Origin of the sequence: Actinomadura darangshiensis, from assembly GCF_004349235.1 — a bacterium.
GTDB classification, from domain to species: Bacteria; Actinomycetota; Actinomycetes; order Streptosporangiales; family Streptosporangiaceae; genus Spirillospora; species Spirillospora darangshiensis.
In genome coordinates this window covers 1-46004 of the sequence record NZ_SMKY01000037.1, presented here as the reverse complement: position 1 = coordinate 46004, position 46004 = coordinate 1, and the positions used below count along the sequence as shown (strand labels likewise).

The 46004-nt window shown below is 69.8% G+C and carries 43 protein-coding genes and 1 tRNA gene; 37 read left to right on the top strand and 7 right to left on the bottom strand.

The genetic code is table 11. The features are described from left to right. The 3 genes from E1293_RS11415 to E1293_RS11405 form a co-directional block, all read left to right on the top strand. Positions 1-696: GntR family transcriptional regulator (locus tag E1293_RS11415; RefSeq protein ID WP_207938787.1), on the top strand; the 696-nt coding region annotated here is incomplete at its 5' end. A gap of 17 nt (positions 697-713) precedes the next feature. Further along, positions 714-1289 carry a TetR/AcrR family transcriptional regulator gene (locus E1293_RS11410; protein WP_132196753.1) on the top strand — a complete coding sequence of 192 codons (576 nt, stop codon included), beginning with the start codon at positions 714-716 and terminating at the stop codon, positions 1287-1289. Between the two features lie 59 nt (positions 1290-1348). Beyond that, positions 1349-2779, top strand: a complete 1431-nt coding sequence (locus E1293_RS11405; RefSeq protein ID WP_132196751.1) for a DHA2 family efflux MFS transporter permease subunit — start codon at positions 1349-1351, stop codon at positions 2777-2779. On the opposite strand, the gene E1293_RS11400 is transcribed toward E1293_RS11405, so the two are convergent. After that, entirely contained in the window at positions 2776-3870 is a 1095-nt protein-coding gene (locus tag E1293_RS11400; RefSeq protein ID WP_132196749.1) for an adenosine deaminase, read from the bottom strand. The two genes, E1293_RS11405 and E1293_RS11400, sit on opposite strands and share 4 nt — an antisense overlap. 222 nt (positions 3871-4092) lie before the next feature. Between E1293_RS11400 and E1293_RS11395 the strand changes: the two genes are divergently transcribed. The 3 genes from E1293_RS11395 to E1293_RS11385 all read left to right on the top strand — a co-directional run bounded on the left by E1293_RS11395 (position 4093) and on the right by E1293_RS11385 (position 6417). Beyond that, positions 4093-5040, top strand: coding sequence for a hypothetical protein (locus E1293_RS11395; protein WP_132196747.1), 948 nt, complete (start codon positions 4093-4095; stop codon positions 5038-5040). Positions 5041-5157: 117 nt separating this feature from the next. Beyond that, a complete protein-coding gene (locus E1293_RS11390) occupies positions 5158-5667 on the top strand; it encodes a SigE family RNA polymerase sigma factor (RefSeq protein WP_132196745.1) in 510 nt (169 codons plus the stop codon). 3 nt (positions 5668-5670) lie between these two features. Then, entirely contained in the window at positions 5671-6417 is a 747-nt protein-coding gene (locus E1293_RS11385; protein ID WP_132196743.1) for a hypothetical protein, read from the top strand. A 159-nt stretch (positions 6418-6576) separates the two neighbouring features. Here the strand turns inward: E1293_RS11385 and E1293_RS11380 are convergent, their stop codons facing one another. Then, positions 6577-7788 (bottom strand): pyridoxal phosphate-dependent aminotransferase, encoded by a 1212-nt coding sequence (locus E1293_RS11380; RefSeq protein WP_132196741.1) that lies wholly within the window; start codon positions 7786-7788, stop codon positions 6577-6579. A 256-nt stretch (positions 7789-8044) separates the two neighbouring features. Here E1293_RS11380 and E1293_RS11375 point away from each other — a divergent pair. The 27 genes from E1293_RS11375 to E1293_RS11245 all read left to right on the top strand — a co-directional run bounded on the left by E1293_RS11375 (position 8045) and on the right by E1293_RS11245 (position 39519). Beyond that, positions 8045-8117 (top strand) — tRNA-Trp (locus E1293_RS11375). 122 nt (positions 8118-8239) lie between these two features. After that, a complete protein-coding gene (gene secE / locus E1293_RS11370) occupies positions 8240-8494 on the top strand; it encodes a preprotein translocase subunit SecE (protein ID WP_132196739.1) in 255 nt (84 codons plus the stop codon). 81 nt (positions 8495-8575) lie between these two features. Then, positions 8576-9463: a transcription termination/antitermination protein NusG gene (nusG, locus tag E1293_RS11365; protein ID WP_207938786.1), complete on the top strand. Its 888-nt coding sequence runs from the start codon at positions 8576-8578 to the stop codon at positions 9461-9463. 103 nt (positions 9464-9566) lie between these two features. Further along, a complete protein-coding gene (rplK, locus tag E1293_RS11360; RefSeq protein WP_132196737.1) occupies positions 9567-9995 on the top strand; it encodes a 50S ribosomal protein L11 in 429 nt (142 codons plus the stop codon). 81 nt (positions 9996-10076) lie between these two features. Then, positions 10077-10793 carry a 50S ribosomal protein L1 gene (gene rplA / locus E1293_RS11355; protein ID WP_132196735.1) on the top strand — a complete coding sequence of 239 codons (717 nt, stop codon included), beginning with the start codon at positions 10077-10079 and terminating at the stop codon, positions 10791-10793. A gap of 131 nt (positions 10794-10924) precedes the next feature. Beyond that, complete coding sequence (locus tag E1293_RS11350) at positions 10925-12505, top strand: class I adenylate-forming enzyme family protein (RefSeq protein WP_132196733.1); 1581 nt, start codon at positions 10925-10927, stop codon at positions 12503-12505. After that, positions 12502-13374 (top strand): hypothetical protein, encoded by an 873-nt coding sequence (locus E1293_RS11345; RefSeq protein ID WP_132196731.1) that lies wholly within the window; start codon positions 12502-12504, stop codon positions 13372-13374. Before E1293_RS11350 ends, E1293_RS11345 begins: the two co-directional genes overlap by 4 nt. A 153-nt stretch (positions 13375-13527) precedes the next feature. Next, the gene (locus E1293_RS11340; RefSeq protein ID WP_243716162.1) at positions 13528-14379 is read left to right on the top strand and encodes an SCO4651 family lipoprotein; all 852 of its coding nucleotides are present in this window, start codon (positions 13528-13530) and stop codon (positions 14377-14379) included. Between the two features lie 89 nt (positions 14380-14468). Further along, positions 14469-15362, top strand: coding sequence for an SCO4651 family lipoprotein (locus E1293_RS11335; protein ID WP_132196729.1), 894 nt, complete (start codon positions 14469-14471; stop codon positions 15360-15362). A gap of 321 nt (positions 15363-15683) precedes the next feature. Further along, positions 15684-16247, top strand: coding sequence for a 50S ribosomal protein L10 (gene rplJ, locus E1293_RS11330; protein ID WP_132196727.1), 564 nt, complete (start codon positions 15684-15686; stop codon positions 16245-16247). Between the two features lie 57 nt (positions 16248-16304). Further along, positions 16305-16694, top strand: a complete 390-nt coding sequence (rplL, locus tag E1293_RS11325; RefSeq protein ID WP_132196725.1) for a 50S ribosomal protein L7/L12 — start codon at positions 16305-16307, stop codon at positions 16692-16694. Between the two features lie 569 nt (positions 16695-17263). Beyond that, the gene (locus E1293_RS11320; RefSeq protein WP_132196723.1) at positions 17264-18376 is read left to right on the top strand and encodes an ABC transporter ATP-binding protein; all 1113 of its coding nucleotides are present in this window, start codon (positions 17264-17266) and stop codon (positions 18374-18376) included. Continuing rightward, complete coding sequence (locus E1293_RS11315) at positions 18376-19233, top strand: MlaE family ABC transporter permease (protein ID WP_132196721.1); 858 nt, start codon at positions 18376-18378, stop codon at positions 19231-19233. The genes E1293_RS11320 and E1293_RS11315 overlap by 1 nt, the downstream gene beginning before the upstream one ends. Further along, positions 19233-20081 (top strand): MlaE family ABC transporter permease, encoded by an 849-nt coding sequence (locus E1293_RS11310; protein ID WP_132196719.1) that lies wholly within the window; start codon positions 19233-19235, stop codon positions 20079-20081. The genes E1293_RS11315 and E1293_RS11310 overlap by 1 nt, the downstream gene beginning before the upstream one ends. Positions 20082-20142: 61 nt before the next feature. Next, positions 20143-21444, top strand: a complete 1302-nt coding sequence (locus E1293_RS11305; RefSeq protein WP_132196717.1) for an MCE family protein — start codon at positions 20143-20145, stop codon at positions 21442-21444. Continuing rightward, positions 21441-22472, top strand: a complete 1032-nt coding sequence (locus E1293_RS11300; RefSeq protein ID WP_132196715.1) for an MCE family protein — start codon at positions 21441-21443, stop codon at positions 22470-22472. The genes E1293_RS11305 and E1293_RS11300 overlap by 4 nt, the downstream gene beginning before the upstream one ends. Continuing rightward, the gene (locus E1293_RS11295) at positions 22473-23531 is read left to right on the top strand and encodes an MCE family protein (protein ID WP_132196713.1); all 1059 of its coding nucleotides are present in this window, start codon (positions 22473-22475) and stop codon (positions 23529-23531) included. 14 nt (positions 23532-23545) lie between these two features. After that, complete coding sequence (locus E1293_RS11290) at positions 23546-24817, top strand: MCE family protein (RefSeq protein WP_243716161.1); 1272 nt, start codon at positions 23546-23548, stop codon at positions 24815-24817. After that, positions 24814-26151 (top strand): MCE family protein, encoded by a 1338-nt coding sequence (locus tag E1293_RS11285; protein WP_243716160.1) that lies wholly within the window; start codon positions 24814-24816, stop codon positions 26149-26151. The genes E1293_RS11290 and E1293_RS11285 overlap by 4 nt, the downstream gene beginning before the upstream one ends. After that, positions 26148-27608 (top strand): MCE family protein, encoded by a 1461-nt coding sequence (locus E1293_RS11280; protein WP_132196709.1) that lies wholly within the window; start codon positions 26148-26150, stop codon positions 27606-27608. The genes E1293_RS11285 and E1293_RS11280 overlap by 4 nt, the downstream gene beginning before the upstream one ends. Positions 27609-27618: 10 nt before the next feature. Further along, on the top strand, positions 27619-28107 hold the full coding sequence (locus E1293_RS11275) for a nuclear transport factor 2 family protein (RefSeq protein ID WP_132196707.1): 489 nt from the start codon (positions 27619-27621) through the stop codon (positions 28105-28107). Next, the gene (locus E1293_RS11270; protein WP_132196705.1) at positions 28104-29021 is read left to right on the top strand and encodes a hypothetical protein; all 918 of its coding nucleotides are present in this window, start codon (positions 28104-28106) and stop codon (positions 29019-29021) included. Before E1293_RS11275 ends, E1293_RS11270 begins: the two co-directional genes overlap by 4 nt. A 580-nt stretch (positions 29022-29601) precedes the next feature. Continuing rightward, complete coding sequence (gene rpoB / locus E1293_RS11265; RefSeq protein ID WP_132196703.1) at positions 29602-33078, top strand: DNA-directed RNA polymerase subunit beta; 3477 nt, start codon at positions 29602-29604, stop codon at positions 33076-33078. A gap of 19 nt (positions 33079-33097) precedes the next feature. Beyond that, positions 33098-36973, top strand: coding sequence for a DNA-directed RNA polymerase subunit beta' (locus E1293_RS11260; protein WP_132196701.1), 3876 nt, complete (start codon positions 33098-33100; stop codon positions 36971-36973). A 148-nt stretch (positions 36974-37121) separates the two neighbouring features. Next, complete coding sequence (locus tag E1293_RS11255; RefSeq protein WP_132196699.1) at positions 37122-37922, top strand: ABC transporter ATP-binding protein; 801 nt, start codon at positions 37122-37124, stop codon at positions 37920-37922. Between the two features lie 10 nt (positions 37923-37932). Next, complete coding sequence (locus E1293_RS11250) at positions 37933-38694, top strand: ABC transporter permease (protein ID WP_132196697.1); 762 nt, start codon at positions 37933-37935, stop codon at positions 38692-38694. A gap of 39 nt (positions 38695-38733) precedes the next feature. Continuing rightward, positions 38734-39519 carry a MerR family transcriptional regulator gene (locus E1293_RS11245; RefSeq protein ID WP_132196695.1) on the top strand — a complete coding sequence of 262 codons (786 nt, stop codon included), beginning with the start codon at positions 38734-38736 and terminating at the stop codon, positions 39517-39519. A 52-nt stretch (positions 39520-39571) separates the two neighbouring features. Here the strand turns inward: E1293_RS11245 and E1293_RS11240 are convergent, their stop codons facing one another. From E1293_RS11240 to E1293_RS11220, 5 genes are all read right to left on the bottom strand, one after another. Further along, complete coding sequence (locus E1293_RS11240; protein ID WP_132196693.1) at positions 39572-39823, bottom strand: hypothetical protein; 252 nt, start codon at positions 39821-39823, stop codon at positions 39572-39574. Continuing rightward, positions 39763-42891: a DUF4132 domain-containing protein gene (locus E1293_RS11235; RefSeq protein ID WP_132196691.1), complete on the bottom strand. Its 3129-nt coding sequence runs from the start codon at positions 42889-42891 to the stop codon at positions 39763-39765. Before E1293_RS11235 ends, E1293_RS11240 begins: the two co-directional genes overlap by 61 nt. Before the next feature lie 80 nt (positions 42892-42971). Continuing rightward, positions 42972-43607, bottom strand: coding sequence for a hypothetical protein (locus E1293_RS11230; protein ID WP_132196689.1), 636 nt, complete (start codon positions 43605-43607; stop codon positions 42972-42974). Positions 43608-43697: 90 nt separating this feature from the next. Next, positions 43698-44054, bottom strand: a complete 357-nt coding sequence (locus E1293_RS11225) for a hypothetical protein (RefSeq protein ID WP_132196687.1) — start codon at positions 44052-44054, stop codon at positions 43698-43700. Beyond that, positions 44039-44440, bottom strand: a complete 402-nt coding sequence (locus E1293_RS11220; RefSeq protein ID WP_132196685.1) for an ATP-binding protein — start codon at positions 44438-44440, stop codon at positions 44039-44041. Before E1293_RS11220 ends, E1293_RS11225 begins: the two co-directional genes overlap by 16 nt. 160 nt (positions 44441-44600) lie before the next feature. Here E1293_RS11220 and E1293_RS11215 point away from each other — a divergent pair, with 160 nt between their 5' ends. From E1293_RS11215 to E1293_RS11200, 4 genes are read left to right on the top strand one after another with little or no spacing between them, the layout of a single operon-like run. Further along, positions 44601-45416 (top strand): helix-turn-helix domain-containing protein, encoded by an 816-nt coding sequence (locus E1293_RS11215; RefSeq protein ID WP_132196683.1) that lies wholly within the window; start codon positions 44601-44603, stop codon positions 45414-45416. Next, complete coding sequence (locus E1293_RS11210) at positions 45407-45589, top strand: DUF397 domain-containing protein (RefSeq protein ID WP_132196681.1); 183 nt, start codon at positions 45407-45409, stop codon at positions 45587-45589. The genes E1293_RS11215 and E1293_RS11210 overlap by 10 nt, the downstream gene beginning before the upstream one ends. Positions 45590-45596: 7 nt before the next feature. Further along, positions 45597-45779 (top strand): DUF397 domain-containing protein, encoded by a 183-nt coding sequence (locus E1293_RS11205; protein WP_132196679.1) that lies wholly within the window; start codon positions 45597-45599, stop codon positions 45777-45779. A 9-nt stretch (positions 45780-45788) separates the two neighbouring features. Further along, the gene (locus tag E1293_RS11200) at positions 45789-45971 is read left to right on the top strand and encodes a DUF397 domain-containing protein (protein WP_132196677.1); all 183 of its coding nucleotides are present in this window, start codon (positions 45789-45791) and stop codon (positions 45969-45971) included. Positions 45972-46004 lie beyond the last annotated feature (33 nt).

Below are 46004 nucleotides of genomic sequence, written 5' to 3'. Positions count from 1 at the left end.
CCCCTCCCCCCGCCGAGGCGGGTGCTCGGCACCCGGCTCCAGCTGAGCGACGAGGCCGCCGCCCGCATCCGCGAGCTGATCATGGACGGCCGGGTCCGGCCCGGCGACTACCTGCGGCTGGAACGGCTGGCCCTGGAGTTCGGCATCAGCGTCACACCCGTCCGGGAGGCGCTGAAGTCATTGCGCAGCGAAGGCTTCGTCGTCCTGGAGCCGAGGCGCGGGTTCGTCGTCGCGCCGCTGTCGAAACGGGACGTCCAGGATCTGTTCTGGGTGCAGGCGGGCATCGCCGCCGAGCTGGCGGCCCGCGCGGTGCCCCGGTTCGGCCTCGCCGCCCTGCGGGAGCTGGACGCCCTCCACCAGACGATGGAACGTGCCATGCGGGCGCGCCGCCCCGATCTCGTCGAGGACGGCAACCACCTCTTCCACCGGGAGATCAACCTGGCCGCCGGCTCCCCGAAGCTCGCCTGGTCGCTCGGGACGGCCGCGCGCTACGTCCCGCGCGGCCTCTACGGGCGGCTCGCCGACTGGCCGGGCCTCGCCGTCGGCGACCACGCGCGGATCCTGGCGGCGCTCCGGGACGGCGACGCGCAGGGGGCCGCGGCCGAGATGCGCGCCCACATCGTCCATGCCGGGGAGCTGCTCGTCGCGCACCTGGAACGCCGCGGCATGTGGCGCCTTGACGAAGTTAGTGATTGAGCACTAACTTTTGTCCCATGGGCACGAGGATGAGCGCCGCCGAGCGCCGCGAGATGACGATCACGGCCGCGATGGCCGAGTTCGCCCGCGGCGGCTACGAGGGCACCTCCACCGCGTCCATCGCCGAGCGGGTCGGCGTCTCGCAGCCGTACCTGTTCCGGCTCTTCCCGACCAAGCGCGCCCTCTTCCTCGCCGCCGCCGAACGCTGCTTCGAGGAGATCGAGGACGCGATGCGGGAGGCCGCCGGCGGGCTCTACGGCCGCGACGCGATGGCCGCGATGGCGGAGATCTACCGCCGCATCCTGCGTGAGGACCCCACGCTCCTGCAGTTCCAACTCCAGATCTATGCGGCCGCCGTCCAGGACGAGGAGATCGCCCGGCTCGGCCATCGCCGGTGGGCCGGCCTGTGGTGCGCCGTGCGCGACCTGTCCGGCGAGGATGCCGCGGAGGTCACCCGGTTCATGTCGATCGGCCTGCTCGTGAACGTGCTCACCGCGTTCGGCGTGCCCCACACCAGTGGCCCGGACCTTCCCTGTTCCCTGGAGAAGTGGGCGTACGGCGTGGACGGCGGAGACCCGGGGGAGGGAACGTGATCCGCCGTCTCCCGGGCGGGCGATTTTTTTTACCCCTCTAAGTTAGTGAGTGATAACTAATGAAGTCTCATCCCGTCCGGACGTTCATCGTCACCGGCATCGCGCTGTTCATGGTGGCGCTGGACAACCTGATCGTCACCAACGCCCTCCCCGACATCCGCACCGACCTCGGCACCGGCCTCGAAGGGCTGGAGTGGACGGTCAACGCCTACACGCTCACGTTCGCCGTCCTGCTGCTGCCGGCCGCGGCCGTCGCCGACCGGTACGGGCGCCGCCGCCTGTTCGTCGGCGGGCTCGCCGTGTTCACCGCCGCGTCGGCCGCCGCCGCCCTCGCCCCGAACATCGGCACGCTCATCGCCGCGCGCGCGATCCAGGGCGCGGGCGGCGCGGTGATCACACCGCTCACGCTGACCCTGCTCGCCGCCGCCGTCCCGGCGGCCAGGCGCGGCATCGCCCTCGCCGCCTGGAGCGTGATGAGCGGCCTCGGCGTCGCCCTCGGCCCCGTGCTCGGCGGCGCCGTCACCGAGTACGCCGCCTGGCAGTGGATCTTCTGGATCAACGTGCCGGTCGGCGTCGTGCTGCTCGTCCTCGCCCCCACCTTCCTGACCGAGAGCCGCGGCGCCCCCAAGCGCCTCGACATCACCGGCGCCGCGCTGATCAGCACCGGGCTGCTCGGCATCGTCCTCGGCCTGGTGCGCGGCAACGAGCACGGTTGGACCAGCGCCCAGGTGCTCGGCGCGCTGGGTGCCGGCGGCGTGCTGGTGCTCGCCTTCGTCGTCCACGAGCTGCGGTCCAGCCGCCCGATGCTGCCCATGACGATGTTCCGCAGCCGCGGGTTCAGCCTGGTCAATGCCATCACGGTGGCGATGACGTTCGGGATGTTCGGGACCACCTTCCTGCTCATCCAGTTCCTCCAGGGCGTCATGGAGATGGGCCCGCTGGCGGCGGGCGTCCGCAGCCTCCCCTGGACCGCGATGCCGCTCATCGCCGCCCCGCTGACCGCGCCGCTGATCAGCCGGCTCGGCGTCCGGTACGTCCTGGCGATCGCGATGGCACTGCAGGCCGCCGGGCTCGCCTGGATGACCCTGCTCGTCTCGCCCGGTGTCGGCTACGCGGAACTGGTGCCCGGATTCGTCCTCGCCGGGGTCGGGATGGGACTGTTCTTCGCGCCCATCGCCCGCGCCGTGCTCGGCTTCGCGCCGCCGGAGCTCGCCGGTGTCGCCTCCGGAGTGAACAACGCGGTGCGGCAGCTCGGCACCGTCCTCGGGGTCGCGGTCCTCGGGGCCGTCTTCGCCGCCCAGGGGAACATGACCGCCCCGCAGCCCTTCACCGACGGCCTGCTGCCCGCCATGTGGCTCGGCGTCGCCGTGGTCGCGGCCGGTGCCGTCGCGGCCCTGCTCATCCCCGGCGACGTCGCCGTGGCGGCCGGGGCCCGGCCCGCGCAGGCCGCCCGGCCCGAGCCCGCACCGGAATCCGCGGGGACGGCCTAGCCGTCCAGCCAGGCGTCGACGCCCGCCAGCAGCCGCCCCCGCAGATCGCCGGGGGCGGCCGAGGCGCGGATCGACTGCCGCGCCAGCTCCGCCAGCTCGGCGTCGGAGAACCCGTGGTCGGTGCGGGCCAGGTCGTACTGGCGGGCCAGCCGGGACCCGAACAGCAGCGGGTCGTCGGCGCCCAGCGCGATCGACGCGCCCGCCTCGAACAGCCGCCGCACCGGGACGTCCGACGCCGTCGCCGCCACCCCGAGGCCCACGTTCGACGCCGGGCACACCTCCAGCGTCACGCCCCGGTCGACGATCCGCTCCAGCAGCCGCGGATCCTCCACGGCGCGGACGCCGTGCCCGATCCGGTCGGCGTCCAGCGTCTCCAGGCACTCCCGGACGCTCCCCGGGCCGAGCAGCTCGCCGCCATGCGGATCCGACAGCAGCCCGCCGCGCTTGGCGATCCGGAACGCGCCCTCGAAGTCGTAGGCGCGGCCCCGCCGCTCGTCGTTGGACAGCCCGAACCCGACCACGCCCTTCCCCGCGTACCGGACGGCGAGCCGCGCGAGGGTCTTGGCGTCCAGCGGATGCCGCGTCCGGTTCGCCGCGACCACCAGGCCGATGCCGACGCCGGTCGCCTCGGACGCCTCCCGCGCCGCGTCCAGCACCAGCTCCACGGTCGGGGTCAGCCCGCCGAACTTCGCGGCGTAGCCGCTCGGATCGACCTGGATCTCCAGCCAGCCGGACCCCTCCGCGGCCTCGTCCTCCGCCGTCTCGCGCAGCAGCCGGCGCAGATCGTCCGGCGTCTGCAGGACCGAGCGCGCGATGTCGTACAGGCGCTGGAACCGGAACCAGCCGCGCTCGTCGGTCGCGTGCAGCCTGGGCGGCCAGTCCTCGACGAGGGCGTCCGGCAGGTGGACGCCGCGCAGCGCGGCCAGCTCCACCAGCGTGGAATGCCGCATCGACCCGGTGAAATGCAGGTGCAGATGCGCCTTCGGCAGCAGGGCCACGTCCGGGCGGGCGGAGCCGCGCGCGGGGGCGGGCTCCCGGTGGTCCGGCGCGGCGGCCCCGGCCGGACGGGCTGAAACGGTACGGGCCTCCATGAGCCAATGTTGCCGGATACTCGTCCTTCTCGAACCCCCGGCCCGCCAGGATCACCACACCGGACTACCTCGCATGACACGCCGCGGCCATCCCGTCCCATGGGCATCCCCGAAAAAACTTTGGAATCCCGTGCAACCCCTCCCCGGCACCGTGCGTATACGAGGGGCGCCAGAGAGAAACCGGCACCCCCGCAAGGAAGCACGGGCAGAGAGGGATACACGATGATCACGCTGAAGGCCGCTTTGATCGCGGCGTCCGCAGTCGGAACCGTGGCCGCGGGCGGCGGCGCGACGTGGGCGATGACCGGCTCCCACCACGACGCCGGCCTCCAGTCGGGCGCCGCCAAGGCCCCCGCCGCCTCCCGCCAGGTCCCGGACGCCGCGCCCAAGAACGTCCCGACGTGCCTGCCGGCGAAGTCCGACCTGCCCAAGGCCCCGGACGCCGACGGTGTGAAGAAGCAGGTCGAGCAGCGCCTCAAGCAGAACCCCGTCACCAAGGACCTCCCGAAGGGCCAGCTGCCCAAGGGTCAGCTCCCGAAGACCGACCTCCCGGCCAAGGAACTGCCGAAGACCGGCGTGCCGAACACCCAGGTCCCCGGCGTCAAGGCCCCGGACGGCAAGAACCTGCCCGCCAAGCCCGGCGTCCCGGCGAACCTGCCCACCTGCGCGCCGTCCACCGGCGACCTGCCGGGTGCCAACGCGCCCAAGCCGGACGCGCGCGTCCCCGCCAAGCCGGCGCTGCCCGCCCTCCCCAAGCTCGACTGCGCCAAGCTGGAGCCCGCGGTGAAGGTCGGCGGCCCGGTCGAGAAGGCCGTCATGACCGCCAAGGGCCTGCGCTACGTCTCGGTCGTCCCGAGCTCGGCGGACCTGGCCAAGCAGCGGGTGTGCGCCGTCACGCAGAAGTGGACCGGCAAGACCGGCCAGTGGCTCACCGTCGAAACGCTGAAGACCCCGGCCAAGATGTCGCAGAATCAGCTGCGGCAGGCGCTCCAGCTCCCCGCGGGCGGCACCCCGATCACCGTGGCCGGGGTGGCCGGCTGGCAGAGCCCGAACGGGGGCGGCGTGCTGCTGTTCGACCCGAGCGGCTACTCGCTGTTCGTCAACGGCAGCCCCGTGCTGGCCGGCGGCGGCCTGCGGGACGTCGCCGCCACGCTGCACAAGGCCGGCTGACCGCACCCGCAAGGCCCGTGTAGCAAGGCACAAAGACGCGGGCGGACGGCCCCGGCGCGGGGGCCGTCCGCTCTCGGTACAGCAAACAGCCAACTGCTCTAGCCGGGACGGAGCACTGTGGGGCGTCGAGACGACGAGTCGTTCGTGGAGTTCGTGGCGGCACGCGGCGATGCCCTGCTGCGCACCGCGGCACTGATGTGCGGGGCCCGGCAGGACGCCGAGGACATCCTGCAGACCGCGCTGGAGAAGGCCTACCGGCACTGGGGGCGGCTGGAGACCGGCATGGATCCGGAGCCGTACGTCCGGAAGATCCTGGTCAACCTGGTGATCAGCCGGTCCCGGCGGTGGAAGGTGCTCCGCGAGATCCACATGGCGCGGCTGCCGGAGACGCCGGCGGCGTCGCCGAACCACGCCGTCGAGCTGAGAGGAACCCTCATGGAGGAGCTGCGCAAGCTCGGTCCCCGGCAACGGGCCGTGCTGGTCCTGCGGTTCTGGGAGGACCTCTCCGAGGCGGAGACGGCGCAGGCTCTCGGCTGTTCGGTCGGAACGGTCAAGAGCCAGGCGTCCCGGGGGCTCGCCAGGCTCCGGGAACGCCTCGACAGGAACCTGGCCCCATTGGGGAGATGAGCGATGGATCTGGAGAGTGAACTGCGGAAGGCCATGGCCGAGCAGGTGGCCGAGGCGTCCGCTTCGCCGTCGCTCGTCGATGACGTCAAACACCGCCACCGGCGCCGAAAGGCCCGCGTCCACGCCGCCGCGGGGGTCGCGGCCGCATCGGTCGCGGCGCTCGCCCTCGTGCCCACCTATCAGTCGTTCCGGGCCACACCTGCCGGAAACTCCGAGACGTCTCGTCCGACCAGCAGCGTCTCGGCGTTCCGCCTGCCGGAGCGACCTTCCGCCCCGGGCTCCCCCGAGTCCCCGTCTTCGCAGGGGAAGCCCGGGGCGGAAGCCCCGTCCAAGCCCGGCGCGCACCCGTCCGGCGGCGGCCGGGAGCCGCGGAACCCGGGGCTCGGCGGCGCCGTCGGCAAGCTGCCGGGCTGGATCACCTACCTGCCGGAGGGCCTCGCCTCCACCGGCCCATGCGCGACCACCGGGGACGCCCAGCGCAAGACCGTCACCTGCGGGTGGCGCGGCAAGAGCGGCTGGGTGGAGATCGCCCTCGTGAAGGGCGGCGGGCTCAGCCCGAAGGACCTGCTGAAGACGCCGGGCATCCCCGGGCGCACGTCCGTCCGCGGGACGCCGGCGCTGATCGGCGACCGGCCCGACTCGGGGCGCCAGATCTCCTGGCTCGCCCGGCCCGGCGTCGGCGTCACCGTGACCGCCGCCGGCGACGCGAAGAACAGGCTCATGCGCATCGCCGAGGGCGTGCGCCCCTGAGACCCCGCCCCGGCGGGGCGTCCTGCGGCGGAGAGGGGCCGCCAGGGGCGTCCCGCCGGGCTTCCGGGACGGGCCTGGCGGACCGTCCCGCACGGAACCGGCCCCGGGGCGTGTGCACCCGGGGCCGGTTCGTCGTCTGCGTACGGTCGGTTCGTGTGGTCAGCTCGCCTCGGCGAGCAGCTTCGCGACCCGCGACACGCCCTCGACGAGGTCGTCGTCGCCCAGCGCGTAGGAGAGGCGGAAGTAGCCCGGCGTGCCGAACGCCTCGCCCGGCACCAGCGCGACCTCGGCCTCCTCCAGGATCAGCGACGCCAGCTCCACCGACGTCTCCGGCCGCCTGCCGCGCAGCTCCTTGCCCAGCAGCGCCTTTACCGACGGGTAGGCGTAGAACGCGCCCTCCGGCTCGGGGCACACCATGCCGGGGATCTCGTTCAGCATCTTCACGATCGTCTGGCGGCGCCGGTCGAACGCCTTGCGCATCTCCGCGACCGCCGACAGGTCGCCGGTCACCGCGGCGAGCGCCGCCGCCTGGGACACGTTCGCCACGTTGGACGTCGCGTGCGACTGCATGTTCTGCGCGGCCTTCACCACGTCCGCGGGGCCGACCATCCAGCCCACCCGCCAGCCGGTCATCGCGTACGTCTTGGCCACGCCGTTCAGGACGAGCGTCCGGTCGGCGAGCTCCGGCACCACGACGGGCATCGAGTGGAACTCGGCGCCGCCGTACACCAGGTGCTCGTAGATCTCGTCGGTGATGACCCAGAGGCCGTGCCCGTCGGCCCAGCGCCCGATGGCCTCGATCTCGTCGCGCGAGTACACGGCGCCGGTCGGGTTGGACGGGGAGACGAACAGCAGCACCTTCGTCCGGTCGGTGCGGGCCGCCTCCAGCTGCTCGACGCTCACCTTGTAGCCGGTGGTCTCGTCGGCGACGACGTCCACGGGCACGCCGCCCGCCAGCTTGATCGACTCGGGGTAGGTCGTCCAGTACGGCGTCGGGACGAGCACCTCGTCGCCCGGGTCGAGCAGCGCCGCGAACGCCTCGTACACGGCCTGCTTGCCGCCGTTGGTCACCAGGACCTGGTTCGCCTCGACCCGGTGGCCGGAGTCGCGCGCGGTCTTCTCGGCGATCGCGGACCGCAGCTCGGGCAGCCCGCCGGCCGGCGTGTACTTGTGGAAGCGCGGTACCCCGCACGCGGTCACCGCCGCCTCGACGATGTAGCCGGGCGTCGGGAAGTCGGGCTCGCCCGCGCCGAACCCGATGACCGGGCGGCCCGCCGCCTTCAGCGCCTTGGCCTTGGCGTCGACGGCCAGCGTGGCGGACTCGGATATCGCGGCGATGCGCTTGGAGATGCGAGGACGCTCAGTGCTCATGCCCCCATCGTTACAGATCGTCCCGCCGGACCCGAGCCATATATCCGGGCCGGTGGGACGGCCATCGCCGCCGGCGCCCGGACGATCTCGCCGTATCGGTTCGACGCGGGCCCCTCCGGCACGTAGACTCACCCACCAAGTGACGCGTCACCGGTATACGAGCCTGTCCGCACACGGGCACCTTCATGAGGCCGTAAGCTGGGACGCGGCACCACCCCGATCCCATGGTCGGGTTTCTCCTTAGCCGGAGATTTGAAGGGCAGTGGCTCAATTGGTAGAGCTCCGGTCTCCAAAACCGGCGGTTGGGGGTTCGAGTCCCTCCTGCCCTGCGAGGTGCGGTGCGCGCACCCGTCCCGGCCGCCCCACGGCGGCGCCGTGACACTCCGCGGCACGGGACCGCGCGGCAACCACAGGGTGGTTGGATCACGACCTATGAGGTGAACGGCGGCACATGGCGACTGAGACTCGCGACGAGCCCGAGGCCAAGGACGAGGGCAAGGGCAAGAAGAAGTCCACCTCCAGGCGGACCTCGCCCGCGCTCTTCGTGCGCCAGGTCCTCGCCGAGCTGCGCAAGGTCATCTGGCCGACGCGCCGGGAGCTGGTCACCTACACGACCGTCTCGCTGGCGTTCGTGCTGGTCATGGTCGCGATCGTGTCCGGCGTCGACTACGGGCTGCAAAAGGGCATCTACGAGCTCTTCGGCTGACGCCGCGCGGCCCTGAGCCACGCGCCGGGAGACCGCCGTACCATCGCAAGTCCATCACCGCGAACCGAGAGAAGAGTCACCGTGTCCGAGCCCTCACAGCCCTACGACGAGGCCGTTGAAGAGGCCCAGTCCGCTGCGGCTGCTGCGGCCGACCAGGCGGCCGAGCCCGCCGAGGAGACGGCCGAGGAGGTCGTCTCCGCAGGCGACGCCGAGCCGGCGGACGCGAAGCTGGAGGACGAGGGCGCCGAGGCTCCCGGTCCCGAGGCCGCCGAGCTAGCCGAGTCCGTCGAGGGCGAGGAGCAGGCCGAGGGCGACGAGTCCGCCGAGCAGGACGAGGACGAGCAGGACGGCGACGAGGAGCCCGCCGGGCCGCCGGTCGACCCCTACGCCGAGTTCAAGATGCAGCTCCGCCTCCAGCCGGGCGACTGGTACGTCGTGCACTCCTACGCGGGCTACGAGAACCGGGTCAAGACCAACATCGAGACCCGGACGCAGACCCTCAACATGGAGGACTTCATCTTCCAGATCGAGGTCCCGCAGCACGAGGTGACCGAGATCAAGCAGGGCAAGCGGCAGAAGGTCAACGAGAAGGTCCTGCCGGGCTACATCCTCGTCCGGATGGAGCTGACCGACGAGTCGTGGGCCGCGGTCCGCAACACGCCTGGCGTCACCGGCTTCGTCGGCCTCCTGAACAAGCCGTCCCCGCTGAGCCTCGACGAGGTCGCCAACCTGCTGGCCCCCGAGCCGGAGGAAGGTGCCGCCAAGACCGCCAAGGAGCAGGCGAAGGCGTCGCCCACCGTCGACTTCGAGGTCGGCGAGTCCGTCACCGTCATGGACGGCCCGTTCGCCACCCTCCCGGCCTCGGTCAACGAGATCAACGCCGAACAGCAGAAGCTCAAGGTGCTGGTCTCGATCTTCGGCCGCGAAACCCCGGTCGAGCTTTCTTTCAACCAGGTCTCCAAGATCTGACGCGAGTTTCCTAGCGGTTCCTACACGGTGGATGCGTCCCACCGCCGTGTTGCCCGGATGACCGGGAGTCGGAACCACCGATAAATGGGACAAAGGGGTTCACATGCCTCCGAAGAAGAAGATCGCCGCGCTCGTCAAGGTGCAGCTTCAGGCCGGTGCGGCCACGCCGGCGCCGCCGGTGGGTACCGCGCTCGGTCCGCACGGCGTCAACATCATGGACTTCTGCAAGCAGTACAACGCTGCCACGGAGGCCCAGCGCGGCAACGTCATCCCCGTAGAGATCACCATCTACGAGGACCGGTCGTTCAGCTTCGTCACCAAGACGCCGCCGGCCGCGCAGCTCATCCTGAAGGCCGCGGGCGTGGAGAAGGGCAGCGGCGAGCCGCACAAGACCAAGGTCGGCTCGGTCACCCGCGACCAGGTCCGCGAGATCGCGACGACCAAGATGCCCGACCTCAACGCCAAGGACCTGGACGCCGCCGAGAAGATCGTCGCCGGCACCGCCCGGTCCATGGGCATCGACGTCAAGTAGCACGTAACCCATATCTGGCAAGGCATATCTGTGGAAGGGCCGGCGCCGGCCCGCACCACGCGTTCCACTGGAGGAACACGCATGAAGCGCAGCAAGAGCTACCGCGCCGCGGCGGAGAAGATCGACCGGGAGCGGCTGTACAGCCCGTCCGAGGCCGTGCAGCTCGCCAAGGAGACCGCGGTCACCAAGTTCGACGCGACCATCGAGGTCGCCCTGCGGCTGGGCGTCGACCCGCGCAAGGCCGACCAGATGGTCCGCGGCACGGTCAACCTGCCGCACGGCACCGGCAAGACCGCCCGCGTGCTCGTCTTCGCCGTCGGCGCCAAGGCGCAGGAGGCCGAGGCGGCGGGCGCCGACCTGGTCGGCTCGGACGACATGATCGAGCGGATCCAGAAGGGCTTCCTGGAGTTCGACGCCGTCGTCGCGACGCCGGACCAGATGGGCAAGGTCGGACGCCTCGGCCGGGTGCTCGGCCCGCGCGGCCTGATGCCGAACCCGAAGACCGGCACCGTCACCATGGACGTGGCGAAGGCCGTGACCGACATCAAGGGCGGCAAGATCGAGTTCCGGGTGGACCGGCACGCGAACCTGCACTTCATCATCGGCAAGGCGTCCTTCGAGGAGCGCCAGCTGGTGGAGAACTACGCCGCCGCCGTCGACGAGATCCAGCGGCTCAAGCCGTCCGCGGCGAAGGGCCGGTACGTCAAGAAGGCGGTGCTGACCACGTCGATGGGCCCGAGCATCCCGGTGGACCCGAACGCGGTCCGCAACCTCGGCGCGGAGTTCGAAGAGGCCTGATCGAGCGCGGCGTCGTCGTACGTCATAGCGCGGGGCGCTCCTGGTTCGACCGGGGGCGCCCTGCGCTTTTCCGGGTCGCGTTCACCGGGACGGCATCGGCGAGCCGCGGGCGCCGTCGTTAGATTCGTCGCATGACCGACGTCCACCGGCTCTATGACGTGCTCGACGCCGCCGCTGAGGCGACGCCCGATGCTCCGGCTCTCTCGGTGGACGGCACAACGTGGTCCTTCCAGGAGCTCCGCGCACGGGCGGACGCCCTGAGCGCCTTTCTCTCGGCACGCTGCTCGCCCGGAGCGCGGGTGGCGCTGCTGGCGCACAACCGGCTTGAGTACGTGGCGGCGTACTACGGGGTTCCGCGTGACGGACGGATCCTCGTCCCGCTCAACCAGCGGCTGCACGCGCGCGAGTGGGCGGAGCAGATCGTCCGCTGCGGTGCCGAACTCGTCCTCGGCGAGCCCGACCTCCTCGACCGGCTCGCGGCGGAGGGGGACCTGCCTCCCCTTCACGACATCGCCGGCCTGCCCTCGGACGCCCCGCCCCCGGAACGGGAAGCCGAATCCGACCCGGCGGATGTCGCCTGGCTGATGTTCACGAGCGGGACGACCGGCCGTCCCAAAGGGGTGCGGCTCACGCACCGGAGCCTGCTGGCGGGAATCAGGGTCACGGCTTCGGGGCGTCCCGTCCAACAGGGTGACGTGTTCTGTACGCCGTTCCCGCTGTGCCATGTGGCGGGCTACCAGGTCTTGCTCCATCACCTGTACGGGCGGCATGCCGTCGTCATGCGCCGCTACACCCCGTCCGCCCTCGTCGAGGCGGCGCGCAGGCATGGCGTCACGAACCTGTCGCTGGCCCCGACGATGCTGGAGGACCTGCTCGCACACCTGAGTGACGCCCCAGAGGCGCTGGACACGCTCCGCGGCAGCCTCCGGATGATCGGCTACGGTTCGGCGCCCATCCCCGTCCCCCTCCTGCGCCGCACGGACGAGATGCTCGGCTGCGGCCTCAACCAGGGCTACGGCATGACCGAGCTGTCCGGCAATGCGACGTTCCTGTCTCCCGCGGACCACCGCGCCGCGATCACCACGAGGCCGGAGCTGGCGGCGTCGGCGGGCCGTCCCCCCGAAGGCGTCGAGATCGCCGTGGTCGCCGCGGACGGGACGCGGCGCCCGCCCGGCGGGACGGGCGAGGTCATCGTCAAAAGCGCGCAGGTCGCGGACGGCTACTGGGAAGACCCGGAGGCCACGGCCGAGTCGCTCACCGGCGGCTGGTTCCGCACCGGCGACGCCGGCCGGATCGACGCGGACGGCTACCTCCACCTCGTCGACCGGGTCAAGGACGTGATCATCACCGGCGGCGAGAACGTGTCGTCGCGCGAGGTGGAGGATGTCCTGCGCACGGTCCCGGGCGTCGGCGAGGTCGCCGTGATCGGCCTGCCCGATCCGCGCTGGGGCCAGACGGTCTGCGCGGTCATCGTCCCGGACGGTGCCAGGCCGAGCGAGGACGACCTGAGGGCGGCCTGCCGGGCGAGGCTCGCCGGCTTCAAGACCCCGCGCCGCATCGAGTACGCCGGCGCGCTGCCGCGCACCGCCACCGGCAAGATCCGGAAAGCCACGCTCCGCGCCGGATACACGAACGACGGTCCGGAATCGGACAATCCGGTATCTGATTGTTTTGTTACCAATGAGGAACTTGGTGTTGAATTGCCCGGGTGAAGCGTCGAACCGACCGGGCCATCGCCATCTCCGCCGTGACCGCGGTGGCCGTCGTGCCCACGGCGATCCTGATGGTGGTCAAGGTCGGGGGCGGCTCCCCGAAGGGCGAGGACGCGCTGCCGCCCGCCGCGGCCATGGCCCAGCAGGACCCCGCGAACCCGAACGGCACGGCGTCCGGCACGGTCACGCCCGGCGCGTCCGGCGCGCCGGGGAAGGGCCCGGGAGCGGGCGCGCGGCCGGGCACCCCCGGCTCGGCGAACCAGGCGGCCGCGCACGGCCTGCCCACGGCGCCGCCGCAGCCCGGTCCCAGCCTGCACGCCTTCACCCGCAAGACCGATATGAAGGTCACGGTCGGGACGGACGGCGACTACAAGCAGGCCAGCGAGACGGCCGCGTTCACCCTGTGGCCGAAGTTCGCGATGAACGCCGTCGGCGTGACCCGGACGATGCGGGGCGGCGAGCTGAGCAAGATCACCCAGAAGGTGATCGTGCAGGGGAACGTCCTCAAGGGGTTCGACGGCGCGAAGTGGACGCAGTCCACGCTGACCGCGGCACAGCTGGGCACGCTGCAGGACGGCTCCGACCCGCGGCAGTTCACCTTCATGATCGGGACGCTGCCCGGCATGACCGCGAGCGAGCCGGACGCGTCCGGTAAGACGCGCTTCACCGCGCAGGCGCTCATGGGCGGCGTGTACGCGCTGCTGCCGCAGGACGCGGCGGCCGCGATCCGCAAGTGGATCCCGGACAGCGCCGGCTGCGGGCTCGACCTGCTGGCCGACAGCCAGGCCCGCCCGGCCTCGATCACGCTGAGCGCGCAGGCGCCCGGCGCGCGGCTCGCGGGCTCGATGACCTTCGGTTCCTACCGCTGACACCGTGTGATCCGCCCCGCCGAACGGCCATCGGGCGAGTACGCCGTTGGTCGTACCGGCGGGCGGGCCGTTCGTACCACCGGGGGATGCAGCGCCGTTAGCGCCTGAGGAGACTGGGAACACCAGCAGGGCGACTAGGGAGGCTCAACCCTCATGAACCGACGACTCGTGGTGGCGGCCGGAGGCACCGCCGTGGGCGCCGCTCTCCTCCTGTCCGGATGCAACGGGGACGGGTCGGGGGACTCCGGCAACATGAAGCTCAGCGCGAACCAGGCGCTGCTGAAGGCGTCCGAGAAGACCGGTAAGACCGACACGTTCAAGGCCGACCTGACGGTGACGGGCACCGGCGACGGCGGCGGCAAGGTGCACGCCGACGGGCAGTTCCGGCTGCGTCCCTCGCTGCAGTTCAGCGCGAAGCTGGACGAGTTCAGCAAGAACGGGCAGACCGTCCCGGGCGCCAAGGGCCAGGCGATCTTCAAGGACAACACGCTGTACGCGAAGGTCCCGCAGCTGGCCCGCTTCGTGAGCGGCGGCAAGCAGTGGGTGAAGATCGACGTGAACCAGGTGGCGCAGCGCACCGGGTTCGACGTGCAGAGCCTGGTCGGCCAGGTGCAGAAGGTCGACCCGGCCGAGCAGACCAAGATGTTCACCGGTTCCAAGGACGCCCGCCGCGTCGGCACCGAGACGGTCGACGGCGTGAAGACGACGCACTACACCGGGACGGTCACGGTCGACGACGCGCTGAAGCAGCTGGACGCGCAGGCGCGCCAGAAGGTCGAGAAGTGGCTGCCGAAGGACCGCGCCAACGGCAAGATCAACTTCGATCTGTGGACGGACGGCGACAACCTGCCGCGCAAGCTCGTGTCCAAGGCGACCGGCTCGCAGGGCGAGAACGGCACGGTGACCGTCCTCTACAGCGACTACGGCAAGTCCTTCGGCGTGAACCCGCCGCCGTCCGACCAGGTCGGCGAGCTGACGCTCGGCAACCTTCTCGGCGGCAACTGAGAACCGTGAACCTCTGCGGTGCTCTTTGCGTCTGATGTACCGTTCGGCCCCATTAGCCGGCCGTATGTGAGAACAAGGAGATCCGCAGGATGATCCGTCGTTTCGCCGCAGGCGCGGCGCTGGCCACCGGCCTCGCCCTCTCGCTGACCGGATGTTTCGGGGACCCCGGGAAGACGGTGGACGAGGCCGGCAAGGGGCTCAAGCTGTCGGCCGCGCAGGTGCTCGGCAAGGCCGCCGAGAAGACCGGCCAGACCGACTCCTTCAAGGCCGACCTGAACATGCAGATGACCGGCGGCAGCGGGCCCACCGGCGACGTGTCGGCGAACGGCACGATGCAGTACCGCACCAAGCCCGACCTCGCCTACAGCATGAACTTCGCCGACATGTCGGCCGGCGGCAAGTCGATCGGCGCCATGGAGCAGCGCCTGGTCGGCCGGAACATGTACATCAAGATGGGCATGCTGAGCCAGCTCACCGGCGGTACCGGCAAGCCGTGGATGAAGATCTCGCTGGACGAGATCGGCGCCAAGTCCGGCATGAACATCGACCAGCTGCTCCAGCAGTCCCGGCAGATGGACCCGGTCCAGAACACCAAGATGCTGACGGCGTCCAAGGACGCGCGCGAGGTCGGCAAGGAGACCATCGACGGCGTCGAGACGACCCACTACACCGGCACGTACCGGATGGAGGACGCGATCGCCAAGCTCTCCCCGGAGATGCAGGAGGCGTACCGCAAGAACGCGTCCTCCACCGGCATGGAGGCGATGCACTTCGACCTCTGGGTGGACGGGCAGCAGCTGCCGCGCCAGATGACGATGAAGTCGCTGGAGTCGGCGAGCCAGAACATGACGATGACGATGAAGTACCACGACTTCGGCAAGCCGGTGGACATCACCGAGCCGCCCGCGAGCCAGGTCTCGGACTTCGGCGACCTGCTGGGCAAGATCGGCACCGGCGCCGGCGCCGGCATCCCTGGCAGCTGACCGCGCACGAGCACGGCCGAGGGACCGCACCCCGCCCGGGGAGCGGTCCCTCGTCTTTATTCGATTTGGCCAACCCGCGCGGCGCACGTATTCTGTTCGATGCCGAAGACCGCCGGTCGTCACTCCTCACGGGGTGACCGAAGGACCCGACACTTGCTCGGGCGGCCTGCGTAGGTGAGACGAGAGCTTCCCGCATGGCCTCCGTGCCTTGCCTGGACGCCCCGTGCGCCTGCGCCGGGGCGTTTTTTGGTGGATCGGCGTCCACGTCCCGTCATGGGATGCGGCGCGGATCGGACCACCCAGGTAATCGGAAGGAGGGCCATGGCCAAGGCCCACAAGGACGCGGCGATCGCCGAGCTCAAGAACGAGTTCGAGAGCTCCAACGGCGCCGTGCTGACCGAGTACCGCGGGCTTTCCGTCGCGCAGGTCAAGGAGCTGCGCGACAACCTCGGCGAGACCGCGCGGTTCCGCGTGGTGAAGAACACGCTGACCAAGCGCGCCGCGAACGAGGCCGGTGTCGACGAGCGGTTCCGTGAGCTGCTCGAAGGCCCGTCGGCCATCGCGTTCGTCCGGGGCGACGTGGTCGAGGCGGCCAAGGGGCTGCGTGACTTCGCCAAGGCGAACCCGATGCTGGTGATCAAGGCCGGCTTCATCGACGGTCAGTCGATGGACGCGGCCGAGGTCGCCAAGCTCGCGGACCTCGAGTCCCGCGAGGTTCTCCTCGCGAAGCTGGCCGGTGCGATGAAGGGCTCGATGGCGAACGCCGCCGCGCTGTTCAACGCCCTGCCGACGCAGGCGGCCCAGCTCGCCGAGGCGCTGCGCGCCAAGCGCGAGTCCGAGGGCGCGACCGCCGAGGCGCCGGCCGCCGAGGCAGCCGCCGAGTAGGCACCCACCCGCGGTTCCGTACCACCCGAGATTTCAAGCCATAGCGGAGGAAACATCATGGCGAAGCTCAGCACCGACGACCTGCTCGACGCCTTCAAGGAGATGACCCTTCTTGAGCTGTCGGAGTTCGTGAAGCAGTTCGAGGACGTCTTCGACGTCAAGGCCGCCGCCCCCGTCGCGGCCGTCGCCGCCGTCCCGGGCGTCCCGGCCGGCGGTGGCGAGGAGGAGGCCGCCCAGGACGAGTTCGACGTCATCCTCGAGGGTGCCGGCGACAAGAAGATCCAGGTCATCAAGGAGGTTCGCGCCCTGACGAGCCTCGGCCTCAAGGAGGCCAAGGACCTGGTCGACGGCGCGCCGAAGGCGCTGCTGGAGAAGGTCAACAAGGAAGCGGCCGACAAGGCCAAGGAGGCCCTGGAGAAGGCCGGCGCGTCGGTCACCGTCAAGTAGGACTCCTCCAGAGCTCCGGAGCCCGCGCGGCTCCACCGCTCGCCAAGGAGGCGGTCGCCCCGGTCGGGGCGGCCGCCTCCTTTGCTTTGGGTGCGGCGGCGGGCTTGTCGTGGACCGTGAAGGAGACCGTTCCCGGCCGCCCGTTTTCTGTGCCGAGGTGACAAACGCCCATGGAAAACCGTGCGCCGAGGCGGGTTGTGCCGGTCTCGGAACGCGGCGTAGCGTCCCGTCCTGACGCTGTGGCCACAGGCGGCCGCTTCCGTCCCGTGCGGGACGGTGGTGCCGCCCGGTCGCGGCCATCGGGCCGGGAGCCCCGGCTTGAGGGACCGCTTCTTGGACCACTAGTCTCATAGGCGCCGTAAGTAACGATTGTCTTACGACGTCGCATTTAGCCGCTGATCTGGGTCGGAACCCCTTCCATTTGGACGGGGGGCCGCTACGGTGGTGGCACCCGTCACGGCTACCGGACGGTAGCAACGCGGCGGACACGCGGCGTGACGACAGAAAGAGCCTGAGTGCTACTCGCTCATGGTTCGGGACTTCCCCCCGGCCTGGACGAAAGGTGACGAGTGGGCGTCGAGATCAGAGTCGAGGGCCTGACCAAATCCTTCGGCCGCCAGGTGATCTGGCAGGACGTGTCGCTGACCATCCCCGCAGGTGAGATCTCCGTTCTCCTGGGCCCGTCCGGCACCGGCAAGTCGGTGTTCCTGAAGTCGCTCGTGGGGCTACTCAAGCCCGACCGCGGGCACATCTGGATCGGTGACCGCGACCTTCCCTATCTGCCCGAGCGGGACCTGTACGAGACCCGCAAGCTGTTCGGCGTCCTCTTCCAGGACGGCGCGCTGTTCGGGTCGATGAGCCTCTTCGACAACATCGCCTTCCCGCTCCGCGAGCACACCAAGAAGTCCGAGTCCGATGTCAAGCGCATCGTGATGGAGAAGATGGACATGGTCGGCCTGCTGGGCAGCGAGCACAAGCTGCCCGGCGAGATCTCCGGCGGTATGCGCAAGCGCGCCGGGCTGGCCCGCGCGCTGGTCCTGGACCCCGAGATCCTCCTGGTGGACGAGCCCGACTCCGGCCTCGACCCGGTCCGCACCTCGTTCCTGAACCAGGTCTTCATCGACCTCAACGCGCAGATCGGCGCGACGTTCCTGATCGTCACCCACGACATCAACACCGCCCGGACCGTGCCCGACAACATCGGCCTCCTGTACCGGCGGCACCTCGCGATGTTCGGGCCCCGGGAGATGCTGCTGTCCAGCGAGGAGCCGGTCGTCCGGCAGTTCCTCAACGCCAGCAAGGTCGGCCCGATCGGCATGTCCGAGGAGAAGGACGAGTCCGAACTGGAGGCCGAGGCCAAGATGGGGCTCGACTCCGGCAAGCTGCCGCCGATCCCGCCGCAGCAGATGGCGAGCGACGGGATGCTGCGCACCGGGATGCACGCGCCCGGCGCGTGGTGCGCCGCGCACGGCGTCACCCCGCCGCCCGGCTCGTTCATCGACGACCTGGGCCGCAACTGGGTGGAGGAGTGGCCGCGGTACGTGGCGTCCCTGACGCCGGTCGGCGCCGCCTCCGCCCCGCCTCCCGGCGGTATGCCGCCCAGCGCTCCGCCGCCCGGCGGACCGGGCGGGCAGTTCCCCGGCAACCCGCCCCCCGGCCGCCCTGGAGGTGCTGGGTACTGATGTCCGCTCCAGAAACCGGCATCGGCGCGGGCCGGCGAGGGGGCAGGAAAGGCGACGGCGGCTCCGCGACGTTCCGCAAGATCGGGGACGGCGCGGCCAACGTGGTCGTCAGGGAGCCGGGACGGTTCTTCGCCCTTTGCCTGGACACCGGCCGGGCGTGCTTCGTGTGGCCGTTCCAGTGGCGCGAGTTCATCCAGCAGGCCTGGTTCATCGTCAGCGTGACCGTCGTCCCCACCATGCTGGTCGCCATCCCGTTCGGCGGCGTCCTGTCGCTGCAGGTCGGCGGGCTGATCCGGCAGCTCGGCGCGCAGTCCTACACCGGCGCGACCGCGGTCGTGGCGATCGTCCGGGAGGCCAGCCCGCTGGTCACCTCGCTGCTGGTCGCGGGCGCGGCCGGGTCGGCGATGTGCGCCGACATCGGCTCCCGCAAGATCCGCGAGGAGATCGACGCGATGGAGGTGCTGGGCATCAACCCGCTGCACCGCCTGGTCGTGCCGCGGATGTTCGCCTGCGCGTTCGTCGCCCTCTTCCTGAACGGGCTCGTCTCGGTGGTCGGCCTGCTGGGCGGCTACTTCTTCAACGTCATGCTGCAGGGCGGCACGCCCGGCGCCTACCTGGCGTCGTTCAACGCGATCGCGCAGCTGCCCGACCTGCTGCAGGCCGAGTTCAAGGCGTTCGTGTTCGGCATCACCGCCGGCCTGGTCGCGGCGTACAAGGGCCTCAACGCCAAGGGCGGGCCCAAGGGCGTCGGCGACGCGGTCAACCAGACCGTCGTCATCACGTTCATGCTGCTGTTCCTGGAGAACTTCCTGATCTCGACGCTGTACTTCCAGTTCGTCCCGTCGAAGGGGATGTGATGGCCGCCCCGGGAAAGACGGGAAAGGCGGCCCGCAGGGTCGCGAGCGCACCGCTGCAGCGGCTGGACGACTTCGGCCACCAGCTCTCGTTCTACGCCCGCGCGTTCGCGTGGACGTTCCGGGTGCTGCGCCGGTACCGCACCGAGGTGCTGCGGCTGCTGGCGGAGGTGAGCCTCGGCACCGGCGGCCTCGCGGTGATCGGCGGCTCGGTGGTGATCGTCGGCTTCATGACGTTCTTCACCGGCAGCCAGGTCGGCCTGCAGGGCTACGAGTCGCTGAACCAGATCGGCACGGCCGCGTTCACCGGGTTCGTCGCGTCCTACTTCAACACCCGCGAGATCGCGCCGCTGGTGTCGGCGCTGGCGCTGTCGGCGACGGTCGGCTGCGGGTTCACCGCGCAGCTCGGCGCGATGCGGATCTCCGACGAGATCGACGCGCTGGAGGTCATGGCCGTCCCGTCGATGCCGTTCCTCGTCACGACCCGGATGCTGGCCGGGATGATCGCGGTCGTCCCGCTGTACATCGTGGGCCTGCTCGCCTCCTACGGCGCGACGCGGGTGATCGTGACGATGTTCTACGGGCAGTCGACCGGCACCTACGACCACTATTTCCATTTGTTCCTGCCGCCGAACGACATCCTGTGGTCGTTCGGCAAAGTGATCATCTTCGCGGTGCTGGTGATGCTGATCCACTGCTACTACGGCTACCACGCGTCCGGCGGCCCGGCGGGCGTCGGCGTCGCGGTGGGCCGCGCGGTGCGCACCAGCATCGTGGTGATCAACGTGGCGGACCTGATGCTCGGCATGGCGATCTGGGGCACCAGTCCCGGCGTCCGGATCGCGGGGTGATGGCGATGAGCGGAGCGAACCGGGGGGCGTGGGGGGTCGCCCCCCCACAGGAGGTACGCCGATGAGCACGCACGTGCGCTACCGGGTGCTGGGCATCTCGATGATCATCGTGATCGCCCTGCTGCTGGCGCTGACCGTGGCGCTGTACAACAAGGCGTTCACGCCGGTCACCGAGGTGACGGTGAAGGCCGAGCGGGCCGGCCTCCAGCTGCTGCCGCACTCCGATGTGAAGGTGCGCGGCCTGGTCGTCGGCGAGGTGCGCGGCACCGACGCCACCTCGGACGGCGCGGTGCTGCACCTGGCGCTGGACCCGGGCAAGGCGAAGCTGATCCCGCGCAACGTCCAGGCGCGGCTGCTGCCGAAGACGCTGTTCGGCGAGAAGTACGTGGACCTGCAGATCCCGGCGCAGGCCGGGACGCTGGGGCTGCGCGCCGGCCAGGTCATCCCGCAGGACCGCTCGCAGACGGCCGTCGAGATCGACAAGGTGCTGGACGACCTGCTCCCGCTGCTGCAGGCGGTGAAGCCGGCGGAGCTGAACACGACGCTGAACGCGCTCGCGACGGCGCTGCAGGGCCGCGGCGACCAGATCGGCCGCGACATCGAGCAGGCCGACGAACTGCTGCGCAAGATCAACCCGCAGCTCGGCACGCTGGTGCACGACCTCAACGGGCTCGCGGACGTCTCCGACATCTACCACGCGGCCGCGCCGGACCTGCTGCAGACGCTGCGCAACCTCAACGTGACCAGCCGGACGATCACCGACAAGAAGGCCACGATCGAGCAGCTGATCCCGGCGACGACCTCGCTCGCCCAGGACGGCGACGTGTTCATGCGGCACAACGGACCGAAGATCATCGGCTTCAACATCGCGAACCGGGACGGGCTGGACCTGATCGCCAAGTACTCGCCGTCGCTGCCGTGCGTGTTCGCCGGGATGATGAAGCTCAAGCCGGAGTCCGAGCGGGTGGCCGGCGCGAACGGGTCGAAGACCTTCAACCTGACGGTCGAGATCGTCAAGCCGCGGCCCGGCTACAAGTACCCCCTCGACAAGCCGGAGGCCAGGGACCAGCGCAACCCGCGCTGCTACGGCCTGCCGAACCCGAAGGTCCCCTCGCCGGACTACCTGGCCCTGGACGGGACGCAGGACGACCTGTGGTGGAAGAACCCCGATGACCCGAACGGCGGCGGCCGCGGCCGGGCGCTGTCGAACGTCTTCGTGGACCCGGGCTCGATGAGCGAGAAGGAGAAGCTGAAGAACGTGCTCGGGCCGGTGACGCACACGCCCGCCGACCAGCTCTCCGACGTCTCCGCGCTGATGTTCGGGCCGCTGCTCACCGACGGATCGGTGGTGACGGTCAAGTGAAGACGACGGGCGCGGCGATCAAGCTGGCGATCTTCGTGGTCGTGACCTCGGTGGCCACCGGCGTGCTGGCGATGACGATCTCCAACATCCGGTTCCGGGACACCCGGACCTACAAGGCGGTCTTCTCGGACGTGACCGGGCTGCTCGACAACGACGACGTCCGCGTCGCCGGCGTCCGGGTCGGCCAGATCGAGCACGTCGAGCTGTACAAGGGCGACAAGGCCGAGGTGACGTTCAGCGTCCAGAAGGGCGGCGTGTTCAGGAACGGGCTGCCGTCGTCCACGCAGGCGCAGATCCGCTACCGGAACCTGATGGGGCAGCGGTACCTCTCGCTCAACGACGGCGCCGGGCAGGCCAACGACTACCTGAAGCCCGGCGGGACGATCCCGATCGCGCAGACCAAGCCGGCGCTGGACCTGACGACGCTGTTCAACGGCTTCCGGCCGCTGTTCCGCGCGCTGGAGCCGAAGGACGTCAACACGCTCGCGATGCAGATCGTCCAGGTGCTGCAGGGCGAGGGCGGGACGATCAACAGCCTGCTCGCGCACGTGGCGTCGCTGACCAACACGCTCGCCGACCGGGACAAGGTCATCGGCCGGGTGATCGACAACCTGAACAGCGTGCTCGGCACCATCGACGAGCGGCACACCGAGGTCAACCGGCTGATCACGGACCTGCGCGGGTTCGTCAGCGGGGTGTCCGGCGACCGCAGGGCGATCTTCGACTCGGTCTCGGCGATCAACGACCTGACCGGCACCACGCAGAGCCTGCTGGCCGACGCCCGCCCCGACATCCGCAACGACATCGCGGGGCTGGCCAAGCTCACCGGGACGCTCGACGCGAACGGCAAGGAGCTCGACAAGGGCCTGCAGCGGACGCCGAAGCGCCTGGAGGGGCTCGTGAACATCTCCTCCTACGGGTCCTGGTTCAACATGTACATCTGCGGCCTCGACGCGCGCGTGCGGCTGCCGGGCGGCCCCGTCTACCAGACGCCGGCGATCGTGAACGAGAACGCGAGGTGCAAGTAGATGAGGATCCCGTTCCGGGAGCGCAACCCGGTCCCCATCGGCCTCTCCGCGTTCGCGATCATCGTGGTGCTGCTGGTGCTGGCGATGAACCTGGAGAACATCCCGTTCGTCTCCGGCGGCAGCACGCACACCGCCGCGTTCAAGGAGGCCGCCGGGCTGAAGCCCGACGAGGAGGTCCGCATCGCGGGCGTCAAGGTCGGCAAGGTCACCGGCCTCGACCTGGACGGCGACCACGTCAAGGTCACCTTCCGGGTGGACGACGGCGTGAAGCTCGGCGCGCGCACCGAGGCCGGCATCAAGATCAAGACGATTCTCGGCGCGCACTACCTGGCGCTCACCCCGCGCGGCACCGGCAGGCTCGGCCGCAACATCCCGGTCGAGCGGACGCACACGCCGTTCGAGGTCGTCCCCGCGATCAGCGAGCTGAGCCGGCGGGTCGGCGCGATCGACGTCCAGCAGGTCGCGAAGTCGTTCGACGTGCTGTCGGACACGTTCAAGAACTCGCCGGAGGAGGTGCGCGCGTCGCTGCAGGGGCTGCGCCGGCTGTCGAACACGGTCGCGTCCCGCGACGACGAGCTGCACGAGCTGGCCGGGAAGGCCAAGGACGTCTCCAAGCTGCTCGCCGACCGCAACCAGGACTTCGCCAAGCTCGTCCAGGACGGCGACAAGGTGCTCCAGGCGGTGCAGGCGCGGCGCGCGGTCATCCACCAGCTGCTGATCAACACGGTCACGCTGTCGCAGCAGGTGAACGCGCTGATCAGCGAGAACCAGAAGCAGCTCGGCCCGATGCTGGACAACCTGGCGAAGGTCAACAAGATCCTGCTGAAGAACCAGGGCAACCTGGACCGGATCCTCCAGCTGTTCGCGCCGTTCGCCCGGCAGTTCTCCGACGTGACCGGCACCGGCCGCTGGTTCGACTCGTGGATCCAGAACCTCATCCCGATTCCCGCCTCGATTCAGGACCCGAAGAGCGGCGGGACCGCGACCAAGAAGCAGGGCGGGTCGTCCGGTACCGGCAAGACCGGCAACAGCAACAACCCGTTGCCCTTCCTCCCGTGAGCAGGCAGGTTTCCGTGCGCAACTCAGCGACCATCCTCCGCCTCGGCGGCGCGATCCTCGCCGTCGCAGTGCTGGCGGCCGCGCTCCTGCTGGTCCTCCAGGAGCCGGAGAAGCGCCACCTGACCGCCTACTTCACCAAGACGGTCGGCCTGTACAAGGGCGCGGACGTCCGCATCCTCGGCATCCCGGTCGGCGAGGTGACCAAGGTCCAGCCGGTCGGCGACTCGGTCAAGGTCGAGCTGGAGTACGACGCCAAGTACAAGGTGCCGTCCAACGCGCAGGCCGTCATCATCAACCAGACGCTCGTCGCCGACCGGTACATCCAGCTCACGCCCGTCTACAAGAGCGGCGCCGTCCTCGCGAACGACGCGACGCTGGGCACCAACCGCACCGCGGTCCCGGTCGAGGTCGACGAGGTCGGCGACAGCCTGAACGACCTCAGCAAGGCGCTCGGCCCGCAGGGCGCCAACGCGCCGGGCGCGAACGGCGAGCAGGGGTCATTGTCGCGGCTGCTGCAGGTCGGCGCCGCGAACCTGAACGGGCAGGGCGACGACATCCGGCAGACGATCGCCGACACCTCCAAGGCGCTCAGCACGCTGAGCACCGACCGCGGCGACGTGGCCGACACGATCAAGAACCTGCGGATCATCACCGCCGCGATGAAGGCGAACGACCAGCAGATCAAGTCGTTCTCCGGGCACCTCAACGGGGTGTCCGGGCAGCTCGCGGGGGAGAAGGAGGAGCTGAGCGCGGCCCTCAACACCCTGGCCCCGACGCTGCGGAACGTGCAGCGGTTCGTCAAGGACAACCGCACCGACCTGGCCTCCAACGTCCGGCAGCTCGCCCAGATCACCGGCGTGCTGGTGAAGGAGAAGGACTCGCTGGCCGAGATCCTCACCGCCGGCCCGCTCGCCATCAACAACCTCGCCCGCGCCTACGACCCGATCAGCGGCACGATCCACACCCGCGACAACTTCCGCCAGTTCCACGACCTGGCCGACTGGATCTGCTCGCTGGCGTACTCGGTCGGGACGCCCGCCAAGGAGTGCCTGGACTTCGTCACGCCCTACAACGGCATCGGCAAGGCGCTGACGGGCTTCAGCCTGGACCTGTCCTGGATCACCGCGCTGACCACGCACTACGACCCGGTGCCGATCCCGCCGGACGCCTACGGCCCGTCCGGCAGGCAGGGCAAGTCGGGCGCCAAGTCGAACAAGACCGCGAAGTCCGGTGCGCAGAGCAAGCCGGGGGACCTCTCCGCGCTGCTGCCTGGAGGTGGCCGATGAGCAGGACGCCGATGAGCCGGACCGGGCGCGCCCGGCGGCCCGTCCGCCGCGCGCGGCTGCTCGGCGCCGCCGCGCTCGCGGGCGTGACGGCCCTGTCCGGCTGCTCGTTCAACGGCGTGGAGTCGCTGCCGCTGCCCGGCGGCCCCGACCTCGGCTCGCACCCGAAGACGGTGAAGATCGAGTTCGCGAACGTGCTGGACCTCGTCCCGCAGTCCGCGGTCAAGGTCAACGACGTCTCGGTGGGCAAGGTCGAGAAGATCGAGCTCGCCGGGGAGCCGGGCACGCAGAGCGGCTGGCACGCCCTCGTCACCGTCAAGTTCCGCGGGGACGTCAAGCTCCCCGACAACGCGATCGCGAAGGTCGGCCAGACCAGCCTGCTCGGTGAGAAGTTCGTGCAGCTGGAGCCGCCGAAGAACGAGGCGCCGTCCGGGGAGCTGGCGAACAACGACCTGATCCCGCTCAACCGCACGTCCCGCGGCACCGAGATCGAAGAGGTGCTGTCGGCGATGTCGCTGCTGCTGAACGGCGGCGGCCTGGAGCAGGTCTCCACGATCAGCCACGAGCTGCAGGCCGCGATGGGCGGCCGCGAGTCGACGATCAGGTCGGTGCTGCAGCGGGTCAACACCTTCGCCGGGACGCTGGACCAGAACCGCGCCGCGATCACCCGGGCGCTGGACAGCATCGACCGGCTGACCGGCAAGCTCTCGGACGAGCGCAAGACGATCCAGGACACCATCGACAAGACGGGGCCCGCGATCACCGTCCTCGACCAGAACCGCGCCGACCTCACCAAGATGCTGGTCGCGCTGAACAAGCTCAGCCGCACCACCACCAACGTGATCAACAGATCCAAGGCCGACCTGCTGGCCAACCTCAAGGACCTGGACAAGATCCTGCGGAACCTCAACAAGGCCGGCTCGGACCTGCCGCGGTCGCTGGAGACGCTGATCACCTTCCCGTTCCCGGCCACGTTCAACAACGTCGTCGAGGGCGACTACGGCAACGTGCGGCTGACCCTCGATCTGGACTTCGAGTCCATCGCGCAGAACCTGCTCGGCGGCACCGACCTGGAGGGGCTGCTCGGGACCGGCAAGCAGATGCGGAGCATGCTGCAGGTGCCGAACGTGACACTGCCGGACTCGCCGCTCGGCGTGCTGCCGCAGCTGCCGGGCGGCTCCGGGCAGAGCGGGCAGCAGGGCGGGCTGCCGGGACTGCCCGGCAACTCCACACCGACTCCCGCGAAGACGCCGGCCAAGCAGGGGCGTCCAGGCGCGCTCGCCCCGGAGTCCGGTGACGGCGGTCTGCGGACCCTGCTGACGGGGGGCCTCTCGTGATCCTCAAGCGCGGCGTCATCTTCCAGCTGATCGCCTTCGCGGTCATCACCGTCGTGGGCGTGGCGATCGTCTCGGTGAACTACATCGGGCTAGGCCGCGACGTGCTCGGCAAGCAGTACACCGCCTACGTCGACCTCACCGACTCCGGCGGCGTGTTCACCAACGCCGAGGTCACCTACCGGGGCGTCCCGGTCGGACGGGTCGGCCCGATCGAACTGACCAAGGACGGCATCCGCGTCAAGCTCCTCATGGAGCGCGGGAAGCACATCCCGCGCGACGGCACGAAGGCCATCGTGGCGAACCGGTCGGCGGTCGGCGAGCAGTACATCGACCTGGAGCCCACCAAGAAGACCGGGCCGTACCTGGACGAGGGCGAGCCGTACACGATCCCGCGGAACCAGACCGCGCTGCCGGTGTCGACCGCCGATCTGCTGCGCAACGTCGACTCGCTCGTCGGCTCGGTCAACACCAAGGACCTCGGCGTCATCGTGGACGAGCTGGACAAGGCGTTCTCCGGTTCCGCCTCGGACCTCCAGTCGATCCTGGACGACACCGACCGGCTGCTGAAGACCGCGAACCAGGCCTACCCCGACACGAAGCAGCTGCTCGACAACAGCGTGACCGTCCTGGACACCCAGCGCGGGCAGGCCGCCAACATCCAGGGTTTCGCCCGCAACCTGAACGAGCTCACCACCTCGCTCCGCAACGACGACCCGGCGCTGCGCAAGACCATCGACAGCGTGCCGGGCGCGGTGAGCGAGACGCACAAGGCCATCAACCAGCTGGCGCCGACGCTGCCCGTCCTCCTGGCGAACCTCACCACCACCGGCCAGATCATCGCCTCCCGCAAGGCGGGCCTGCAGTCGCTGTTCATCCTGTACCCGGTGACGGTCGCGGGAGCCTTCACCGTCACGCCCGGCGACGGGACCCAGCACCTGGGCCTCGACCTGAACATCGACTCGCCGCCGGCCTGCACCGACGGCTACGAGAAGACCAAGCACCGCTGGCCGCAGGACACGTCCCCGAAGAAGCCGCGCCTGGACGTCGGCTGCAAGGCCCCGCACAACAGTCCCAGCGACGTGCGCGGCGCCCGCAACTTCCCGCGCGAGGCCATCTCGCCCTTCCCGCAGGTCCCGGCGGGCGCGACCGACGGCGCCGGCTTCCCCGAGGGCGGTGCCTCCGGCACGGGCAAGTCGGAGGCCAAGAGCAAGAACAAGACCAAGGCGAAGACCGGGACCAAGGCCGCGGCCGCGGCACCGACCGGCCAGCTGTCGAACGGCAACCTCTACCTGTCGTATCCGTCAGATTCAGTCGAATTCGCTGGATACGATCCAACGACGGGTGCGGTCTACGGGCCCGATGGCAAGCGATACGTCATGCCGCGCAGCGCCGGTACACGCCAGTTGGGAGAGGAATCCTCGTGGAAGTGGCTCCTGCTCGGACCGCTGAGCCAGTGAGGGGGACACGATGAGGCGCAACCTGCCCCTGGTGACCGTGATCGCCCTGAGCGTGGTCGTGGTCGGCCTGGCCATCGCGTCCGGCTGGCTCGGCATGACCTCGCTGCAGAACAAGGGCGACGCCGACCAGAAGGCCAAGGCGACCCAGTCGGCGCGCCAGATGGGCGTCAACCTGATGACGCTGGACGTCAGCACCGCCCAGAAGGACCTCGACCGCATCGTGGCCGGCACCACCGGGGACCTGAAGAACAAGCTGGGCAGCCAGTCGAACGCCTTCATGCAGCAGCTCGCCAAGGCCAAGGCCAAGTCGACGGTCACTGACGTCGACGCCGCGCTGGTCTCCATCGACGGCGACTCCGCCGAGGTGATGGTGGCGCTCACCGGGACCGTCACGAACGACAAGGTGAAGAACGGCACGCCGCAGGGCTACCGGTACCAGATGGACCTGACGAAGGTCGACGGCCGCTGGCTCGTGTCCGGACTGGAGGTTGTCCCGTGACGATCAAGGCGGAGGAGCGCGCCGCCCGCGCCGCGGAACGCGCCGCGAAGGCCGAGGAGCGCGCGGCCAGGGCCGAGGAGGCCGCCGAGGCGGCCCGCCTCGCGGAGGAGGCGGCCGAGCAGGCCCGCGAGGCCGCGCGCCTGGCCCAGATAGCCGCCGAGGAGGCCGAAGAGGAGGGCGAGGAGCCCGAGGACGAGGAGCCTGAGGCCCCCACGTCCTCGGAGAAGCCCGAAGATGCCCCGGAGGCTTCGGGTGACACGCCCGACGACGAGGACGCGTCAGAGAGCGGCTCAGAGGCTCCGGAGGCCGCCGACGCCCCCGTGAAGGCCGAAGAGGACGAGGACGCGAAGCCGGCCAAGTCCAAACGCCTGAGCCTCAAGAAGACCACCAAGGCGAAGGACGGCGACGAGCCCCGCCGCCGCTCCCGGCTCGGCGGCCTCTCGACGGTCATCGCCGTCCTGGTCGTCCTCACGGTCGCGCTGGGCGCCGGCACCGTCGCGCTGTGGCTCAAGGTCAACGACCAGAAGGCGACGGAGACGGCGAGCAAGGAGGCGACGTTCGCGTCGACCCGCGCGGCCCAGAAGCTGTCGTCGTACGACTACCAGACCCTGGACACCGACCTGAAGGCCGCCTCCGCGACGACCACCGGCAAGCTGCACACGCAGTACGACAAGCTCGCGCAGCAGCTCAAGACCGTCGCCGTGCAGCAGCAGGCCGTCTCCAACACGACGGTGATGAAGGTCGGCGTCGTGAGCGCGTCCCCCGACAAGGTCGTGACCCTCGTCTACGCGAACCGCTCGTCGGCCACCAAGAACGACAAGCAGCAGCGCCTCCCCGAGCCGCTCCGCATCAAGATGACGATGGTGAAGGTGGACGGCAAGTGGCTGGCCTCCGAGCTAACCGTCCTCTCCTGACCCCCTGACGCCTGCTCCATCCCGAGCGCCGACCTCACAGAGGCCGGCGCTCGGCACATTTCAGCCCTTGCCCACCCTCTTGGACGGGTCACGACAAAACCCTCTTGGACCCGAACCTGAGCCGGGGTCACGGGCAGGCGCGTGGAGCGAGCGCAGCGAGCGGAACGCGCATGCCCGCCGAGCCGGTCGACCGGAGCGGCACCAAGGACCTGCACGGTCACAAGAACCCGCAGAGTGACGTGAGGATCGACCGGCTCGCAACGGGGGGATTGGGGGGTCGCCCCCCCAGTAAACTATGGCCTTCCTCACTGCAGGTCAGGGGGCGAAAAGTCCAAGTCCGCTCTTGACTGAGAGGCGCTGAGGGGCGATGCTCCATGGCAACGTGATGCATACTGCGGCGCTAGAGTTGCGAGCGGTGTACCTTCTCGGCTACACTGCCCCTTTGCGCTGCCCTCTGACTATCCGCGTGTGAGAGCACCCCTGTGACGGTCCCTTTTGGACCACTTTGTGCAGGTCTCGGACGTGGATCGTCTGGCGTGCGTGTCGTCAGTTACGCCGCGAGCCCTCGGAAGGACCACTCTTGGCAGCCTCGCGCAACGCCTCGAATACCGCAACCGGTCCGAACCGCGTCTCCTTCGCGCGCATCAAGGAGCCGCTCGAAGTCCCGGACCTCCTTGCTCTGCAGACCAACTCAGTTGACTGGCTGCTGGGCAACGAGAGGTGGAAGGCCCGGGTCGAGGCGGCCCAGAAGGCCGGAAGTAAGAGCGTCCCGACCCAGTCGGGGCTGGAGGAGATCTTCGAAGAGATCAGTCCGATCGAGGACTTCTCCGGAACCATGTCCCTGTCGTTCCGCGACCACCGGTTCGAGCCGCCTAAGTACTCCGTCGAGGAGTGCAAGGACAAGGACATGACCTACTCCGCCCCGCTGTTCGTCACGGCGGAGTTCATCAACAACACCACCGGTGAGATCAAGAGCCAGACGGTGTTCATGGGCGACTTCCCGCTCATGACCCCGAAGGGCACCTTCATCATCAACGGCACCGAGCGCGTCGTCGTCTCCCAGCTGACCCGCTCGCCTGGCGTGTACTTCGACCGCGCCCTCGACAAGGCGTCCGACAAGGACATCTACGGCTGCCGGGTCATCCCGAGCCGCGGCGCCTGGCTCGAGTTCGAGATCGACAAGCGCGACAACGTCGGCGTGCGGATCGACCGCAAGCGCAAGCAGCCGGTCACCGTGCTGCTCAAGGCGCTCGGCTGGGACGAGGCGCGCATCCGCGAGCGCTTCGGCTCCTACGAGTCGATCAACGTCACCCTGGAGAAGGACCACACCTCCGGCCAGGACGACGCGCTCCTCGACATCTACCGCAAGCTGCGTCCGGGCGAGCCGCCGACGCGCGAGTCCGCGCAGACGCTGCTGGAGAACCTGTACTTCAACCCGAAGCGGTACGACGTCGCCAAGGTCGGCCGCTACAAGATCAACAAGAAGCTCGGTCTCGACCTGGACATGCGCCAGGGCACCCTGACCGAGGACGACATCGTCGGCACGATCGAGTACCTCGTCCGGCTGCACGCCGGCGAGGAGGAGGCCACCCTCGGGGCCGTCGCCGTGCCGATCGAGGTCGACGACATCGACCACTTCGGCAACCGGCGCCTGCGCACGGTCGGCGAGCTCATCCAGAACCAGGTCCGGCTGGGCCTGGCCCGCATGGAGCGCGTCGTCCGCGAGCGGATGACCACCCAGGACGTCGAGGCGATCACGCCGCAGACGCTGATCAACATCCGGCCGGTCGTCGCCTCCATCAAGGAGTTCTTCGGCACCAGCCAGCTGTCCCAGTTCATGGACCAGACCAACCCGCTGGCGGGGCTGACGCACAAGCGCCGCCTGAACGCGCTCGGCCCGGGCGGCCTGTCGCGTGAGCGGGCGGGCATGGAGGTCCGTGACGTCCACCCGTCGCACTACGGCCGCATGTGCCCGATCGAGACCCCGGAAGGCCCGAACATCGGCCTGATCGGCTCGCTCGCCGCGTTCGGCCGGGTCAACCCGTTCGGGTTCGTCGAGACGCCGTACCGCAAGGTCACCGAAGGCGTGGTCACCGAGCAGATCGACTACCTGACGGCCGACGAGGAGGACCGCTACGTCATCGCGCAGGCCAACTCCCTGCTGAACGACGACGGCACCTTCGTCGACGACCGCATCCTGGTGCGCCGCAAGGGCGGCGAGGTCGAGCTCGTCCCGGCCCGTGAGGTCCAGTACATGGACGTCTCGGCCCGGCAGATGACCTCGGTCGCCACCGCGATGATCCCGTTCCTGGAGCACGACGACGCCAACCGGGCGCTGATGGGCTCCAACATGCAGCGCCAGTCCGTCCCGCTGCTGCGCAGCGAGGCGCCGCTGGTCGGCACCGGCATGGAGTACCGCGCGGCGACCGACGCCGGCGACGTCATCACGGCCGAGAAGGCCGGCGTCGTCGAGGAGGTCTCGGCCGACTACGTGACCGTCATGAACGACGACGGCACGCGGACGACCTACCGCGTCTCCAAGTTCAAGCGGTCCAACCAGGGCACCTGCTTCAACCAGAAGCCGATCGTCGACGAGGGCCAGCGGGTCGAGCTCGGCCAGGTCATCGCCGACGGGCCGTGCACCGACGACGGCGAGATGGCGCTCGGCAAGAACCTCCTCGTGGCGTTCATGCCGTGGGAGGGCCACAACTACGAGGACGCGATCATCCTCAGCCAGCGCCTGGTGCAGGACGACGTCCTCTCCTCGATCCACATCGAGGAGCACGAGGTCGACGCCCGCGACACCAAGCTCGGCCCCGAGGAGATCACCCGGGACATCCCGAACGTCTCCGAGGAGGTCCTGGCCGACCTCGACGAGCGCGGCATCATCCGCATCGGCGCCGATGTCGTCCCCGGCGACATCCTGGTCGGCAAGGTCACGCCCAAGGGCGAGACCGAGCTGACCCCCGAGGAGCGGCTGCTGCGCGCGATCTTCGGCGAGAAGGCCCGCGAGGTCCGCGACACCTCCCTGAAGGTGCCGCACGGCGAGCAGGGCAAGGTCATCGGCGTCCGGGTGTTCTCCCGCGACGACGGCGACGAGCTCCCGCCCGGCGTGAACGAGCTGGTCCGGGTGTACGTCGCCCAGAAGCGCAAGATCACCGACGGCGACAAGCTGGCGGGCCGGCACGGCAACAAGGGCGTCATCTCCAAGGTGCTCCCGGTCGAGGACATGCCGTTCATGGAGGACGGCACCCCGGTCGACATCGTCCTGAACCCGCTGGGCGTCCCCGGGCGCATGAACGTGGGCCAGGTCCTGGAGACCCACCTCGGCTGGGTCGCCTCCCGCGGCTGGAAGGTCGAGGGCGACGACACCGACTGGAAGCGGGCCCTCAAGGAGATCGGCGCCGCCGAGGCCGAGCCCTGGACGAACACCGCGACGCCGGTGTTCGACGGGGCCCGCGAGACCGACGTCACCGGCCTGATCACGAGCACGCTGCCCAACCGCGACGGCAACCGCATGGTGGAGCCGGGCGGCAAGGCGCGGCTGTTCGACGGCCGGACCGGCGAGCCCTACAGCGACCCGATCTCGGTCGGCTACATCTACATCCTCAAGCTGCTCCACCTGGTCGACGACAAGATCCACGCGCGCTCGACCGGCCCGTACTCCATGATCACCCAGCAGCCGCTCGGCGGTAAGGCCCAGTTCGGCGGCCAGCGCTTCGGTGAGATGGAGGTCTGGGCACTGGAGGCGTACGGCGCCGCCTACGCGCTCCAGGAGCTGCTGACCATCAAGTCCGACGACGTCCTCGGCCGCGTGAAGGTGTACGAGGCCATCGTCAAGGGCGAGAACATCCCCGAGCCCGGCATTCCCGAGTCCTTCAAGGTGCTCATCAAGGAGATGCAGTCGCTGTGCCTCAACGTCGAGGTGCTCTCCAGCGACGGCATGTCCATCGAGATGCGCGACACCGACGAGGACGTCTTCCGCGCGGCGGAGGAGCTCGGCATCGACCTGTCCCGCCGTCCTAACGAGGGCGCGATGAGCGTCGACGAGGTCTGAGAACTCAAGGGGAAAACAGTTGCTTGACGTCAACTTCTTCGACGAGCTTCGCATCGGTCTGGCGACCGCCGACGACATCCGCCAGTGGTCGCACGGCGAGGTGAAGAAGCCGGAGACGATCAACTACCGGACCCTCAAGCCGGAGAAGGACGGGCTCTTCTGCGAGAAGATCTTCGGCCCGACCCGGGACTGGGAGTGCTACTGCGGCAAGTACAAGCGCGTCCGCTTCAAGGGCATCATCTGTGAGCGCTGCGGCGTCGAGGTGACCCGCGCCAAGGTGCGCCGCGAGCGGATGGGCCACATCGAGCTGGCCGCGCCGGTCACGCACATCTGGTACTTCAAGGGTGTGCCGTCCCGGCTCGGCTACCTGCTGGACCTGGCCCCGAAGGATCTGGAAAAGATCATCTACTTCGCGGCCTACATGATCACCAGCGTGGACGCGGAGCGGCGCGACCGCGACCTGCCCACGCTGGAGGCGCACATCTCGGTGGAGCGCCAGCAGATCGAGCAGGCCCGCGACGCGCAGGTCGAGGCCCGCCAGCAGAAGCTGGAGGGCGACCTCGGGGAGCTGGAGGAGGCCGGCGCGAAGGCCGACCAGAAGCGCAAGGTGCGCGACGGCGCCGAGCGGGAGATGAAGCAGCTGCGCGACCGCGCGCAGCGCGAGCTCGACCGCCTCGACGAGGTGTGGAGCCGGTTCAAGAACCTCAAGGTCCAGGACCTGGAGGGCGACGAGCTGCTCTACCGCGAGATGCGCGACCGGTTCGGCAAGTACTTCGAGGGCGGCATGGGCGCCGCGGCCATCCAGGCGCGGCTGCAGAACTTCGACCTCGACGCCGAGGCCGAGAAGCTGCGCGACATCATCCGCACCGGCAAGGGCCAGAAGAAGGCCCGCGCCCTGAAGCGGCTGAAGGTCGTCTCGGCGTTCCTCAACACCCGCAACAGCCCGCTCGGCATGGTGCTGGACTGCATCCCGGTGATCCCGCCGGACCTGCGTCCCATGGTCCAGCTGGACGGCGGCCGCTTCGCGACCTCCGACCTGAACGACCTGTACCGCCGGGTCATCAACCGCAACAACCGGCTCAAGCGCCTGCTCGACCTGGGCGCGCCCGAGATCATCGTCAACAACGAGAAGCGGATGCTGCAGGAGGCCGTCGACGCGCTGTTCGACAACGGCCGCCGCGGCCGCCCGGTCACCGGGCCGGGCAACCGTCCGCTGAAGTCGCTGTCGGACATGCTCAAGGGCAAGCAGGGCCGGTTCCGGCAGAACCTGCTCGGCAAGCGCGTCGACTACTCCGGCCGTTCGGTCATCGTCGTCGGCCCGCAGCTGAAGCTGCACCAGTGCGGCCTGCCCAAGCAGATGGCGCTGGAGCTGTTCAAGCCGTTCGTCATGAAGCGGCTGGTCGACCTCAACCACGCGCAGAACATCAAGTCCGCCAAGCGGATGGTCGAGCGGGCCCGCCCGGTCGTGTGGGACGTGCTGGAAGAGGTCATCACCGAGCACCCGGTGCTGCTGAACCGGGCGCCAACCCTGCACCGCCTGGGCATCCAGGCGTTCGAGCCGCAGCTGGTCGAGGGCAAGGCGATCCAGATCCACCCGCTCGTCTGCACCGCGTTCAACGCGGACTTCGACGGCGACCAGATGGCGGTGCACCTGCCGCTGTCCGCCGAGGCGCAGGCCGAGGCGCGGATCCTGATGCTGTCGACCAACAACATCCTGAAGCCGTCGGACGGCAAGCCCGTCACCATGCCCACCCAGGACATGGTCATCGGCCTGTACTGGCTGACGACGCAGAAGGACGGGGCGACCGGCGAGGGCCGCGCGTTCGGGTCGGTCGCCGAGGCGATCATGGCCTACGACCGGCACGAGCTGGACCTGCAGGCCAAGATCCAGATCCGGCTGAAGGACATCCCGCCGCCGCGCGGCTGGAAGGCACCGGAGGGCTACGAGCCCGGCCGCGCCTACCGGCTGGAGACGACGCTCGGCCGCGCCATCTTCAACGAGACGCTGCCGGACGACTTCCCGTTCGTGGACGACGAGATCGGCAAGAAGCAGCTCTCGGTGATCGTCAACGAGCTGGCGGAGACGTACCCGAAGGTCGCCGTCGCGGGCGCGCTGGACGCGCTCAAGAGCACCGGGTTCTACTGGGCGACCAGGTCCGGTGTCACGATCGCGATCGAGGACGTCATCTCCCCGCCGAACAAGCAGGAGATCCTCAGCGGCTACGAGGCGCGCGCCGAGAAGGTGCAGCGGGAGTTCAACCGCGGCCTGATCACCGACGACGAGCGCAAGCAGGAGCTCATCGAGATCTGGAACAAGGCCACCGCGGACGTCGCGGTGGACATGGAGAAGGCGTTCCCGAAGGACAACCCGATCTGGATGATGATCCAGTCGGGTGCCCGCGGCAACCCGCTGCAGCTCCGCCAGATCGCCGGCATGCGCGGCCTGGTCTCCAACCCCAAGGGCGAGACCATCCCGCGTCCGATCAAGTCGGCGTTCCGTGAGGGCCTGTCGGTCGTCGAGTACTTCATCTCGACGCACGGCGCCCGCAAGGGCCTGGCCGACACCGCGCTGCGCACCGCCGACTCGGGTTACCTGACCCGGCGCCTGGTGGACGTCGCGCAGGACGTCATCGTCCGCGAGGAGGACTGCGGCACCGACCGCACGATCCCGTTCGAGGTCGCCGACAAGCTGCCGGACGGCGCCCTGGTCAAGCTGGCCACTTCGGAGACCAGCCTCATCGGCCGCACGATCGCCGAGGACGTCGTCGTCGACGGGACGGTCATCTTCCCGGCCGACACCGACCTGACCGACGCGGTGGTCACCCGCCTGGTCGAGGCGGGGGTGGACCGCGTCCGCACCCGCAGCGCCCTGGTCTGCGAGGCCAAGATCGGTGTCTGCGCCGCCTGCTACGGCCGCTCGCTGGCCACCGGCAAGCGGGTGGACGTCGGCGAGGCCGTCGGCATCATCGCCGCGCAGTCCATCGGCGAGCCGGGCACGCAGCTCACGATGCGCACCTTCCACACCGGTGGCGTCTCGATGGGCGGCGACATCACGCACGGTCTGCCGCGTGTCCAGGAGCTGTTCGAGGCCCGGATCCCCAAGGGGCTGGCGCCGATCAGCGAGGTCGCCGGCCGGGTCAAGATCGACGAGACGGAGAAGGCCCGCAAGGTCGTCGTCGTCCCGGACGACGGCTCCGAGGAGATCGCCTACCCGGTGCCGATGCGGTCCCGCCTCCTGGTCAAGGAGGGCGAGTCCGTCAGCGTCGGCCAGCAGCTCATCGCGGGTGCGATCAACCCGCACGAGGTGCTGCGCATCCTCGGCCCGCGCGCCGTGCAGCTCCACCTGGTCCAGGAGGTCCAGGAGGTCTACCGGTCGCAGGGCGTGTCGATCCACGACAAGCACATCGAGATCATCGTCCGGCAGATGCTGAAGCGGGTGAACATCCTGGAGGCGGGCGACACCGACCTGCTGCCGGGTGACCTGATCGAGCGGCCGATCTTCGAGGGGCGCAACCGGAACGTCGTGGCCGAGGGCGGGGTCCCCGCCGCCGGCCGCCCGGTCCTGATGGGCATCACCAAGGCCTCGCTCGCGACCGAGTCGTGGCTGTCGGCGGCGTCCTTCCAGGAGACGACCCGGGTGCTCACCGAGGCCGCGATGCACGCCAAGAGCGACCCGCTGCTGGGCCTCAAGGAGAACGTCATCATCGGCAAGCTCATCCCGGCCGGTACCGGCATGCCGCAGTACCGCAACGTCCGGGTCGAGCCGACCGAGGAGGCGAAGGCGGCGGTGTACTCCGTCGGCTCCTACGACGACGGCGCCGAGTACGCCTTCGGGCAGGGCTCCGGCGAGGCCGTTCCGCTGGAGGAGTACGACTTCGGCCAGTACAACCGCTGACGTCCCGTCCCGGGACGCCGTGCACGCGGCGTCCCGGCTCGCGGACACCTGACCGGCGACACGCGAGAGGCCCCTTCCGTCCGGGAGGGGCCTTTCCGCGTCCCGGAGGGTTGACCCTGACGCTGCGTCAACCCTCCACACTTCCGTCATGGACACCCATCAGGCGGAGGGGCCCGCGATCCGCGTGCAGGGCCTGGAGAAGTCGTACAAGGACCTGCGCGTGCTGCGCGGCGTCGACTTCGAGGTGGCGCGGGGCGGCATCTTCGCCCTGCTCGGCTCGAACGGGGCGGGCAAGACCACCGTGGTGAGGATCCTCTCCACGCTGCTCAAGGCCGACGCGGGGACCGCCCGGGTCAACGGCTTCGACGTCGCGGGGCAGGCCGCCGGTGTACGCGAGTCCATCAGCCTCACCGGGCAGTTCGCGGCCGTCGACGAGATCCTCAGCGGGCGGGAGAACCTCGTCCTGGTCGCCAGGCTGCGGCACCTCAAGGCCCCGGGCACCGTCGCGGACGACCTGCTGAGGCGCTTCTCGCTGACCGAGGCGGGCTCGCGGAGGGCGGCGACGTACTCCGGTGGCATGCGCCGTCGGCTGGACATCGCGATGAGCCTCATCGGGAATCCGCCGGTCGTGTTCCTCGACGAGCCGACGTCCGGGCTGGACCCCGAGGCGCGCATCGAGGTGTGGCAGGCCGTCGAGGAGCTCGCCGAGGGCGGCACGACCGTGCTGCTCACCACCCAGTACCTGGACGAGGCCGAACGGCTCGCCGACCGGATCGCGATCCTGCACGGGGGCCGGATCATCGTCAACGGCACCCTGGCCGAGCTCAGGCGGCTGCTGCCGCCCGCCGAGGTCGAGTACGTCGAGAAGCAGCCCTCCCTGGAGGACGTCTTCTTCGCGGTCGTCGGCGCCGACTCTCAGGGCCGCGAGGCCAGGGCGAACGAGAAGTAGGGGAACGACAGTGGCCACGCATTTCCTCGGCGACACCGCCGTGCTCACAGGCCGGACCCTGCGCCACGTCACGCGCAGCCTGGACACGATCCTCACGACCGTGATCACACCGATCGCGATGATGCTGCTGTTCGTGTACGTGTTCGGCGGCGCGATCGACACCGGGCCGGTGTCGTACGTGAACTACATGCTTCCCGGCATCCTGCTCATCACGATCGCGTCGGGCATCTCCTACACCGCGTTCCGGCTCTTCGCGGACCTGCAGGGCGGGATCTTCGAGCGGTTCCAGTCCATGCCGATCGCCCGGTCGGGCGTGCTGTGGGCGCACGTGCTGACCTCGCTGGCCGCCAATGCGATCTCGCTCGTGGTCGTCGTCGGGGTCGCCCTCCTCATGGGCTTCCGCTCGGGTGCCGGGGTGGCGTCCTGGCTCGCGGTCGCCGGCATCCTCGTCCTGTTCACCCTGGCCCTGACGTGGATCGCCGTCATCCCCGGCCTCACCGCGAAGACCATGGACGGCGCGAGCGCGTTCTCCTACCCGCTCATCTTCCTGCCGTTCATCAGCTCGGCGTTCGTGCCCACCGGGACCATGCCGGGCCCGGTGCGCGCCTTCGCCGACCACCAGCCCGCGACGTCCATCGTCAACACGATCCGCGACCTGCTGACCGAGCGGCCGGTCGGCTCCGACATCTGGACCGCGCTCGCCTGGTGCGTCGCGATCCTCGTCGTCGCCTACGTCTTCGCCACCATGGCCTACCGTCGCAGGATCTCCTGAGCCGACCTGGCCCGGGCGAGTCGAGGGCAGGATCAGAGCATGCTGACGATCGGTCAACTGGCGGCGTACGTCGGCGTCACGGTGCGGGCGGTGCGGCACTACCACCAGATCGGGCTGCTGCCCGAGCCGGGGCGGGACGCCTCCGGCTACCGGAGGTACGGCCCGGCGGCGGTCGTGTCCCTCATCAGGATCCGCACCCTCGCCGAGGCCGGTGTGCCGCTGTCGCGGATCGCCCGGATGCTCGAAGCCGACGCCCCGGCCTTCGCCGAAGCGGTGCGGAAGATCGACGCCGACCTGCGCGAGGAGATCGAACGGCTCGAGACCAGCCGCGAGCGGATCGCGCGGCTCGCCGCCGGGGACAGCCTGGCGCTCCCGCCGGAGGTGACCTCCTATCTCGACCGGCTCCGGGAGATCGGGGTGACGGAGCGGATGGTGGAGGGCGAGCGTGACGGGTGGATCCTGCTCGTGGCCCGCTGGCCGGACCGCGTCCCCGCGATGATGCCCGGGAAGCTCGCGCAGCTCGACGACCCGCGGATCGTCCGGCTCTACCGGGTCCTGTCGGGGGCCTTCGAGAGCGACGCGGCCGACGACCCGCGTCTGGAGGAGGCCGCCGACATCATGGCCGAAATGGCCGAGGAGGCGTACGCCTCCGGCGAGACCGACTTCGACGAGGCGGCGGCGCAGGACGATCTGCCGTTCGACCTCATGGACGCGCTCGCCGTCGAGGCCGACCCGCGGGCGACGCGGATGCTGGACCTGATGCGCGAGCGCGGCTGGGCCCGCTGGACCCGGATGGACCGGCTGCCGGAGCCGCCCTCCCGCTGACGTCCTGCGCGCTGGAACGGGTCGCGGGGCCCGTTCCAGCGCGCGCGGCGGCTCATGGTGCCGTGATGGACTCCAGGTCGGCGATGATCTCGGAGGCGGTCACCTCGTCCAGCTCGGCGAACCGGTGCTGGGAGACGGTCCTCCAGTCGGGGTCGCCCGGCTCGTCGGCGACCCAGATCGTGCGGAGGACCTGGTCCTCGTTGTCGTCGCCGTAGCCGACCTGGATCCCGGGATCCAGCTCGATCACCAGGTGCAGGCCGCCGGGGACGGGACGGGAGATCCAGCGTTCGGTGCCGTTGTCCATGGGGTGCCGCGCTGCCAGCCGCGCCGCTCCAGGCCGACGACCTTGCCCCATTCGGCGGTGCGGTTCTCGAACCGGGCCAGCCTGGTGGCCGCGCGCTCTTCGTCGGTGAGGTAGTGCACGTCCCGTCCGAGCTGCGGGAACGGCTGCAGGATCTCGTAGTCGGCGAACACCTCTGACCAGGCGGGGAGCGCGTCGCCGAGGGAGAGCGGGTGGGCGACTCCGATGCGGGCGGTGTCCGGCGGGACCAGTTCCCGGTCGTGGACGTCGGCGAGGGTGCGGTCTTCCGCGAGCCGGAACGCGGTGACGCCGGTGCCGGTCTCGGCAAGCCAGAGCAGGCGGCGGACGATGTGCCACATCAGCGGGTGGTCGACCAGGAGGCCGCGGAACTCGCGGGGTGCCCACCGGCGGCCGGTCACCATGGCCAGTTCCAGTCGCCGGACCTGGTTCGGCATGGTCGCCCGGACGTCCTTCTTGAACTGGGCGAACGCGGCATGGGCGGCGGGCGCGATGGCCGGGTCGTCCTTGGCGCCCGGCTTGGGAAGCGCCGCGCGGCGGCGGCCGGTCTCATCGGTGACGAACGGCTTGAGCTGCTCGTCGAAACCGACGGTGAAGCGCCGCGGACCGTAGTCGAGCGTCATGCCGCCGCCGGCGTCCAGGCCGATCCCGGGGACGAGCCGGTCGGCGAGCTGCTCGCCGGTCAGCCCGAGCCGCGCGGCGACCTCCTGGATCTTCTCCCCGGCCCGCTTCTTGATCGCCTTGAACGGGGCCTTGTGCGAGATGCCGTCGAGCAGCATCAGCGCGGTCTCCGTGCCGATCATCGCCAGCACGTCCAGGCCCTTGACCGCCTTGTGGTGCCCGTTCTCGCCGGGCCAGGCGCGGATCACCGGGACCAGGTTCCGCGCGGCGGTGTCGTCGCCGAACCAGCCGACCGCCGTCAGCGCCCATGCGTCGTCGGACCGTTCGCCGAACCGGCGCCACCGCTCGAACAGCGCCCAGGCGAACGCGGCCAGCGACTCGGCGTCGCACGCGTCCCGGACGGCGTCCAGGCCGGGGTCGGGGTCGTCCGGCGGCGACATCGCCAGGATCGTCAGCACGTGCGCAACGGCCGTGACCGGGAGGGTGCGCCCGCCTGCCAGCCGAATCCGGGGCAGGACCGCCGGGTCGGCGAACGCCCCGATCTCGGGGATCTTCCGGGGGACGAGTTCCTCGGGGTCGCCCTCCAAGAGGACCGCCATCGCGTCGCCCGCCTCGTCCCGCTGCTCGCGCGCGACCTGGACGACGGTGTCGCGCCCCAGGTCCCGGGCGAGGAAGTGCAGGGCGTACTCGGCCGCCTCACGGCGTTTGCCGGGCTTGCCGCACGCGGCCGGGACCAGCAGCCGCACGGCCTGCCGACCGTGCCTGCGCAGCCACGCCTCCGCGTGCGGGCGTCCTCCCTTGACCCGCAGCAGCCAGCCGGCGACCAGCTCGGCGACCGGTTCGGCGGCATACGGCACGACGACGTGCCCGCACGCCGCCGGCCTGCTCTTCGCGCCCTTCACGGCGATGTTGAGCGCGCCCAGCTCGAATCGGATGGCGAGCTGCGGCAGCCACCGCTCGGGTTCCCTGTCCATCCCGTAGCCGTCCTTGGACGGATACCAGTCGGCGACCAGGTGGCCGACCAGCTCCACCGGACCGACCGCGAACAAGGCGACCTGGTGGCTGCTCGGCAGCCGGCCCGCTTCGAGGTCGGCGATTCGCCCGTCCCACGGTCCGCGCACTTTGCCGTCGTGGACCCAGCGCGACGGAACGCCCGTCCCCCTGCCGAGCCAGCGCTCGCGCTCGTCCTCGGCCCAGGCGATGGCGGGCTCCGGGGCCTTGAGACCCTTGATGACGACCGGCTCCGGCCTCTCCTGCTTCCGCGCCCAAGGCGGGTCGGTCAGGACGGCGGGCAGGTCCGACGGATCGGCGTCAGCGGTCTCGCCGAGGCCCGCGATGACCCGTTCGACAGTCGCCCGGACGTCCTCGTCGAGCGCTGGCAGTGCGCCCTGGATCACGTCGAGGTTGCCGCGCACGTGGCCTTCGAGCAGATTCGCCTCCTCGGCGGCCAGCGCCCGCACCGCCCTGATCGGGAACCGCTTCATGGCGTTCATCAACTCGCCGCTGACGTGCAGGTTGGAGCGCCGCTGGAGCAGCACGCGGAACGCCTCGTCGGACGGGAGGCGGCCCAGGACGTCCAGCAGCGCGTCCCGCCGCTGGGGGGAGTGCAGGTACTCGTCGAGCACCGGGACCAGGAGCGGTACGGCGGCGGGGCCGAGACCGTCTGCCAGCGCGTGCAGGTTCTCCGGGTAGTAGCAGTCCGCCGCCGTCAGCACGGCCGCGCCGCCGAGGTGATCGACCTGCGCGGACGTCCGCAGACACCGGAAGAGCACGTCGCGCGGCACCCCGTCGGGATGCTCGCACAGGTCGCTCACCCAGTCGTCCTGGGTCGGAACCAGGTACGCGGTCAGGACCCGCTGCCGGAACGACACCCGTCGCTCGGCAAGCCGCTCCGCCGCCTCCGCATACTCCTCCTCGGACGCAGCGGCCAGCAACGACCGGACGCGCAGCGCACCGTCGATGAGCTCCAGGAAGCCCCGCTTACCCGCATCGACCGGACGGATGATCTTGCTGCGTCGGCCGTCCCGCATCTCGCCGGCCGACTTCGCCTCCAGCCCCCACCGGTCGGTGAGCGCGCACGCGGCGAACACGACGCCGTGCTCGAAGGCCCATGCGTCCACATAGGTCTGGTGCTCGCGTCCCCAGACCGATTCGCCCGCGGTGATCAGCGACAGCACGGCCGCGCCGCGCGGATCCGGATCACCGCCGAGATGGGCCCGGGCGGCCGCGGCGAGCACCGGCCCGGTGCCCGGTTCGCTCAGGGCCCGTTCGATCCCGTCCCGCGCCTCGTCCACCGCCCGCGCGACGACCTTGCCGGCGCCCGCGTCCAGCGTGATCTCCGGGCCCGGCGCGCCATCGCGACGCGGATGCAGCCCGCCCCGCCACCGCTTCGGCACGACCAGCACGTCCTCGTCGGGAAGATGATCATCCATGGCCGCCGACCGTAACAGCGCTCTCCGACACACCGCCGGAAATATCGGTTTCTGCCCGGCAGACCGCTCGGGGCGCGTTGCTAGGCCTCGTCGACGAACGTGGGCTTGACCCGGATGTAGAGGAACAGATGGCGGCTACCGGGATATTCGATATCAAGGGTGGCGACATAGCGTCGCGCGTGGTCGTCTCGCAGACCCAGCCGGTCCGGGTCGTGCTCGATGAACCGCGTCTTCGCGATCTGATCGAGGTCGAGCGCCACGGCATGGCGAAACGACAGGAGCCGGTGGCGCACCCACAGTTGCAGGTCCTCCCGGGTCATCACCAGATACAGGTTGCGGCCCCGCACGGCGGCGAGCGCCCCCATCCGCACGCCCCCGATGGTTCTCTCAGGGGTGAGATTGATCAGCGAAAGGTCGAACCGCTCTCGGCGGCTACCCAGCCCCGCGAGCCGCACCGGAGCGACGAGAGGTACCGGCAAGGGAGGCAGCCCCAGGCTGCGTCTCCTGGCCGCGTGCAGGTACTTCACTACGGAACCGCCGAGCAGAGTCGACCCGGCCGCCCATCGCCAGAGCAGGATCACGGTGGCGACCACCAGGATCGCCACCGCTACCGGCTCGCTCACACCGGAAGGCAGGAAGAACGAAAGCGTTGCCCAGATCGCCAGATAGAGACCGACATAGAAGAAGGCGATAAACCCGATGATCACGATGATCATCAAGGTGAACCTCCGGGGGAGCCGCTACCGCGTGACGAGGGTCTCCCGATCATCGCGCGAAACGCTCGGCCCCGCTATCCAGACGCCGCCCTACCAGGTGGACGGATACATGAGGTGTTTCAGGAGATCACCGACGACCTCGGCCGCCGCCGTCGTGTCCCCGCACGGGCACAGGTAGCCGCGCCGTCCCCGCCGCGCCTCGTGATAGCCCCACCTGCCGCCCGGCACGGCCAGCACGCTCACCACGATCCCGATCTCCTCGGCCCCGATCGCGTAGACGCGCAGCAGCGGAAGGGGCGCGGGCCGGTAGTACTTGATGAACCGCCAGCCCTGCGGCCGGAGCGCCACCGACAGCGCGTCCAGATACCGGACGGCGGTCGCCCGCCCCAGCCGCGTCCGCCAGTACAGGACGGACCGCTCCATCTGCGGGCTCAGCACTTGGCCCACGTGACCTTCCCGCCTTCGAGCAGTGGACGAGTACCCCAGGCGACGGCCAGCTGCGACACCATCAGCAGCCCACGCCCGCCCATGGCCGCGTGATCCTCCGGCTGGATCTCGGGCGTCCCGTCGCCGCCGTCCCACGCCTCGATGACGGGACGCCCGTCCGTCTCGTCCCGCACCATCCGGACGACGATCTGCCCCTTTCCGTGCAGCAGCGAGTTCGTGACGAGCTCGGAGACGACGACCCGCGCATCCGAGTCGTCCGCGATCCCCCACTCCCGGAAGCACTCGGCCACGAACCGCCGCGCCAGCGCCGGCGCCCTGCCCGAAGGCTCAAGAACGATCGTCGGTACCTCACCAGGCGCAACGGCCTTCGGAAGCAGCGGAGCCATCACACACCACCTTTGACTGAGTCGTGAATTTCCAGCGACAGTCAGCCACATCACATGTACTCTGCGTTACAAATTGCAGTACATGTGTGGTAAGTCAGACTCCGTGCGTCCACCCGACTTGGGTGTTGGTTGGGCGTCCTTTACGAGGGAGGATGAGCACATGGCTCCACAGCGGATGCGCGGGACGGTCTCGCCGACGCTGCTCGCCTTCGGCCGCCGGTTCCGGCGGCTCCGGGAGGCCAAGGGCTGGACGCAGGAGGCCGTGGCACGGCGCGCGAACGGCGGCCGGGGCGTGAAACCGCAGTACATCGGCGCCATCGAGAACGGCCGCACGCGCTGCACCCGGGAATTCGCCGAGGCGATGGACCACCACTTCGACGCGAAGGGCGAACTGCTCTACCTCTACGACGACCTGGTCAAGGACGCCAAGTTCCCGACCTGGTTCGACTGGCACACCGTCGAACCCGAAGCGATCATGCTGGAGTCATACGAACCGCTCCTGGTGCACGGACTGCTCCAGACCCCGGCCTACGCCTCCGCCGTCCTCAAGGGCGACAAGGACGCGGTCGAGGCCCGGATCAACCGCCAGAGCATTCTGACCAGGGAGAACCCGCCGCCCCCGGACTTCTCGATGCTCCAGGACGAGGTAACCCTCCATCGGCTCACCGGTAACTCCGAGATCATGAAGGAACAACTGGAGCATCTGCTTTATCTGATGGAACGGGGCACGGTGAGCCTGCAGATCGTCCCGAGTCGGGGTGAGCACGTCGGCAACAGCGGTGCCTTCACTATCGCTACCCTGGCTGATCGCACCGAGATCGCGTACGCGGATATGGCGGCACGCGGGCTCACGATGAGTGACCCAGGCGACATCGCAACCCTCCGCAGGACCCTGATGATCGTCCGATCGCTGGCCCTGCCCATGGATCAGTCCATGGAAATGATTCGTAAGGTGATACGGGAGAAATGGACCTGACCAAAGCTGTATGGCGCAAGTCCAGTTACACCACCGCCAATGGCGGTAACTGCGTTGAACTGTCCTCTGCTCGTAGAGCGGTAGCCGTGCGTGACAGCAAGGACCCGGATGGGCCCAAGTTGCTCGTGAGCCGTGGGGCGTTCGCGGCGTTGTTGTCCGATCTCAAGCGGTAGGGCAGAGATGGATCTGACCGAGGCCGTGTGGCGCAAGAGCAGCCGTAGCACGAACAACGGCGGAGACTGCGTTGAGGTGGCGTCCTTTTCGAGCGCTGTTGCTGTCCGTGACAGCAAGGACCCGTCCGGCCCGATGCTGTTGGTGAGTCGTCGTGCATTTGTGGCGCTGATGGGCGATCTCAAGGAGTAGGGGCCCGAGATGGACATGGCCAAGGTCGTCTGGCGTAAGTCCAGCTACACCACGGCCAACGGTGGCGAATGCGTCGAGTTGACTTCCGTGGTCGAGGTGGTTGCCGTCCGCGACAGCAAGGACCCGGACGGCCCCCAGTTGGTCGTGACCCGGCGGGCGTTCGCGGCGTTGTTGGCCGACCTCAAGCGGTGAGCGTCCGGTAACCGGGCTCCGCGGAGGGGCGGG

Excerpts from the sequence above, each read along its gene's own strand:
- E1293_RS11335 (WP_132196729.1), top strand. The coding sequence starts at position 14,469 with ATGATCCGTCGTTTCGCCGCAGGCGCGGCGCTGGCCACCGGCCTCGCC.
- E1293_RS11340 (WP_243716162.1), top strand. The coding sequence starts at position 13,528 with ATGAACCGACGACTCGTGGTGGCGGCCGGAGGCACCGCCGTGGGCGCC.
- E1293_RS11405 (WP_132196751.1), top strand. The coding sequence starts at position 1,349 with ATGAAGTCTCATCCCGTCCGGACGTTCATCGTCACCGGCATCGCGCTG.
- rplL (WP_132196725.1), top strand. The coding sequence starts at position 16,305 with ATGGCGAAGCTCAGCACCGACGACCTGCTCGACGCCTTCAAGGAGATG.
- E1293_RS11275 (WP_132196707.1), top strand. The coding sequence starts at position 27,619 with ATGAGGCGCAACCTGCCCCTGGTGACCGTGATCGCCCTGAGCGTGGTC.
- secE (WP_132196739.1), top strand. The coding sequence starts at position 8,240 with ATGGCGACTGAGACTCGCGACGAGCCCGAGGCCAAGGACGAGGGCAAG.
- E1293_RS11230 (WP_132196689.1), bottom strand. The coding sequence starts at position 43,607 with ATGATCATCGTGATCATCGGGTTTATCGCCTTCTTCTATGTCGGTCTC.
- E1293_RS11315 (WP_132196721.1), top strand. The coding sequence starts at position 18,376 with ATGTCCGCTCCAGAAACCGGCATCGGCGCGGGCCGGCGAGGGGGCAGG.
- E1293_RS11205 (WP_132196679.1), top strand. The coding sequence starts at position 45,597 with ATGGATCTGACCGAGGCCGTGTGGCGCAAGAGCAGCCGTAGCACGAAC.
- E1293_RS11245 (WP_132196695.1), top strand. The coding sequence starts at position 38,734 with ATGCTGACGATCGGTCAACTGGCGGCGTACGTCGGCGTCACGGTGCGG.
- E1293_RS11240 (WP_132196693.1), bottom strand. The coding sequence starts at position 39,823 with ATGGACAACGGCACCGAACGCTGGATCTCCCGTCCCGTCCCCGGCGGC.
- E1293_RS11385 (WP_132196743.1), top strand. The coding sequence starts at position 5,671 with ATGGATCTGGAGAGTGAACTGCGGAAGGCCATGGCCGAGCAGGTGGCC.
- E1293_RS11210 (WP_132196681.1), top strand. The coding sequence starts at position 45,407 with ATGGACCTGACCAAAGCTGTATGGCGCAAGTCCAGTTACACCACCGCC.
- E1293_RS11220 (WP_132196685.1), bottom strand. The coding sequence starts at position 44,440 with ATGGCTCCGCTGCTTCCGAAGGCCGTTGCGCCTGGTGAGGTACCGACG.
- E1293_RS11255 (WP_132196699.1), top strand. The coding sequence starts at position 37,122 with ATGGACACCCATCAGGCGGAGGGGCCCGCGATCCGCGTGCAGGGCCTG.
- rplA (WP_132196735.1), top strand. The coding sequence starts at position 10,077 with ATGAAGCGCAGCAAGAGCTACCGCGCCGCGGCGGAGAAGATCGACCGG.
- E1293_RS11285 (WP_243716160.1), top strand. The coding sequence starts at position 24,814 with ATGAGCAGGACGCCGATGAGCCGGACCGGGCGCGCCCGGCGGCCCGTC.
- E1293_RS11310 (WP_132196719.1), top strand. The coding sequence starts at position 19,233 with ATGGCCGCCCCGGGAAAGACGGGAAAGGCGGCCCGCAGGGTCGCGAGC.
- E1293_RS11200 (WP_132196677.1), top strand. The coding sequence starts at position 45,789 with ATGGACATGGCCAAGGTCGTCTGGCGTAAGTCCAGCTACACCACGGCC.
- E1293_RS11235 (WP_132196691.1), bottom strand. The coding sequence starts at position 42,891 with ATGGATGATCATCTTCCCGACGAGGACGTGCTGGTCGTGCCGAAGCGG.
- E1293_RS11380 (WP_132196741.1), bottom strand. The coding sequence starts at position 7,788 with ATGAGCACTGAGCGTCCTCGCATCTCCAAGCGCATCGCCGCGATATCC.
- E1293_RS11305 (WP_132196717.1), top strand. The coding sequence starts at position 20,143 with ATGAGCACGCACGTGCGCTACCGGGTGCTGGGCATCTCGATGATCATC.
- E1293_RS11395 (WP_132196747.1), top strand. The coding sequence starts at position 4,093 with ATGATCACGCTGAAGGCCGCTTTGATCGCGGCGTCCGCAGTCGGAACC.
- E1293_RS11215 (WP_132196683.1), top strand. The coding sequence starts at position 44,601 with ATGGCTCCACAGCGGATGCGCGGGACGGTCTCGCCGACGCTGCTCGCC.
- rplJ (WP_132196727.1), top strand. The coding sequence starts at position 15,684 with ATGGCCAAGGCCCACAAGGACGCGGCGATCGCCGAGCTCAAGAACGAG.
- E1293_RS11350 (WP_132196733.1), top strand. The coding sequence starts at position 10,925 with ATGACCGACGTCCACCGGCTCTATGACGTGCTCGACGCCGCCGCTGAG.
- E1293_RS11410 (WP_132196753.1), top strand. The coding sequence starts at position 714 with ATGGGCACGAGGATGAGCGCCGCCGAGCGCCGCGAGATGACGATCACG.
- rplK (WP_132196737.1), top strand. The coding sequence starts at position 9,567 with ATGCCTCCGAAGAAGAAGATCGCCGCGCTCGTCAAGGTGCAGCTTCAG.
- E1293_RS11295 (WP_132196713.1), top strand. The coding sequence starts at position 22,473 with ATGAGGATCCCGTTCCGGGAGCGCAACCCGGTCCCCATCGGCCTCTCC.
- E1293_RS11400 (WP_132196749.1), bottom strand. The coding sequence starts at position 3,870 with ATGGAGGCCCGTACCGTTTCAGCCCGTCCGGCCGGGGCCGCCGCGCCG.